The 57,671-nt window shown below is 66.6% G+C and carries 48 protein-coding genes (1 of these 48 only partly in view); 34 read left to right on the forward strand and 14 right to left on the reverse strand.

Going from position 1 to position 57,671, the window contains the following annotated elements; genetic code table 11:
- Positions 1-40: 40 nt before the first annotated feature.
- The gene (gene hslU, locus HLA98_RS11435; protein WP_049443969.1) at positions 41-1,414 is read left to right on the forward strand and encodes an ATP-dependent protease ATPase subunit HslU; all 1,374 of its coding nucleotides are present in this window, start codon (positions 41-43) and stop codon (positions 1,412-1,414) included.
- A gap of 96 nt (positions 1,415-1,510) precedes the next feature.
- Here the strand turns inward: hslU and HLA98_RS11440 are convergent, their stop codons facing one another.
- Together HLA98_RS11440 and smeT are read right to left on the reverse strand one after the other, a co-directional pair.
- Complete coding sequence (locus tag HLA98_RS11440; protein ID WP_057501272.1) at positions 1,511-2,503, reverse strand: Gfo/Idh/MocA family protein; 993 nt, start codon at positions 2,501-2,503, stop codon at positions 1,511-1,513.
- A gap of 45 nt (positions 2,504-2,548) precedes the next feature.
- Positions 2,549-3,208: an efflux transporter SmeDEF transcriptional repressor SmeT gene (smeT, locus tag HLA98_RS11445; protein ID WP_005419430.1), complete on the reverse strand. Its 660-nt coding sequence runs from the start codon at positions 3,206-3,208 to the stop codon at positions 2,549-2,551.
- Between the two features lie 208 nt (positions 3,209-3,416).
- On the opposite strand from smeT, the gene smeD reads away from it, so the two are divergent.
- The 3 genes from smeD (at position 3,417) to smeF (ending at position 9,247) form a co-directional block, all read left to right on the forward strand.
- On the forward strand, positions 3,417-4,601 hold the full coding sequence (gene smeD / locus HLA98_RS11450; RefSeq protein WP_057501273.1) for a multidrug efflux RND transporter periplasmic adaptor subunit SmeD: 1,185 nt from the start codon (positions 3,417-3,419) through the stop codon (positions 4,599-4,601).
- 12 nt (positions 4,602-4,613) lie between these two features.
- Complete coding sequence (smeE, locus tag HLA98_RS11455) at positions 4,614-7,736, forward strand: multidrug efflux RND transporter permease subunit SmeE (protein ID WP_057501274.1); 3,123 nt, start codon at positions 4,614-4,616, stop codon at positions 7,734-7,736.
- Positions 7,737-7,846: 110 nt separating this feature from the next.
- On the forward strand, positions 7,847-9,247 hold the full coding sequence (gene smeF, locus HLA98_RS11460; RefSeq protein WP_129550634.1) for a multidrug efflux RND transporter outer membrane subunit SmeF: 1,401 nt from the start codon (positions 7,847-7,849) through the stop codon (positions 9,245-9,247).
- A gap of 145 nt (positions 9,248-9,392) precedes the next feature.
- Here the strand turns inward: smeF and HLA98_RS11465 are convergent, their stop codons facing one another.
- The 4 genes from HLA98_RS11465 to HLA98_RS11480 all read right to left on the reverse strand — a co-directional run bounded on the left by HLA98_RS11465 (position 9,393) and on the right by HLA98_RS11480 (position 11,205).
- Positions 9,393-9,815 carry a low affinity iron permease family protein gene (locus tag HLA98_RS11465; RefSeq protein ID WP_005411086.1) on the reverse strand — a complete coding sequence of 141 codons (423 nt, stop codon included), beginning with the start codon at positions 9,813-9,815 and terminating at the stop codon, positions 9,393-9,395.
- 67 nt (positions 9,816-9,882) lie between these two features.
- Complete coding sequence (locus HLA98_RS11470) at positions 9,883-10,218, reverse strand: hypothetical protein (RefSeq protein WP_005411085.1); 336 nt, start codon at positions 10,216-10,218, stop codon at positions 9,883-9,885.
- 75 nt (positions 10,219-10,293) lie between these two features.
- The gene (locus HLA98_RS11475) at positions 10,294-10,554 is read right to left on the reverse strand and encodes a hypothetical protein (protein WP_049443978.1); all 261 of its coding nucleotides are present in this window, start codon (positions 10,552-10,554) and stop codon (positions 10,294-10,296) included.
- A gap of 198 nt (positions 10,555-10,752) precedes the next feature.
- On the reverse strand, positions 10,753-11,205 hold the full coding sequence (locus HLA98_RS11480) for a nucleoside deaminase (RefSeq protein ID WP_005411083.1): 453 nt from the start codon (positions 11,203-11,205) through the stop codon (positions 10,753-10,755).
- A gap of 80 nt (positions 11,206-11,285) precedes the next feature.
- On the opposite strand from HLA98_RS11480, the gene ubiE reads away from it, so the two are divergent.
- From ubiE to HLA98_RS11500, 4 genes are all read left to right on the forward strand, one after another.
- Complete coding sequence (gene ubiE / locus HLA98_RS11485) at positions 11,286-12,047, forward strand: bifunctional demethylmenaquinone methyltransferase/2-methoxy-6-polyprenyl-1,4-benzoquinol methylase UbiE (RefSeq protein ID WP_005411082.1); 762 nt, start codon at positions 11,286-11,288, stop codon at positions 12,045-12,047.
- A 183-nt stretch (positions 12,048-12,230) separates the two neighbouring features.
- Positions 12,231-14,159, forward strand: coding sequence for a M1 family metallopeptidase (locus HLA98_RS11490; RefSeq protein WP_107380442.1), 1,929 nt, complete (start codon positions 12,231-12,233; stop codon positions 14,157-14,159).
- Positions 14,160-14,284: 125 nt separating this feature from the next.
- Positions 14,285-15,016, forward strand: a complete 732-nt coding sequence (locus HLA98_RS11495; protein WP_019337678.1) for a hypothetical protein — start codon at positions 14,285-14,287, stop codon at positions 15,014-15,016.
- Positions 15,004-15,636 (forward strand): HAD family hydrolase, encoded by a 633-nt coding sequence (locus HLA98_RS11500; protein ID WP_057499480.1) that lies wholly within the window; start codon positions 15,004-15,006, stop codon positions 15,634-15,636. The genes HLA98_RS11495 and HLA98_RS11500 overlap by 13 nt, the downstream gene beginning before the upstream one ends.
- A gap of 263 nt (positions 15,637-15,899) precedes the next feature.
- Here HLA98_RS11500 and HLA98_RS11505 read toward each other — a convergent pair whose 3' ends face one another.
- Positions 15,900-16,838, reverse strand: a complete 939-nt coding sequence (locus HLA98_RS11505; RefSeq protein ID WP_049443985.1) for a carbohydrate kinase family protein — start codon at positions 16,836-16,838, stop codon at positions 15,900-15,902.
- 283 nt (positions 16,839-17,121) lie between these two features.
- Here HLA98_RS11505 and HLA98_RS11510 point away from each other — a divergent pair, with 283 nt between their 5' ends.
- From HLA98_RS11510 to HLA98_RS11550, 9 genes are all read left to right on the forward strand, one after another.
- Complete coding sequence (locus tag HLA98_RS11510; protein ID WP_005419402.1) at positions 17,122-18,168, forward strand: rod shape-determining protein; 1,047 nt, start codon at positions 17,122-17,124, stop codon at positions 18,166-18,168.
- 121 nt (positions 18,169-18,289) lie between these two features.
- The gene (gene mreC / locus HLA98_RS11515; RefSeq protein WP_057499479.1) at positions 18,290-19,372 is read left to right on the forward strand and encodes a rod shape-determining protein MreC; all 1,083 of its coding nucleotides are present in this window, start codon (positions 18,290-18,292) and stop codon (positions 19,370-19,372) included.
- Entirely contained in the window at positions 19,369-19,854 is a 486-nt protein-coding gene (gene mreD, locus HLA98_RS11520) for a rod shape-determining protein MreD (RefSeq protein ID WP_049443989.1), read from the forward strand. Before mreC ends, mreD begins: the two co-directional genes overlap by 4 nt.
- 3 nt (positions 19,855-19,857) lie before the next feature.
- The gene (gene mrdA, locus HLA98_RS11525) at positions 19,858-21,930 is read left to right on the forward strand and encodes a penicillin-binding protein 2 (RefSeq protein ID WP_057499478.1); all 2,073 of its coding nucleotides are present in this window, start codon (positions 19,858-19,860) and stop codon (positions 21,928-21,930) included.
- Positions 21,927-23,039 (forward strand): rod shape-determining protein RodA, encoded by a 1,113-nt coding sequence (gene rodA, locus HLA98_RS11530; protein ID WP_010481418.1) that lies wholly within the window; start codon positions 21,927-21,929, stop codon positions 23,037-23,039. The genes mrdA and rodA (HLA98_RS11530) overlap by 4 nt, the downstream gene beginning before the upstream one ends.
- Positions 23,040-23,203: 164 nt before the next feature.
- The gene (gene rodA, locus HLA98_RS11535) at positions 23,204-24,283 is read left to right on the forward strand and encodes a rod shape-determining protein RodA (RefSeq protein WP_057499477.1); all 1,080 of its coding nucleotides are present in this window, start codon (positions 23,204-23,206) and stop codon (positions 24,281-24,283) included.
- A 1,059-nt stretch (positions 24,284-25,342) separates the two neighbouring features.
- The gene (gene mltB, locus HLA98_RS11540) at positions 25,343-26,488 is read left to right on the forward strand and encodes a lytic murein transglycosylase B (protein ID WP_057499476.1); all 1,146 of its coding nucleotides are present in this window, start codon (positions 25,343-25,345) and stop codon (positions 26,486-26,488) included.
- Positions 26,485-27,759 (forward strand): septal ring lytic transglycosylase RlpA family protein, encoded by a 1,275-nt coding sequence (locus tag HLA98_RS11545; RefSeq protein WP_057499475.1) that lies wholly within the window; start codon positions 26,485-26,487, stop codon positions 27,757-27,759. The genes mltB and HLA98_RS11545 overlap by 4 nt, the downstream gene beginning before the upstream one ends.
- A gap of 99 nt (positions 27,760-27,858) precedes the next feature.
- Entirely contained in the window at positions 27,859-29,079 is a 1,221-nt protein-coding gene (locus HLA98_RS11550) for a D-alanyl-D-alanine carboxypeptidase family protein (RefSeq protein WP_049447834.1), read from the forward strand.
- Between the two features lie 124 nt (positions 29,080-29,203).
- Here the strand turns inward: HLA98_RS11550 and HLA98_RS11555 are convergent, their stop codons facing one another.
- On the reverse strand, positions 29,204-30,277 hold the full coding sequence (locus HLA98_RS11555) for a lipid A deacylase LpxR family protein (RefSeq protein ID WP_057499324.1): 1,074 nt from the start codon (positions 30,275-30,277) through the stop codon (positions 29,204-29,206).
- A 340-nt stretch (positions 30,278-30,617) separates the two neighbouring features.
- Between HLA98_RS11555 and HLA98_RS11560 the strand changes: the two genes are divergently transcribed.
- The 8 genes from HLA98_RS11560 to gnd all read left to right on the forward strand — a co-directional run bounded on the left by HLA98_RS11560 (position 30,618) and on the right by gnd (position 39,244).
- A complete protein-coding gene (locus HLA98_RS11560) occupies positions 30,618-31,610 on the forward strand; it encodes a CsgG/HfaB family protein (protein WP_049447832.1) in 993 nt (330 codons plus the stop codon).
- 168 nt (positions 31,611-31,778) lie between these two features.
- Positions 31,779-32,057 (forward strand): YbeD family protein, encoded by a 279-nt coding sequence (locus HLA98_RS11565; protein WP_005411067.1) that lies wholly within the window; start codon positions 31,779-31,781, stop codon positions 32,055-32,057.
- Positions 32,045-32,755: a lipoyl(octanoyl) transferase LipB gene (gene lipB, locus HLA98_RS11570; RefSeq protein WP_049447831.1), complete on the forward strand. Its 711-nt coding sequence runs from the start codon at positions 32,045-32,047 to the stop codon at positions 32,753-32,755. Before HLA98_RS11565 ends, lipB begins: the two co-directional genes overlap by 13 nt.
- An 18-nt stretch (positions 32,756-32,773) precedes the next feature.
- Positions 32,774-33,784 (forward strand): lipoyl synthase, encoded by a 1,011-nt coding sequence (lipA, locus tag HLA98_RS11575; protein WP_057499323.1) that lies wholly within the window; start codon positions 32,774-32,776, stop codon positions 33,782-33,784.
- Between the two features lie 278 nt (positions 33,785-34,062).
- Positions 34,063-36,240: a carboxy terminal-processing peptidase gene (locus tag HLA98_RS11580; RefSeq protein WP_057499322.1), complete on the forward strand. Its 2,178-nt coding sequence runs from the start codon at positions 34,063-34,065 to the stop codon at positions 36,238-36,240.
- 241 nt (positions 36,241-36,481) lie between these two features.
- Entirely contained in the window at positions 36,482-37,072 is a 591-nt protein-coding gene (locus HLA98_RS11585; RefSeq protein ID WP_057499321.1) for a DUF2242 domain-containing protein, read from the forward strand.
- Positions 37,073-37,089: 17 nt separating this feature from the next.
- Positions 37,090-38,328 carry a hypothetical protein gene (locus tag HLA98_RS11590; RefSeq protein WP_057499326.1) on the forward strand — a complete coding sequence of 413 codons (1,239 nt, stop codon included), beginning with the start codon at positions 37,090-37,092 and terminating at the stop codon, positions 38,326-38,328.
- 10 nt (positions 38,329-38,338) lie between these two features.
- Positions 38,339-39,244 (forward strand): phosphogluconate dehydrogenase (NAD(+)-dependent, decarboxylating), encoded by a 906-nt coding sequence (gnd, locus tag HLA98_RS11595; RefSeq protein ID WP_057499320.1) that lies wholly within the window; start codon positions 38,339-38,341, stop codon positions 39,242-39,244.
- Between the two features lie 184 nt (positions 39,245-39,428).
- Here gnd and HLA98_RS11600 read toward each other — a convergent pair whose 3' ends face one another.
- Positions 39,429-40,472 carry an oxidoreductase gene (locus HLA98_RS11600; RefSeq protein ID WP_049447826.1) on the reverse strand — a complete coding sequence of 348 codons (1,044 nt, stop codon included), beginning with the start codon at positions 40,470-40,472 and terminating at the stop codon, positions 39,429-39,431.
- A gap of 170 nt (positions 40,473-40,642) precedes the next feature.
- Here HLA98_RS11600 and HLA98_RS11605 point away from each other — a divergent pair, with 170 nt between their 5' ends.
- The 4 genes from HLA98_RS11605 to HLA98_RS11620 all read left to right on the forward strand — a co-directional run bounded on the left by HLA98_RS11605 (position 40,643) and on the right by HLA98_RS11620 (position 44,999).
- Positions 40,643-41,026 (forward strand): BON domain-containing protein, encoded by a 384-nt coding sequence (locus tag HLA98_RS11605; protein ID WP_049447825.1) that lies wholly within the window; start codon positions 40,643-40,645, stop codon positions 41,024-41,026.
- Positions 41,027-41,228: 202 nt separating this feature from the next.
- Positions 41,229-43,046, forward strand: coding sequence for a sensor histidine kinase (locus HLA98_RS11610; RefSeq protein WP_057499319.1), 1,818 nt, complete (start codon positions 41,229-41,231; stop codon positions 43,044-43,046).
- Positions 43,043-43,483 (forward strand): response regulator, encoded by a 441-nt coding sequence (locus HLA98_RS11615; protein WP_005411057.1) that lies wholly within the window; start codon positions 43,043-43,045, stop codon positions 43,481-43,483. The genes HLA98_RS11610 and HLA98_RS11615 overlap by 4 nt, the downstream gene beginning before the upstream one ends.
- Before the next feature lie 4 nt (positions 43,484-43,487).
- Positions 43,488-44,999: an ATP-binding response regulator gene (locus HLA98_RS11620; RefSeq protein ID WP_057499318.1), complete on the forward strand. Its 1,512-nt coding sequence runs from the start codon at positions 43,488-43,490 to the stop codon at positions 44,997-44,999.
- A gap of 80 nt (positions 45,000-45,079) precedes the next feature.
- Here HLA98_RS11620 and HLA98_RS11625 read toward each other — a convergent pair whose 3' ends face one another.
- Positions 45,080-45,820, reverse strand: coding sequence for a proteasome-type protease (locus tag HLA98_RS11625; RefSeq protein ID WP_057499317.1), 741 nt, complete (start codon positions 45,818-45,820; stop codon positions 45,080-45,082).
- Between the two features lie 91 nt (positions 45,821-45,911).
- Between HLA98_RS11625 and folK the strand changes: the two genes are divergently transcribed.
- Positions 45,912-46,397 (forward strand): 2-amino-4-hydroxy-6-hydroxymethyldihydropteridine diphosphokinase, encoded by a 486-nt coding sequence (gene folK, locus HLA98_RS11630; RefSeq protein ID WP_057499316.1) that lies wholly within the window; start codon positions 45,912-45,914, stop codon positions 46,395-46,397.
- A 31-nt stretch (positions 46,398-46,428) separates the two neighbouring features.
- On the opposite strand, the gene HLA98_RS11635 is transcribed toward folK, so the two are convergent.
- Positions 46,429-47,166 carry a pteridine reductase gene (locus tag HLA98_RS11635; protein ID WP_008265570.1) on the reverse strand — a complete coding sequence of 246 codons (738 nt, stop codon included), beginning with the start codon at positions 47,164-47,166 and terminating at the stop codon, positions 46,429-46,431.
- 59 nt (positions 47,167-47,225) lie between these two features.
- Here HLA98_RS11635 and HLA98_RS11640 point away from each other — a divergent pair, with 59 nt between their 5' ends.
- Both HLA98_RS11640 and HLA98_RS11645 read left to right on the forward strand, forming a co-directional pair.
- A complete protein-coding gene (locus HLA98_RS11640) occupies positions 47,226-48,410 on the forward strand; it encodes a class I SAM-dependent methyltransferase (RefSeq protein WP_057499315.1) in 1,185 nt (394 codons plus the stop codon).
- A complete protein-coding gene (locus HLA98_RS11645) occupies positions 48,407-48,799 on the forward strand; it encodes a VanZ family protein (protein ID WP_049447818.1) in 393 nt (130 codons plus the stop codon). The genes HLA98_RS11640 and HLA98_RS11645 overlap by 4 nt, the downstream gene beginning before the upstream one ends.
- A 117-nt stretch (positions 48,800-48,916) precedes the next feature.
- On the opposite strand, the gene HLA98_RS11650 is transcribed toward HLA98_RS11645, so the two are convergent.
- The 3 genes from HLA98_RS11650 to HLA98_RS11660 all read right to left on the reverse strand — a co-directional run bounded on the left by HLA98_RS11650 (position 48,917) and on the right by HLA98_RS11660 (position 55,245).
- Entirely contained in the window at positions 48,917-51,274 is a 2,358-nt protein-coding gene (locus HLA98_RS11650; protein WP_057499314.1) for a beta-N-acetylglucosaminidase NagX, read from the reverse strand.
- A gap of 111 nt (positions 51,275-51,385) precedes the next feature.
- Positions 51,386-54,049: a TonB-dependent receptor gene (locus HLA98_RS11655; protein ID WP_057499313.1), complete on the reverse strand. Its 2,664-nt coding sequence runs from the start codon at positions 54,047-54,049 to the stop codon at positions 51,386-51,388.
- A 176-nt stretch (positions 54,050-54,225) separates the two neighbouring features.
- Positions 54,226-55,245 carry a glucokinase family protein gene (locus HLA98_RS11660; protein WP_057499312.1) on the reverse strand — a complete coding sequence of 340 codons (1,020 nt, stop codon included), beginning with the start codon at positions 55,243-55,245 and terminating at the stop codon, positions 54,226-54,228.
- 375 nt (positions 55,246-55,620) lie between these two features.
- Between HLA98_RS11660 and HLA98_RS11665 the strand changes: the two genes are divergently transcribed.
- Both HLA98_RS11665 and HLA98_RS11670 read left to right on the forward strand, forming a co-directional pair.
- Positions 55,621-56,910, forward strand: a complete 1,290-nt coding sequence (locus HLA98_RS11665) for a sugar MFS transporter (RefSeq protein WP_057499311.1) — start codon at positions 55,621-55,623, stop codon at positions 56,908-56,910.
- Between the two features lie 39 nt (positions 56,911-56,949).
- Positions 56,950-57,671, forward strand: partial view of a LacI family DNA-binding transcriptional regulator gene (locus HLA98_RS11670; protein WP_005411045.1) — the 5' portion only. It continues 346 nt past the right edge of the window; only the first 722 of its 1,068 coding nucleotides appear in the window; the start codon lies at positions 56,950-56,952; its stop codon lies off the right edge, out of view.

Raw genomic sequence — 57,671 nt, forward strand, 5'->3', positions numbered from 1 at the left:
TGGCTCGGCTCTACATGCATCTGAATTCGTGAGCACATCCATGTCGAAGATCGAAGTTTCCTCCGCCACCATGACCCCGCGCGAGATCGTGCAGGAACTGGACCGGCATATCGTGGGCCAGCACGACGCCAAGCGCGCCGTGGCCATCGCCCTGCGCAACCGCTGGCGCCGCATGCAGCTGGTGCCTGAGCTGCGCAATGAAGTGATGCCGAAGAACATCCTGATGATCGGCCCGACCGGCGTCGGCAAGACCGAGATCGCGCGCCGCCTGGCCACGTTGGCCAACGCACCGTTCGTGAAGGTTGAAGCCACCCGCTTCACCGAAGTCGGCTACGTCGGCAAGGACGTCGAGCAGATCATCCGCGATCTGGCAGATACCGCCGTCAAGCTCTATCGCGAACAGGCCAAGGTGCGCGTGCGTACCCAGGCCGAAGAGCGCGCCGAAGACCGCATCCTCGATGCACTGCTGCCGCGCCGTAGTGGCGGCATCGGTTTCGATCCGGAAGTCGCGCGCAACGAGCCGTCGGCGCAGGACAACGAGACCCGCATCAAGTTCCGCAAGATGCTGCGCAACGGGGAGCTGGACGAGCGCGAGATCGAGCTCGACCTGGCCGCCAACGTCAGCATGGACATCATGACCCCGCCGGGCATGGAGGAAATGGGCCAGCAGCTGAAGTCGATGTTCGCCAACCTCGGCGGTGGGGCCAAGGCGCACAAGCGCACGCTGACCATCAAGGCTGCGCGTCCGCTGCTGATCGAGGAAGAAGCCGGCAAGCTGGTCAACGAGGACGACATCCGCACCGCGGCGATCGAGGCCTGCGAGCAGCACGGCATCGTCTTCATCGACGAGATCGACAAGGTCGCCAAGCGTGGCGATAACGTCGGTGGTGGCGATGTCTCCCGCGAAGGCGTGCAGCGCGACCTGCTGCCGCTGGTGGAAGGCTCCAACGTGTCGACCAAGTACGGCACGATCAAGACCGACCACATCCTGTTCATCGCTTCGGGCGCGTTCCATTTGGCCAAGCCCAGCGATCTGATTCCGGAACTGCAGGGCCGCTTCCCGATCCGGGTGGAACTGGGCGCGCTGAGCAAGGGTGATTTCGTACGGATCCTGACCGAGCCGAAGGCCGCGCTGACCAAGCAGTACGAAGCGTTGCTGGCCACCGAGGGCGTCAAGGTCAGCTTTACCGCCGACGCCATTGATCGTCTGGCCGAGATCGCCTTCCAGGTGAACGAGCGCCAGGAGAACATCGGTGCCCGCCGCCTGCACACCGTGCTGGAACGCCTGCTGGATTCGCTCAGCTACGAGGCGCCGGACCGCGATGGTGAAAGCCTGGCCATCGACAGCGCCTACGTTGACAAGCACCTGGGCGAGCTGGTGCAGGACCCGGACCTGAGCCGCTACATCCTGTAATGCCCGTTGGGGTCGGATCCCTCGCCCTGGCGATGACGCTGCCCCCGCCCACTGCAACAGAAGAGGCCGCCGAAAGGCGGCCTTTTTTGTTGGCGGTCAGTGCGGGTGCCGGGTGCGATAGTCATCCAGTACCTGGTCGATCACTGCACTGGTGCGGGCGGCACTGAGGCCGGTCGAAGGTGAACGGCCGTTGCCACGCAGTTCTTCGACGAGGGAGGCGATCAACGGCTGCTGCACCGATGGCGGGTTCGGGATATCGAACACCTGCACGCCCGCTTCGGTCTCCAGAACGACTGGAACATCCTCGAAGATGGCAAAGCGCAGCTGCCCGCGGTCGCCGGTGATCTCGATCTCATCCTGGCGGCGGAACGCGCAGAAACTCCAGTGCGCGATACCGTGCGCGCCCATTCCAGTGCGGAAGCACATCGAAACGCTGTCCTCGGCGGCGTAGGCGCCGGTCAACGAGCTGGCCAGGCCACGCACATCGCTCAGCGGGCCCATTAGATGGTCGAGCAGGTCCAGGGTATGCGAGCCCAGATCGACGAACAGCCCGCCGCCGGCGATCGCCGGGTTGGTCCGCCAGAAGTCCGGCGATGCGGCATTCGCCGAATGCGGCCGATGCAGGGACGCGCGCACGCTGCGCGGCGTGCCGATCGCACCGCTGTCCAGCAGCTGCTTCACCTGTGCGAAGCGAGGCAGGGCGCGGCGGTAATAGGCCACGAACACGGGCACGCCACGGCGTGCGCTGGCCTCCAGCACGCGTTCGCATTCCGCGTGATCCATGGCCATGGGCTTTTCGATGTAGACCGGCTTGCCCGCGGCGATCGCCTGCAGCGCGTACTGCATGTGCGTCGAGGGTGGCGTTGCGACGTACACCGCGTTCACTTCCGGATCGGCGATGAGCGCATCGGCGTCCGCGTACCACCGAGGAATGGCATGGCGCCTTGCGTAATCTTCGGCCAACGCCGCATTGCGGCGCATGATCGCTGCCACCCGTGAGCCGGGTGTACTGGCCAGGGCGGGTCCGCTCTTCTTCTCGGTGACACTGCCGCAACCGATGAAGCCCCACACCACGTTGTCCAGGATCATGGGGCTGTCCTCACATGGGTGCCAGGGTGGCGGCAGCAGCGCCACTCACGCTTCGGGCAGCGGCTCGGGCACGGTGCCGGGCACGAACACGCCGTCCTTCACGTAGGCGGCCAGGGTCATGTCCAGTGCGAGCATGCCGTCGCGCTTGAGGTCCATCAGTTCCGGTTCGACCATCGCCCCGTGCAGCACGCCCAGCACGGTGGCGTGCAGCATGCGCGCGGCGATCTTGGGGTCGGCGCCTTCGCGCAGCTGGCCCAGATCGCGGGCACGGCGCAGGGCGCGCTCCATCCGGTCCAGCGCATCGCGGAAACCGGCCTGCTGCATCTCGGTCAGCACCTTGGTGTCAGCCGACGCATCGCTGCGCAGCATGATCTCCATGGTCTTGCGCAGGCGCTCGTCCTCGGACAGCTCGATGAACGAGTGGATCATCACCGCGCGCAGGTCGTGCACCGGGGTGTCGCGCTGGTCGGTGGAGGTGCGCTCCAGTTCCTGCATGAAGGGCAGGTGCACGCGCTCGACGATCGCGGCCAGCACCTCGCTCTTGTTCTTGAAGTGCCAGTACACCGCGCCACGGGTATAGCCGGCGCGGGCGCCGATCATCTCCAGCGTGGTACGGGCCACGCCGTGTTCATGGAAACAGGCTTCGGCGGCGTCAAGGATGCCTTCCCGGGTTGCCTGGGTGTCCTCTTTGGTCTTGCGGGCCATGGATGGGTACGAGTGCGGGTGAAACGTGGCTGAATTGTACCGGTTTACAAACAAACACGCATGTATGTATATTTCCGTCCCATTATTCCCGCCGCGTGCGTGGCAGGCCGTCGCCGGCTGCTGCTCCCCGCCGGTGAGCGTTGCCTGCTGGCGCTTTCAGCCTGTATCAGAGCGTTTTGAGATTCCTTCCCCTAAGAGCCTTTCCGTCATGTTGCTGAGCCGAATCCGACCCATCGCGCTGTCGCTGGCCATCGCCGCGACCGTGGCTGCCTGTGGCGGCCAACCCCAGGCCCCCGAACAGGGCCCGGGTGACGTCACTGTGGTCACGCTGAAGTCCGAGACCGTGGGCCTGACCCGCGAACTGCCGGGCCGCACCAATGCCTTCCTGGTTGCCGAAGTGCGCCCGCAGGTCAATGGCATCGTCGCCAAGCGCCTGTTCACCGAAGGCGGCATGGTCAAGGCCGGCGAGCCGCTGTACCAGATCGAGGACGCCAGCTACCGTGCCCAGGCCAACAGCGCTCGCGCGCAGTTGGCCCGCGCCGAAGCCACGGCCAACGCCGCCCGCCTGAGTGCAAAGCGCATCACCGAACTGGCCAAGGTCGACGCGGTCAGCCAGCAGGATCTGGAAAACGCCGTGGCCGCGCAGAAGCAGGCCGAGGCTGACGTCGGTGCCGCCAAGGCCTCGCTGGATGCGGCCAACGTGACCCTGGGCTACGCCCGCATCACCGCGCCGATCAGTGGCCGCATCGGCAAGTCCAGCGTTACCCAGGGTGCGCTGGTCAGCGCCGGCCAGGCCAATGCACTGGCCACCGTGCAGCAGCTGGACCCGATCTACGTCGACCTGACCCAGTCCTCGGCCGAGCTGCTGCAGCTGCGCCGTGAACTGGCCGCTGGCCGCCTGCAGGATAACCAGACGCTGCCGGTCAGCATCCTGATGGAAGACGGCAGCACCTTCGAGCACAAGGGCACGCTGGAGTTCTCCGAAGTCAGCGTCGATCCGGCCACCGGCAGCTTCGGCCTGCGCGTGAAGGTGGACAACCCGGATGGCCTGCTGATGCCGGGCACCTACGTGCGCGCGGTGATCGGCGGCGGCGTGCGCAGCGATGCAGTGCTGGTGCCGATGCAGGGCATCGCCCGCGATCCGAAGGGCGACACCACCGCGATGGTGGTCGGCAAGGACAGCAAGGTTGAAGTGCGCCCGGTCAAGGTCAGCCGCACGGTTGGCGACAAGTGGCTGGTCGAGGACGGTCTGAAGGCCGGCGACAAGGTCATCGTCGAAGGCCTGCAGAAGATCGGCCCCGGCATGCCGGTCAAGGCCACCGAGAAGGGCGCTGCTCCGGTCAAGCCGGACGCCGCCGCCCAGCCTGCCGCCCCGGCCGGCGACGCGAAGTAAGCGGAGAACCCCATGGCACGCTTTTTCATCGATCGACCCATCTTTGCATGGGTGATCGCCATCATCATCATGCTCGCCGGCGGCCTGGCCCTGTTCAAGCTGCCGGTCTCGATGTACCCCAACGTCGCACCGCCGGCGGTGGAAATCAGCGCCACCTACCCGGGTGCATCGGCCAAGGTGGTCGAGGACTCGGTGACGCAGATCATCGAGCAGAACATGAAGGGCCTTGATGGCCTGATCTACTTCTCCTCCAACAGCTCGTCCAACGGTCAGGCCACCATCACCCTGACCTTCGAGAGCGGCACCAACCCGGACATCGCCCAGGTGCAGGTGCAGAACAAGCTGCAGCTGGCCATGCCGCTGCTGCCGCAGGAAGTGCAGCGGCAGGGCATCAACGTGGCCAAGTCCAGCTCGGGCTTCCTGAACGTCATCGCGTTCGTGTCCGAGAACGGCAGCATGGACGCCAACGACATCGCCGACTACGTCGGTTCCAATGTCGTCGACCGTCTGAGCCGCGTGCCGGGCGTGGGCAACATCCAGGTGTTCGGTGGCAAGTACGCCATGCGTATCTGGCTGGACCCGAACAAGCTGCATACCTTTGGCCTGTCGGTTGCGGAAGTGACCGCAGCGGTCAAGGCACAGAACGCCCAGGTCGCCATCGGCCAGCTCGGCGGTGCGCCGTCGATCAAGGGCCAGCAGCTCAACGCCACCATCAACGCGCAGTCGCGCCTGCAGACCCCGGAACAGTTCCGCAACATCATCGTGCGCGGTGCGCAGGACGGTGCCGAGCTGCGCCTGGGTGATGTCGCCCGCGTCGAACTGGGTGCGGAATCGTACGACTTCGTCACCCGCTACAACGGCCAGCCGGCCAGCGGCCTGGCGGTCACCCTGGCCACCGGCGCCAACGCGCTGGATACCGCCGCTGGCGTGAATGCCGCGCTGGAGGACATGAAGAGCTTCTTCCCGGCCGGGCTGAAGGCCGAGGTCCCGTACGACACCACCCCGTTCGTGCGCGTGTCGATCAAGGGTGTGGTGCAGACCCTGATCGAAGCGATCGTGCTGGTGTTCGTGGTGATGTACCTGTTCCTGCAGAACTTCCGCGCCACTCTGATCCCGACCATCGCCGTGCCGGTGGTGCTGCTGGGTACCTTCGGCGTGCTGTCGATGCTGGGCTTCTCGGTGAACATGCTGACCATGTTCGCGATGGTGCTGGCGATCGGCCTGCTGGTGGACGATGCCATCGTGGTGGTGGAAAACGTCGAGCGCATCATGTCCGAGGAGGGGCTGTCGCCGCTCGAGGCCACCCGCAAGTCGATGGGCCAGATCACCGGCGCGCTGGTGGGTATCGGCCTGGTGCTGTCGGCCGTGTTCGTGCCGATGGCCTTCATGAGCGGTTCCACCGGCGTGATCTATCGCCAGTTCTCGGCCACGATCGTTTCGGCGATGGCACTGTCGGTGCTGGTCGCGATCGTGCTGACCCCGGCGCTGTGCGCGACCATGCTCAAGCCGCTGAAGAAGGGCGAGCACCACGTCGCCCATCGCGGCCTGGCCGGTCGCTTCTTCAATGGCTTCAACCGCGGTTTCGACCGCACCAGCGAAAGCTACCAGCGCGGCGTGCGCGGCATCATCCACCGTCCGTGGCGCTTCATGGGCATCGTGGCGGCACTGTTCGTGCTGATGGGCGTGCTGTTCGTGCGCCTGCCCAGCTCGTTCCTGCCCAACGAAGACCAAGGCGTGCTGATGGCGCTGGTGCAGGCCCCGGTCGGTGCCACCCAGGAACGTACGCTGGAATCGATCGCAGCACTGGAAAACCACTTCCTGCAGAACGAAAAGGATGCGGTGGACTCGGTATTCTCGGTGCAGGGCTTCAGCTTCGCCGGCATGGGCCAGAACGCCGGCATGGCGTTCGTCAAGCTGAAGGACTGGAGCGAGCGTGACGCCGACAATGGCGTGATGCCGATCACTGGCCGCGCCATGGCAGCGCTGGGCCAGATCAAGGATGCCTTCATCTTCGCCTTCCCGCCGCCAGCCATTCCGGAGCTGGGTACCGCGTCGGGCTACACCTTCTTCCTGAAGGACAACAGCGGCCAGGGCCACGAGGCACTGGTGGCTGCACGCAACCAGCTGCTTGGCCTCGCTGCCGGCAGCAAGAAGCTGGCCAACGTGCGCCCGAACGGCCAGGAGGACACGCCGCAGTTCCGCATCGACATCGACGCGGCCAAGGCGACCTCGCTGGGGCTGTCGATCGACCAGATCAACGGCACGCTGGCTGCCGCATGGGGCAGCTCGTACATCGACGACTTCGTCGATCGTGGCCGCGTCAAGCGCGTGTTCGTGCAGGCCGACCAGCCGTTCCGCATGGTGCCGGAGGACTTCGACCTCTGGTCCGTGAAGAACGACAAGGGTGAAATGGTGCCGTTCAGTGCCTTCGCTACCAAGCATTGGGATTACGGTTCGCCGCGCCTGGAGCGCTACAACGGTGTGTCGGCCATGGAAATCCAGGGCGAACCGGCCCCGGGTGTCGCCTCCGGTGACGCCATGGCCGAGATCGAGCAGCTGGCCAAGCAGCTGCCGGCGGGCTTCGGCATCGAGTGGACGGCGATGTCGTACCAGGAGCGCCAGGCTGGCTCGCAGACGCCACTGCTGTATACGCTGTCGCTGATGATCGTGTTCCTGTGCCTGGCCGCGATGTACGAAAGCTGGAGCGTGCCGACCGCAGTGCTGCTGGCGGCCCCGCTGGGCATCCTCGGCGCGGTGCTGGCCAACACCTTCAAGGGCCTGGAGCGCGACATCTACTTCCAGGTGGCGATGCTGACCACGGTGGGCCTGACCAGCAAGAACGCGATCCTGATCGTCGAGTTCGCCAAGGAAAACCTGGAGAAGGGCGCCAGCCTGATCGAATCGATCATGCACGCCGTGCGCGACCGCCTGCGCCCGATCGTGATGACCTCGCTGGCCTTCGGCATGGGTGTGGTACCGCTGGCGATCTCCACCGGTGCGGGCTCCGGCGCCAAGCAGGCGATCGGCACCGGCGTGCTCGGCGGCATGATCGTCGGCACCGTGCTCGGCGTGTTCTTCGTGCCGCTGTTCTTCGTGGTGGTGCAGCGCGTGTTCAAGCGCAAATCCGCGACGTGACCTGAAACGGTAGTGCCGGCCGCTGGCCGGCACCTACTGCTCGCTTGATGTGAGTCTAACGAGGTTGCCGGCCAGCGGCCGGCACTACCTCCTGCCATCCGGCAGTACCGATGGAAGTCATCCCCATGAAAAGTACATCCCTGTTCCTTTCCATTACCGCAGCGCTCGTGCTCGCCGGCTGCTCCACCCTGGTGCCGAAGAACACCGCTGTCGCTCCGGCGATTCCGGCGCAGTGGCCGGCCGAGGCCGCGCAGGGCGAGGTGGCCGATGTCGCCGCCGTCGGCTGGCGCGATTTCTTCACCGATGCGCGCCTGCAGCAGGTGATCGACCAGTCGCTGCAGAACAACCGCGACCTGCGTGTGGCCGTGCTCAATGTTGAACGCGCGCGCGGCCAGTACCGCGTGCAGCGCGCCGACCGCGTACCCGGCGTGGCCGTCACCGGCCAGATGGACCGCCGTGGTACCGACGCCGGTGTCACCGAGCAGTTCGCCGCCGGTGTCGGCGTGGCCGAGTTCGAGCTGGATCTGTTCGGCCGCGTGCGCAATCTCAGTGAAGCGGCGCTGCAGCAGTACTTCGCCGTGGCCGCCAACCGCCGCAACGCGCAGTTGAGCCTGGTGGCCGAGACCGCGACGGCGTGGCTGACCTACGGTGCCGACGCGCAGCGGCTGAAGATCGCCGATGCAACGCTGAAGACCTACGAGGATTCGTTGCGCCTGGCCGAGGCCCGCCACGAGCGTGGTGGCAGTTCGGCGTTGGAACTCACCCAGACCCGTACCCTGGTCGAGACCGCACGGACGGATGCGGCACGCCTGCGGGGCCAGTTGGCTCAGGACCGCAACGCGCTGGCGCTGCTGGCGGGTGGTCAGCTGGATCCGGCACTGCTGCCGGACAGCATCGAACCGCAGCTGCTGGCGCTGGCACCGCCGCCGGCTGGCCTGCCCAGCGACGTGCTGCTGCAGCGCCCGGACATCATGGCCGCCGAACACCAGCTGCTGGCCGCCAACGCCAACATCGGTGCGGCACGCGCAGCGTTCTTCCCGAGCATCTCGCTGACCGGCAACATCGGCAGTGGCTCGAGTGAACTGTCCAACCTGTTCGACAGTGGAACGCGGGTGTGGAGTTTCCTGCCGAAGATCACCCTTCCGATCTTCCAGGGCGGCAAGCTGCGCGCCAACCTGGCCATCGCCAACGCCGATCGTGATATCGCACTGGCGCAGTACGAGAAGTCGATCCAGGTGGGCTTCCGCGAAACCGCCGATGCGTTGGCATTGAACGTCAGCCTGGACGAGCAGGTGAGTTCGCAGCAGCGCCTGGTGGAAGCGGCCGAACAGGCCAACCGCCTGTCACAGGCCCGCTACGACGCGGGGCTGGACAGCTTCGTCACCCTGCTCGATGCGCGGCGTACCGCCTACAACGCGCAGCAGACCCAGCTGCAGGCGCAGCTGGCGCAGCAGGCCAACCGCATCACCCTGTACAAGGTGCTGGGTGGCGGCTGGCACGAGCGCGGCTAGTCCGCGCTTCTTCTGGTAGGTGCCAATCTTGGTTGGCACAGGGCCAGGCGCCTGCGCTGACGTATCCGTGCCAACCAGGGTTGGCACCTGCCTGAAGATCGATGGTAGTGCCGGCCGCTGGCCGGCATTGTCATTCCGGGGCCCGCTACACCGCTTCATCGTCGCGCCGCGCCGCATGGCAGGCGCGAACGCGCGCCAGCGCATCGCCGGCTTCGCGCGCCATCTGCTCGTACTCTGCGCGGATCTCTTCCAGGCGCGCTTCGTCCAGTTCTTCCAGATCCAACAGTTCGTTGTTGGCTTCGGCGGTCGCCCGGATCAGCTCGTCCAGCTTGATCTGCATCGCGGCGGTGTCCGCGTTCTGCGTATGCTGGATCAGGAACACCATCAGGAAGGTGATGATGGTGGTGCCGGTGTTGATCACCAGCTGCCAGGTGTCGTTGAAGCCGAACACCGGGCCGCTGATGCCCCAGATCACCACGATCGCTACTGCAGCCAGGAAGGTCCACGGCGAGCCGGTGGCGGCCGCGGCCTTCTTGGCGATCGTATTGAACAGGTTTCGTACTTTCATCGTCGTCGTCCCACTCAGGTGACGAGGATGATCGGCAGTGGCCCGTGCAGGCGCCGTGCAGCGGCGGTCAGGCCCGCATGCGCTGCAGCCGCGGTGCCTGCAGGCTGCGCACCGGACTGCTCTGGTAGACGTGCTGCCAGCAACGGTCGACGAACTCGCGGGCCTGCGCTTCGCTCAGCCGCGGCATGATCTGCAGGGCGTACTGGGTCTGGAACATCTCGTCACGTTCGGCCTCGCTGGCGCGCGGCTGGGTGATCAGCGAATCGCAGGCGAACTTGATCCACGGCACGTACGAGCCGAACGAGTTGTGCGGCAGTGCGCCTTCGGCATGTTGGCGGCGCCAGTGATCCAGCTCGGCGTCAACGTTGATGACCGGAGGAATGGTGGGGACTTCAGCGTGCATGACAATCCAGTTCGGTTGAGTGGAAAGGGAGTGGGGGTTCATCGGAGTGTGGCGTATGTGGCGGTGCATGCCGCGTCAGCGGGATGTGGAGCTGGCGTTGGCATGGCCGATCAACTGCGCATGCTCGACGGCACCGAGATCTTCGGCCAGGTTGGCCATCGCGTTGCACAGACGCTCGTGGTCGAGCGGATGGTGATGGACCAGCTCCAGCTGCATGCGCTGGTAGGCGGTCCAGAACAAGGCGCCGCGCCGGTGCAGTGCATATTGCCGCTGCAGGCGTTCGCGGATCGGATCGAGGATCGAGTCTGGCGTGGGTCGTACGGCGTGCGCGCACATGGCTGGCTCCGCCGGGGAAAGAAGTCCCGGTAACCCCACCCTAGGCGCGGCAGCCGGGCGGGGTGTTACCGCAGCGTGTGCACGCTGCGCAGCTGACTGTGCACGGGTTCACGGCAATGGCCGCAGACGCTGCCGGCACTAGGGCGTGCCGGCACTGAAGCGTTCATTAAACGGGTTCAACAGGACACTGCGTGGTGATCATTCACCGATGTCTTCATTCCAGATCTCCGGGTGCTGCGCAATGAAGCCGCCCAGCAGGTCCACGCATTCCTGGCTGTCCAGGTCGATCACGTTGACGCCGTTTTCCCGCAACCAGTCGATGCCGCCCTGGAAGGTGCGCGATTCGCCCACCACCACGGTGCCGATGTTGAACTGGCGCACCAGGCCCGAGCAGTACCAGCACGGTGCCAGGGTGGTGACCATGATCGTGTCCTGGTAACGGCGCTGGCGGCCGGCCTTGCGGAACGCATCGGTTTCGCCGTGCACCGACGGGTCGCCTTCCTGCACGCGGCGGTTGTGGCCGCAGCCAAGCAGGCGGCCGTCGTTGTGGTACAGGGCCGCGCCGATTGGCACGCCGCCCTCGGCCAGTCCCTGGCGGGCTTCGGCGATGGCGGTCTGCAGCAGGGCCTGGTAGTCGGGCGTGGTGATCATGCGGGGCTCCGGTAAGTCGTGGCCCGCCATGATACGGGCAGGGGGTGCCGCTGGCCCCCGGCGGTGCGATAATCGGGGTCATGAGCGAATCCCCCTACAAAGCCGGTACCACCCATTTCGGGTTCCGCGACGTCGCCGCCAAGGACAAGCAGAAGCTGGTCGGCCAGGTGTTCACCTCGGTCGCGCGCAACTACGACCTGATGAACGACCTGATGAGCCTGGGCGTGCACCGGGCGTGGAAGCGCTACTACGTGGCCACCGCGCAGGTGAAGCCGGGCGACCGCGTGCTCGATCTGGCGGGCGGCACCGGCGACATCGCCGCCCTGCTGAAGGAGCGCGTTGGCGCCGAGGGCTCGGTGGTGCTGGGCGACATCAACGCCGGCATGCTGTCGGTCGGCCGTGATCGCCTGACCAACCGCGGCCTGGTGCTCGGCCTGGACTACGTGCAGTGCAATGCCGAGGCCCTGCCGTTCCCGGACAACAGCTTCGACCTGGTCACCATCGCCTTCGGCCTGCGCAACGTGACCGACAAGGATGCCGGCCTGCGCGAGATGTACCGCGTGCTGAAGGTCGGCGGCCAGGCCCGCGTGCTGGAGTTCTCCGAAGTCACCGCGGACTGGTTCAAGCCGATCTACGACTTCCACTCGTTCAAGATCCTGCCGAAGCTGGGCAAGCTGTTCGCCAATGACTCGGACAGCTACCAGTACCTGGCCGAGAGCATCCGCAAGCACCCGCCGCAGGATGAACTGAAGGCGATGATGGGGCAGGCCGGGTTCGAGCGCTGCCACTACAAGAACCTGACCGGCGGCATCGTTTCGATCCATTCCGGCTACAAGCTGTAAGCCCGTTGTTCCGGTAGTGCCGGCTGCTGGCCGGCATCTGCGCGGCCAATCACCGGGCGACGGGGTTGCCGGCCAGCGGCCGGCACTACCGGCCCTGTGTCCGCCATTACCCCGCACCGCGCAACGCCTGCGGGGCCGGAGGGAGGTACCATTGGGGTTTGATCCCCGTAACGGTCCCGATTCATGCGTAATCCGCTGATGCTCCTTCCGCTGGCCGTGGCCCTGGCCGCCGGCTGCTCCCAGGAGGCGGCCGCGCCCGCCGCCGCCCCGACTGCCGCAAAGGCCCCCGCCGCCCCCGTGAACGCCGAGAACCGCAGCCACGACGAAAGCTCGTACGCCGAGCCGGACAAGGTCGTCATCAAGGACATCGCGCTGGACCTGAAGCTGGATTTCGACCAGAAGCAGATCGGCGGCACCGCCACCTACACCCTGGAATGGAAGCAGAAGGACGCCAAGCAGCTGGTGCTCGACACCCGCGAGCTGACCGTGTCCAAGGTCGAGGCCGTCGGTGCCGATGGCGCGCGCAGCCCGCTGCAGTTCGCGCTGGCCCCGGTCGACAAGGTGTTCGGCAGCAAGCTGACCATCGAGACCCCGGAACAGCCGGCCAAGGTGGAAGTGACCTACCACACCGCACCGACCGCCTCGGGCCTGCAGTGGCTGGCGCCGTCGATGACCGAAGGCAAGAAGCTGCCCTTCATGTTCAGCCAGTCGCAGGCCATCCATGCCCGTTCCTGGGTGCCGCTGCAGGACACCCCGAGCGTGCGCTTCACCTACAGCGCGCACGTGGTCTCGCGCCCGGACGTAATGGTCCTGATGAGCGCCGACAACGATCCGAAGGCCGCGCGTGATGGTGACTACACCTTCAAGATGCCGCAGCCGATTCCGTCCTACCTGCTGGCCATCGCCGCCGGCGACCTGGTGTTCGAGCCGATCTCCGGCCGCTCCGGCGTCTGGGCCGAGCCGACCATGGTCAACAAGGCCGCCAAGGAATTCGAAGACACCGAGAAGATGATCGGTGCCGCCGAGAAGCTGTACGGCGAATACCGCTGGGGCCGCTACGACATGCTGGTGCTGCCGCCGTCGTTCCCGTTCGGCGGCATGGAAAACCCGCGCCTGACCTTCGCCACTCCGACCGTGATTGTCGGCGACAAGTCGCTGGTCTCGCTGGTCGCCCACGAACTGGCGCACAGCTGGTCGGGCAACCTGGTGACCAACGCCAGCTGGAAGGACATCTGGCTCAATGAAGGCTTCACGACCTACGTCCAGGGCCGCATCACCGAAGCGCTGTATGGCAAGGAGATGGCCGAGATGGAGAAGCAGATCGACCAGACCGACCTGCTGGCCGAAGTGAAGGACATGAGCCCGGCCGACCAGGCGCTGGCGCTGCCGCCGCTGAACGAGCGCGACCCCGACGAAGCCCTCAGCCAGGTGGCCTACGTCAAGGGTGCATGGTTCCTGGAATTCCTGGAACAGCGCTTCGGCCGCGAGACCTTCGATCCGTTCCTGCGTGGCTGGTTCGATGACCACGCCTTCCAGAGCGCGAACACCGACCAGTTCGTCGCGTACATGAAGAAGAACCTGCTGCCGAAGAAGCCGTCGGCAGTGACCGAGGCCGAGCTGAAGGCATGGCTGGACGAGCCGGGCATTCCGGCGTTCGCGGCCAAGGCGCAGTCGCGCAACTTCAGCAGCGTCGATACCGCGCGCATCGCCTTCGCCAGCGCCGGCACCGTGCCGAGCAGCCAGGTCATCGCCGACTGGAGCACGCAGGAATGGGTGCGCTTCATCGACGGCCTGGGTGCGACCCAGCCGCTGGACAAGCTGGCCACGCTGGACAAGGCCTTCCACTTCACCGGCACCCCGAATGGCGAGATCGCCATGCGCTGGTACCCGCTGGCGATCCGCAGCGGCTACGAGCAGGCCAATGAAGGCGCGGCTGCGTTCATCGAGCGCGTCGGCCGTCGCAAGCTGATCCTGCCGATCTACGCCGAACTGGTGAAGACTCCGAAGGGGCTGGAACTGGCCAAGCAGGCCTTCGAAAAGGCCAAGCCGGGCTATCACCCGATCACCACCGCCTCGGTCCAGGACATGCTGGCCAAGGCTGAAGCCAAGTAAGAAAACGCGCCGGGCATCCCCCGGCGCTTTTTTTTGTAGAGTCGAGCCATGCTCGACTGGCTCTTCAACAGCAGTCGAGCATGGCTCGACTCTACAGAATCGCGAATACACGAAGGACCTCCACCATGAAACGACTGATCCTGCTCACCGCCTGTACGTTGGCCCTGGCCGCCTGCAGCAACCCCGAGGAAGAGCGCAAGGCGCAGGAAGCCGCCGCGGCCGCCGTGCAGGCGCAGAAGGAGGCCAAGGCCGAAGACGTGGCCAAGCAGTACGACATGGCCGTGGCCGCGCAGGACTGGGAGCGTGCGCGCCTGCATGGCGCTTCGCTGCTGGACCAGTACAAGGACACCGCTGCCGCCGAGCGCATCGCCGCAGGCTTCGACGAGGTCAAAGCCAAGGGTGATGCCGCGCGCGACCTGCGCCGCATGCAGGCGCTATGGCAGTACAACCAGATTCCGGTGGGCAACAAGGGCAACCAGGTTTCGGCGCAGATCTACAGCAAGGAACGGGTGGACGTGGATGGCAGCGGCGCCAAGCCGGTGCAGCTGGTGTTCCGCGATCACCCGGAGTGGAAGCGGCATGCGTATCTGGTGCTGCAGGCCGGCGATTTCCGTTGCCCGCAGTGCACGGTGAAAGTGACCGTGGACGACGGCAAGCCGATTTCCATGGCGGCGTGGCGCCCGAAGACCGATGAAGCCATTGCCCTGTTCATCACCGACCAGAAGGCGCTGTGGAAGCTGGCGCGCAAGGGCAAGTCGATCAGCATCGAGTTCCCGGTCAAGGCCGGTGGTACCCGCACCGCTGTGTTCGAAACCGGTGGCGTCGACGCCAGCCGCATGCCGCAGTGGTGGCAGTGAAGGTTGCGGCGGGCATCGCAGTGCACGCCTTGTCCGCGATCCGGCACTGGGTGTTCGACATGGATGGCACGCTGACTGTGGCCGTGCATGATTTCGCCGCGATCCGCCGCGCGCTGGAGATCGCCGCGGAGGAAGACATCCTCGACCATATCGCAGCGCTGCCGGATGCGCCGGCGCAGGCCAAGCGCGAGTGGCTGTTGGATCACGAACGTGCGCTGGCCGAGGAGGCGCTGCCGGCGCCGGGTGCGGTGAAGCTGCTGCGCGCGCTGTCGGCGGCAGGCTGCCGGCTGGGCATCCTGACCCGCAACGATCATGCGCTGGCGAAGCTGACGCTGGAGGCGATCGGGGTCGGGGCGTTGTTCGACGACGCCGACATCATCGGCCGCGATGAAGCGGTGCCCAAGCCCTCGCCGGATGGCCTGCAGCAGCATCTTCGTCGCTGGGGCATCGGGGCTGCGCAGGCGGTGATGGTCGGTGACCACGCCTACGACCTGGAGTGCGGCCGTGCCGCGGGCGCCCATACCGTGCTGGTCAACCTGCCGGAGAACCCGTGGCCCGGCAGTGCCGACTGGCATTTCGCCGATTGCCGCGCCTTGCTGGCGGCCTGGCAGGGCGGCTGACGATGTAGAGCCGAGCCCACGCTCGGCTGCTCTCCGGTCAGATCGCGCTGGCGCGTGCAAGCCGAGCATGGGCTCGGCTCCACAGAGCGCAGGCAACGTGCCGGTCGGAGGTTCCGGCAGTGCCGGCCGCTGGCCGGCCGTGTCGACCAAGGTCGACACCTACCAACAGCATTCCCAGCAGCACATCGGGTGGAAAGCCCCCTTGTTGTTCAAGGGGGCGCGCCGAAGGCGCGGGGATAAGGTGGCATGCGCGGGCAGTTCGTTTACGCGTTCAACGCGTAACCGAACTGCTGCTTGAACTGCTCGTTGAACTCGTCGAAGGTGAAGCGCTGGTTCTGCGTGCCCGGGTGCTCGACCTTCAGTGCGCCCATCAGGTTGCCCATGCGGCCGATGGTCAGCCAGTCGTAGCCCTTCTGGATGCCGTAGATCAGGCCGGCGCGGAAGGCGTCGCCACAGCCGGTCGGGTCGACCACGCGGCGCTCGTGCGCCGGCGGGATGTCGTAGCTCTTTTCCGGGGTGTGGATGACCGCGCCCTTCGGGCCGCGGGTGGTGATGTAGGCCTTGACCCGGCTGACGATCTCCTTCTCGTCCCAGCCGGTGCGTTCCTGCAGCAGGTTCGACTCGTAGTCGTTCACCACCACGTAGTCGGCCTGCTCGATGAACTCGCGCAGTTCCGGGCCGTTGAACAGCGGCATGGCCTGGCCCGGGTCGAAGATGAACGGGATGCCGTCTTCGTGGAATTCCTGCGCGTTCTGGATCATGCCCTCGCGGCCGTCCGGGCCGACCAGACCCAGGGTCACGCCCGGCACGCCACGCACGTGGTTCTCGTAGGAACGCATCATCGCGCCCGGGTGGAAGGCGGTGATCTGGTTGTTGTCGTGGTCGGTGGTGATGAACGCCTGCGGGGTGAACAGCTCATCGATCACGCGCACGCGCGACAGGTCGATGCCCAAGCCTTCGAAGTACTCGCGGTACGGGCCGAAGTCCGAACCCACGGTGCCCATCGGGATCGGCTGGCCGCCCAGCAGGTGCAGGTTGTAAGCGATGTTGCCGGCGCAGCCGCCGAACTCGCGGCGCATGCGCGGCACCAGGAAGGACACGTTCAGGATGTGCACCTTGTCCGGCAGGATGTGATTCTTGAACTGGTCCGGGAACACCATGATGGTGTCGAAGGCAAGAGAACCACAGATCAGAGCGGACATCGATGTAAGCCTATGCGGTGAATTTTGGGGTGGGCCGGCCCGGTTCGGCGGGCAAGCAAACGGCGCCCTTGGGCGCCCGACGGCGCAAAGGTTACCCGCTGGTGCCGCTCAGGGCCAGAAGCGGGTGAGACCCGATCAGGCCGAAAGCCTGTGAAGACGCGGGTTCAGCTAGTTTTTTCCTTGCTCGGCGGCAGGCGGGTTGCTAGGCTTGTCGGCCTCGATTTCTGCCCATTTTTTCGCCATCCCGCGGCGGGCACGACACCCCTCAGGACTCCTTCCTCAGATGTTCAAGAAACTCCGTGGCATGTTCTCCAACGACCTGTCCATCGACCTGGGCACGGCCAACACCCTCATCTACGTGCGCGGGCAGGGGATCGTGCTGAACGAGCCATCGGTCGTGGCCGTGCGTCAGGACCGTGCCATCGGTGGCACCCGCTCGGTGGCAGCCGTAGGCGCCGAAGCCAAGCAGATGCTTGGCCGTACCCCGGGCCACATCACCACCATCCGCCCGATGAAGGACGGCGTCATCGCCGACTTCACCTATACCGAGGCGATGCTCAAGCACTTCATCAAGAAGGTGCACAAGTCGCGCGTGCTGCGCCCGAGCCCGCGCGTGCTGGTCTGCGTGCCGGCCGGTTCGACCCAGGTCGAGCGCCGCGCGATCAAGGAATCGGCCGAGGAAGCCGGTGCCCGTGATGTGTTCCTGATCGAAGAACCGATGGCCGCCGCGATCGGCGCCGGCATGCCGGTTACCGAAGCGCGTGGCTCGATGGTCATCGACATCGGCGGCGGTACCACCGAAGTGGCGGTGATCTCGCTCAACGGCATCGTCTACTCGGCGTCGGTCCGCATCGGTGGCGACCGCTTCGACGAGTCGATCACCAACTACGTGCGCCGCAACCACGGCATGCTGATCGGTGAAGCCACCGCCGAACGCATCAAGGTGGAGCTGGGCTGCGCCTACCCGCAGGCGGAAGTGATCGAGATGGAAATCTCCGGCCGCAACCTCGCCGAGGGCGTGCCGAAGATGATCAAGATCAGCTCCAACGAGGTGCTTGAAGCCCTGCACGAGCCGCTGTCGGGCATCGTCAGCGCGGTCAAGCTGGCGCTGGAGCAGACCCCGCCGGAACTGTGCGCCGACGTCGCCGAGCGCGGCATCGTGCTGACCGGTGGTGGCGCCCTGCTGCGTGACCTGGACCGCCTGATTTCCGAGGAAACCGGCCTGCACGTGCAGGTGGCGGACGATCCGCTGACCTGCGTGGCCCGCGGCGGTGGCCGTGCGCTGGAGCTGGTCGACATGCACGGCAACGAGTTCTTTGCGCCGGAATAAGCCGTCCCGGCTGCCTGCGCCCGCAGCGCCCCTCCGGGGTGCGGCCCACCACGAGGGTGGGCCGGCACCGGCGGGGCGCCCGCGTGTTTCCCTTCCGCCTTCTGCCAGTTGAATCGTTGCCGTGCCGCCCTACGCCGGACCTCCCGTTGCTTCCCGATCCGGTGATGCCGCCAGCCCGCTGCGTCTGCTGGCTTATCTCGCACTGGCCATCACCCTGATCGTGCTTGACGACCAGGCCGGCTGGCTCGCGCAGCTGCGCGGGCAGGCCAACAGCCTGGTGCAGCCGGTATGGGCACTGGCGGGCCTGCCGGGCAAGCTCGGCAACCAGGTCAAGGATTCGGCGGCCAGCCACGGCCAGCTGGTCAACGAGAACCGTGAACTGCGCAACCAGCTGCTGCTGGCCAACGCGCGCCTGACCCGCCTGCAGACCGCCGCGCTGGACAACGCCCAGCTGCGCGAACTGCTGAACGTGGCCGAGCGCAGTGGCCTGGACGTGCAGCTGGCGCCGATCCTGGACATCGACCTGGACCCGGTGAAGCAGCGCCTGGTACTCGACGCCGGCAGTCGCGAAGGCGTGCACGTCGGCCAGGCGGTGATCGATGCCGGCGGCCTGATGGGCCAGGTGATCAGCGTCACTGGCGGTACCTCCACCGTGCTGCTGCTGACCGACCCCGACCACGCGGTGCCGGTGACCGTGGCCCGCAACGGCGTGCGCCTGATCGTCTACGGCCGCGGCGACAAGCTGGAACTGCGCGACATCCCGCTCAGCGCCGGCGTTGAAGTGGGCGATGAGATCGTCACCTCCGGCCTCGGTGGCCGTTTCCCGGCTGGCTTCCCGGTCGGCACCATCACCGGCCTGCGCCCGGACGACACCCATGCCTTCCTGGTTGGCGAACTGAAGCCGGCCGCCCAGCTGGACCGCGGCCGCGATGTGCTGCTGCTGCGCCCCGGCGCTGCGATCCGTATTCCGCCGAACCTGCGCCTGCAGCTGGAAGAGACCGCCCCGGGTGGCCCGGCCACCGGTGCCGCTGTACCGGCCCCGACAGCGCCGCCTGCCACTTCGCCTGCCGCGGGCCCGGCTTCGGTGGCGGCAACGCCTGCGCCTGCGACGGCAACGCCGGCTGCCCCATCGCCAGCCGAAGCCGCGTCGACCGTGCCGCAAGCGACTGAACCGCCCCCGCCCGCTGCGGAGGCCCAGCGATGAGCCGCCTGCGCGACAACCCATGGGTGCTGCCGGCCAGCCTGGTGGTGGCGCTGCTGCTGGGTCTGCTGCCGTTGCCGGCGCTGCTGCAGCCGCTGCGCCCGTACTGGCTGGCGCTGGTGCTGGCCTATTGGGTGATCGAAGCGCCCGAGCGCGTCGGCCTGGGCGTCGCTTTCACCAGTGGCGTCATCGCCGACCTGCTGTACGGCGGCGTGCTTGGCGAACAGGCACTGCGGCTGGTGATGCTGGCCTTCATCCTGCAGCGCTTCCGCGCCCGCATCCGCTTCTTCCCGATGTCGCAGCAGATGCTGGCCATCGGCGGCCTGCTGTTCAACGACCGCATCGTCAGCGCGCTGGTGCACATCCTGGTGGGTGAACCCACCCTGCCGTGGTCGTACTGGTGGGCACCGCTGCTGGGCATGGGCCTGTGGCCGCTGGTGTTCGTGCTGCTGGATGCGGTGCGCTTCGGCAAGCGTGGGCGCTGAGCCATGATCCCGCGTCGCCAGGTCAAGAATCCGCACGCCGAAGCCGAACAGTTCCGCCGCCGCGCGGCGCTGGGCTTCCTGGGCGTGCTGGTCTGCCTGCTGGGCCTGGGCGGCTGGTACTTCAAGCTGCAGGTGCTGGACCACGACGTCTACGCCACGCGCTCGGAAGCCAACCGCATCAAACCACGCCCGGTGGTGCCCGGGCGCGGCATGATCTACGACCGCAACGGCCGCCTGCTGGCCGAGAACGTGCCGGCCTTCCGCCTGGACGTGACCCCGGACAAGGTCAAGGACATGGACGCCACCCTCGAAGGGCTGGCAAAGATCATCAGCATCAGCCCGGAAGAGCTGGAAGCGTTCAACAAGTCGCGCAAGGCGCGGCGCAAGTTCCTGCCGGTCACGCTGAAGCTGCGCATGAGCGACGAGGAAATGGCGCGCTTCGCCGTCGACCGCTGGCGGTTCCCCGGTGTCGAGCTGGAACCCTACCTGACCCGGCGCTACCCCTACGGTGACCTGTTCGCGCACATCATCGGCTACGTCGGCCGCGTCGATGACAAGGATCTGGAGATCCTCGGCGAGGGCAACGCAGCACTGACCCACATCGGCAAGTCGGGGTTGGAGCGCTATTACGAGCAGCAACTGCGCGGCAAGGTCGGTTACGAACAGGTAGAGACCAACGTGCAGGGCCGTGCGATCCGCACCATCGGCCGCGTCGCCGCGCAGTCCGGTGCCGACCTGCGGCTGTCGATCGACGCCGACCTGCAGCGCGCCATGGTGGCCGCCTTCGGTGACCAGGAAGGCTCGGCGGTGGCGATGGACCCGCGCACCGGCGAAGTGCTGGCGATGGTCAGCCTGCCGTCCTACGACCCCAACCTGTTCGTCAACGGCATTTCCCATGCCGACTTCAAGGCATTGAACGAAAACCCGTCGCGGCCGCAGTTCAACCGCCTGGTGCTTGGCGGTGTCGCCCCCGGTTCCACGCTCAAGCCGCTGATCGGCCTGGCCGGCCTGGACTCCGGCGTGCGTCGCCCGGAAGACAAGGTGCTGTCCACCGGCATGTTCTACCTGCCGGGCACCTCGCGCGGCTGGGGTGACGCCCACCGTGGCGGCCATGGTTGGACCGACCTGCGCAAGTCCATCGCCGAATCGGTCAACACCTACTATTACAAGCTGGCGCTGGACCTGGGCATCGAGCGCTTCGACCATTACATGGAGTACTACGGCTTCGGCCAGCCGACCGGCATCGATCTCACCGGCGAGATCGGCGGCATCCTGCCGTCGCCCGCCTACAAGCGGAAGAGCCGCAAGGAAGCCTGGTACCCCGGCGATACGGTCAACATCAGCATCGGCCAGGGCGACTGGAAGGTCACCCCGCTGCAGCTGGCGCGCGGCGTCAGCGCGCTGGCCGACGGCCAGCTGCGCACCCCGCACCTGGTGATCCAGCAGCGCGAAGGTTTCGACAGCGACTGGGCGGCGACGTCGCCTGGCGAGACCAAGCCGGTCAGCCCCAACCCCAACAACCTGCAGGCCGTGCGCGAAGGCATGATGGCCACCATGCGGCCCGGCGGCAGTGGCTGGCGCGTGGCGGTCGGTGCGCCGTACGTGATGGCCGGCAAGACCGGTACTGCACAGGTCATCAGCCGCAAGGGCACCGCCGCGGTGAATCCGAAGAGCCTGCCGATGCATCTGCGCCACCGCGCGCTGTTCGTCGGCTTCGCGCCGGCGGACAACCCGGTAATCGCGATTGCGGTGGCGGTGGAAGGCGGTGGCTATGGTGGCTCGGCCGCCGCGCCGATCGCCCGCAAGGTGTTCGATGCGTATCTGCTGGGCAAGATGCCGGAGGGCATGGAGCCGCTGGACAGTGAGCGCGGTACCACCGCCATCGGCGCCACCGCGTTCGACAACGAAGACGCGGGTGCGCGCCAGGCCGGCGACCTTGCCGCTGCACAGGTTGGAGAACATCCGGTGCTGATCGGTGTACCCGCACCGGAACCGGCGCCTGCGCCGCAGCCGGGTTCGCAGGCCGCCGCGCTGCCGGCCACGCCGCGCCCGACCACCGCGGAGCCCGCACGATGAGAGTGTTCCTGCGTTGGGCCGGCGACATGCTGCGCCGCTTCTTCAGCACGCTGGACTGGGTGCTGTGCCTGGCCCTGGGCGCGCTGATGGTGATCGGCCTGGCCACGCTGAAGAGTGCCGGTGGCGACGGCCTGGTAATGGCCCAGGGCGCGCGCTTCGCAGTGGGCATGGCCGCGCTGTGGGGCATCTCGCGGGTGCCGATCCTGCGCATCCGCTCGGCCACGCCGATGATCTATGCGATCTCGATGATCCCGTTGCTGGCGGTGTTCGTGCTGGGCACCGGCAAATATGGCCGGCAGTGGCTGGACCTGAAGTTCTTCTACCTGCAGCCGGCCGAGCTGCTGAAGGTCAGTCTGCCGATGATGGTGGCCTGGTACCTGCACAAGATGCCGCTGCCGCCGCGCTTCAACACCGTGCTCGTGGCCCTGGTCATCATCGGCGTGCCCACCGGCCTGGTGATGTTGCAGCCGGACTTCGGTACCGGTGTGCTGATCGCCGCCAGTGGCGTGTTCGTGCTGTTGTTGGCCGGCCTGCCGTGGTGGTGGGTCGGTCTGGGTGTGGGCGGCGTGGCCGCGGTCGCGCCGGTGGCCTGGTTCTGGCTGCTGCGGCCGTACCAGAAGGACCGCATCATGATGTTCCTCGACCCGGAGATGGATGCGCTGGGTGCTGGCTGGAACATCATCCAGTCGAAGATCGCGATCGGTTCCGGCGGCTTCGATGGCAAGGGGTGGGGCGAAGGCTCGCAGTCACACCTGAACTTCATTCCCGAACAGACCACCGACTTCGCGTTCTCGGTGCTGAGCGAGGAATTCGGCTGGATCGGCGTGGCTACCGTGCTGGCACTGTATCTGGTGGTGATCGGGCGCTGCCTGTGGATCGCCAGCCAGTCGCGGGATTCCTATTCGCGCCTGCTGGCCGGCGCTACCGGCCTGGCGTTCTTCGTCTATGTGCTGGTGAACGGCGGGATGATTTCCGGCTTGCTGCCGGTGGTGGGCGTGCCGATGCCGCTGATCAGCTACGGCGGTACCTCGGCGGTGTCACTGCTGGCCGGCTTCGGATTGGTGATGGCCGTGCGTAGCCACAACCCCGTACACGGCGGCTACGGCTGAGCCCGGCTCCGCAGCCTTTGTAGAGTCGAGCCATGCTCGACTGCCTTCCGTACAGCGCGTGCCGGCCCCAAGCCGAGCATGGCTCGACGGCACAAACGCAGAAGCACCATGACAGCTTCACGCAAGCGCCCGTTGCTACCGTGGCGCACGTGGAATGGAAACGAATGCTTGGCGGCGGCCGTGAGGCGGTGCGCACGATCGACCTGCCGTTGCTGGTCGCGTTGTTGATCCTGATGGCCGCGGGCCTGGCGGTGCTGCACAGCGTGTCCGGCCCGGTGGGCGGGCAGGCGGCGCGCTTTGCCGGTGGCCTGGTGGCGATGTGGCTGCTGTCGCGTGTTTCGTTGCTGCGCCTGCGCGCGTGGACTCCGGCGTTGTACACGCTGTCGATGCTGCCGCTGATGGCGGTGTACGTCATCGGCACCGGCAAATATGGGCAGCGCTGGCTCAACCTCGGCGTGTTCTACCTGCAACCGTCGGAGCTGCTCAAGCTCAGCCTGCCGTTGATGATGGCCCGGTACCTGCACCGGCAGCCGTTGCCGCCGTCGCCACGCACGGTACTGACGGCCGCAGTGCTGATCGGCGTGCCGGCGGTGCTGATCCTGATGCAGCCGAACCTCGGCACCGCCACCCTGGTCACTGCCAGTGGCGTATTCGCATTGTTGCTCGCGGGCCTGCACTGGGGCTGGGTGGCCATCGGCGCGGCGGGGCTGGCGGTGGCCGCACCACTGGCGTGGTTCGGTCTGTTGCGTCAGTACCAGAAAGATCGCGTGCTGACCTTCCTCGATCCGGCGGCAGATCCGCTCGGCACCGGCTGGAACATCCTGCAGTCACGCATCGCAATCGGTTCCGGTGGCTGGCAGGGGCGTGGCTGGGGGCAGGGCACCCAGGCCACGCTGGATTTCCTGCCCGAGTACACGACCGACTTCGCGTTTTCGGTGCTGGCCGAGGAATTCGGCTGGATCGGTGTGGCGACGCTGTTCGCGCTGTACCTGTTCGTGGTCGGACGCTGCCTGTGGATCGCAGTGCATGCGCGCGACACGCATGCACGGTTGCTGGCCGGCAGCCTGGGGCTGGCGTTCTTCGTTTACGTACTGGTGAACGGTGGCATGATTTCCGGCCTGCTGCCGGTGGTGGGCATTCCGATGCCGTTGATCAGCTATGGCGGGACATCGGCGGTCTCGCTGTTGGCCGGCATCGGACTGGTAATGGCGGTGCGTGGGCACCGGCCCGTGCACGGGGGATAGGGTTTCCAGCCAACGGCGCAGCCCCTCGTGGATGACCGCGCAAAGCAGTTCATGGGTGGGGCCGGGTAGATGGGCCGCGCAGGGGGCGCTGCAAGTACATCCATGTAAGCTCGGTCGCCGCATCCATGCGGCTCACGCCCCTGCGCAGCCCATCTACCCGGCCACGGACAGGTTCCGTGCGCGTCTACCCACGGAGAAGAAAGAGAAGATCAAAAGCAAAGGCGGCCTGGCGGGTCGCTTCATTGCCTTGTGTAGAGCCGAAGGCAGCGGCAGGAGCCGCTGCCAACGTCGCCCACGGCGACGGCCCGAAGGGTGCCGGTCAGGACGACCGGCATAGCCATGCTCGGCTCACGAGCAAGCGCAGCGTCGCGATCCGCTTTTGATCTTCTTTTTCTTCTCCGTCGGTGGCAGACCTCCGAAATCTGTCAGAGGCCGGTCGGGTTGGGTACGCGGGGGTGTCAGCCGCATGGATGCGGCTGACAAGCCTCCAGGGACGGATTCACGGCGTCCCCCGCGTACCCAACCCGACCGGCCCACCCACGGCTTCTGCTTTCAGCGACCAACTCCACCCACGAGGGGCTGCGCCGTTGGCTGGAAACTTCCTGACTCTGCGCAACGCCCGTTGTGGAAGCGTTCTCACAACGATGCACGGCAGCACACCCGCTGACCAAAGTCCGCAAAAAATGTTAGCTGGTTCACACTTTTACAGCGCGTTGATCTTGATCAATGGACTTGTCGTAATCGGCCTGCACAATGGCGGCCCGCTCGGCACAGGCGCCGTCAATCGATGCAGCGCAGGGGGCGCCGGGCGGGAAGCAGTACTGATCCAACGGGTACAGGGAGCGCGGGGTACTGCCACTGGGGAGCGGCAGCCGCGCAGGTACCGACCGGATCCGGTCGCCGGTTGCGTCTGCGGGGATGGGGACGCAACCGGCAGCCTCTATCTGAATGGGGAAGCCTGATCACGACGTCTTCACATTTCCCGCTGAACGCGGGCAAATCGTTGTGATTCATGGTGTTAGGGGTTTTAATTCATCCATGACCTGCTAACCTGCGACGATGATTCGACGCACTCTGGCCTGCATGCTTACCCTCGGCCTGGTCGCCTGCGCGACCCAGCCGAAGTCCCCACCGTCTTCGCCCCAGGCCAGCAGTACGCCGCGCCAACCCGCCGCCAAGGCCCATGGCCCGGCCGAGGCCGCGCCCGAAGCCGCCGCTGCCACCGCGCCGCCGGTCGATCTCACCCCGGTACCGTTTGAAGTCGCGCGGGCCCGCTTCATTGCCGATACCGCCAAGCGCTATGGCTTGAAGCCGGAGCAGATCAGCAGCGTGCTCGACCAGGCGCAGGTGCGCCAGCCGATCATCGCCGCGATGTCGCGCCCGGCCGAACGGGTCAAGCCGTGGAACGAATACCGGCCGATGTTCATCAGCAAGGCACGCATCGATGGCGGCCGTGCGTTCCTGGCCCAGCATCGCGCCGAACTGGATCGCGTGCAGCAGCGCACCGGCGTGCCGGCCGAAGTGATCGTGGCGATCATCGGCGTGGAAACCAGCTACGGCAAGAATGCCGGCAGCCACCGCGTGCTTGATGCGCTGTACACGTTGGCGTTCTATTACCCGCGCAGCGGCGACCCGGCCAAGCTGGAGCGCGAAGTACGCCGCGAGCTGTTCTTCCGCGATGAACTGGCCAAGCTGTTCGAGCTGGGCCGCGAAGAAAACCTGGACATCACCACGCTCAAGGGCAGCTATGCCGGTGCGATGGGCATGGGCCAGTTCATGCCGTCCAGCTATCTCGATTACGCCGTGGACGGAAACGGTGATGGCCGCCGCGACCTGTTCACCAGCTACGACGACGTGTTCTCGTCCATCGCCAACTACTTCGTGAAGAAGGGTGGTTGGGTGCGTGGCGGGCAGGTGGCCGTTCCGGCCACGCTGGCGCCGGGCCGCGAGGAGTTCAATCCGACCGAATGGATGCCGACTTGGTCTCTGGCCGACCTGGCCCAGCGCGGCTACCAGCCGAGCGCGCCGGTGCAGCCGGGCGCCACCGCCACCCCGATCACCCTGGAAGGCAGCACCGGCAAGCAGTACTGGCTGGGCTTCCAGAACTACTACGCGATCACCCGCTACAACCTCTCGAAGATGTACGCGATGGCCGTGTTCCAGTTGTCCCAGGCCATCGCCGGACAGGAGCTGCCCCCGGCATGAACACCAGATGGCTGGTCCCAGGCTTGATCGTCCTCGCGCTGGCTGCCTGCAGCAGCGCGCCGAAGAAGCCGGCCACGGCCGGCCATGGTGGCAAGTCCAGTGGCACGCTGGTGCAGGGCCGTGGTTCGCGCCCGGCGCACTGCCCGGAAGGTTCGCCGTATGCGGCGGCCAAGGAAGACCTGAGCACCCGCGGCAACTACACCGCCGGTGGCCTGTACAAGCCGGGCGTGCGTGACAGCACGCCGGACTACATTCCGAACGTGGCCTGCATCCCCGAACCGGAAGTGACCGCGGAAGAGCGCTCGGCGATCGGCAACAAGACCCCGTACGTGGTGCTGGGCAAGTCCTACAAGGTGCTCGACGACACCCGCAACTATGTCGAACGCGGCACCGCGTCGTACTACGGGGCCAAGTTCCACGGCCGCCTGACCTCCAACCGTGAGGTCTACGACATGTACCAGTTCACTGCCGCGCACAAGACGCTGCCGCTGCCCAGCTTTGCCCGCGTGACCAACCTGGACAACGGCGAATCGGTGATCGTGCGCGTCAACGACCGCGGCCCGTTCCACGATGGCCGCGTGGTTGATCTCAGCTATGCCGCCGCCGTGCGCCTGGGCATCACCCAGCGCGGCACCGGCAACGTCGAAGTGCGCGCGCTGCAGCCGGGCGAGAGCAACCTGATGGCGCAGAAGCCGTCGCGTCGCGAGCGTCGTGCTGCCGACGCGGCGGCAACTACCGCCGTGGCCAGCGCGCGGCCGGCTGCGGCCCCGCGTGCCGCCGCCGACAGCGATATCGATCGCCTGGTCAACCGCCTGCCCACCGATGGCGCCCCGGCGCGTGGCCAGCCGGCCACCACCCAGGGCGTGGCCAGCACCGTGCCGGATGTGGCGGTCAGCAGCCTGCCGCCGAGTGCACCGCCGGTGCGCAGCGCGCCGTACGCGCCGGCTCCGGCGGCTGTTGCCAGCACCACGCCTCGCGCCGTTGCGCCGGCGCCCGTCCGCACCGCACCGGCCACCCCCAGCCTGTCGCAGCAGGTGGTAGGCGCGGTGATGGTGCAGGTGGCCAGCTTCTCCAACCGCGACAACGCCAACCGTGCGATGGGGCAGCTCAATGCCGCCGGCATTGTCGGCGCGACCATCAGCGACATCGCCGCCGGTGGCCGTACCCTGTTCCGCCTGCGCGTTCCCGCCAGCGACCATGCCAGTGCCGCGGAACTTGCCGGCCGCATCGCCGGTCTGGGCCTGGGTTCGCCGCAGATCGTGAAGGATTGATCCGCCCGGGCCGGTGCTGCCGGCCCATGCTCCCCCGGCCTACAATGGCCGTTACGTTCCACCCTCCATTCCCGGCCGTCCCCTGGAGCCTGCTGTCCAATGAATTTCCGTTCCGCCGCCACCGCCCTGGCCGCCACCCTGGTGGTGGGCCTGGCTTCCGCCCAGACCCCGCTGCCGACCCCGGCCACGCCGGCGCCTGCCGCCGCCGCTGCCGCCCCGGCTACCGTCGCCACTCCGCCGGCCCCGGCGCCGAGCGTGTCCAAGGCCTGGGTCCTGATGGATTACGCCACCGGCCAGGTACTGGCTGGCGAGAACGTCCACGAACAGCTGGCTCCGGCCAGCATCACCAAGGTGATGACGTCCTACGTGATCGCCGCCGAGGTCAAGAACGGCAAGGTCCGTGCGGATGACCAGGTAATGATGAGCGAGCGCGCCTGGCGCGAAGGTGGCGCCGGCACCGACGGCAGCTACAGCGGATTCCCGGTCAACCAGACTGCACGCCTGGAAGACATGGAAAAGGGCATGGCGATCCAGTCCGGCAATGACGCCGCGATTGCCCTGGCCGAGCACGTGGCCGGCAGCGAAGAAGCCTTTGCGTCGCTGATGAACAGCTACGCCGCCAAGATCGGCATGAAGGACTCGCACTTCGTCAACGCCCACGGCCTGACCGCGCAGGGCCACCACAGCACCGCCTACGACCTGGCGCTGCTGGGCCGCGCGATGGTGCGTGATTACCCGGAAACCTACGCGTACAACAAGATCAAGGAATTCCAGGTCGGCAACATCAAGCAGCCGAACCGCAACCTGCTGCTGTGGCGCGATGGCAGCGTCGATGGCATCAAGACCGGCCACACCTCCGAAGCCGGCTACTGCCTGATGAGCTCGGCCCAGCGTGGCGACCAGCGCCTGATTGCCGTTGTGCTGGGCGGTGCGTCGGAGAAGCAGCGTGCCGATGACAGCCTTGCGCTGTTGAACTGGGGCTTCCGCTTCTTCGAGACCCACCGCCTGTACGAGCCGGGCAAGGCCGTGGCCGAGCACAAGGTCTGGAAGGGCACCACCGACAAGGTGCAGCTGGGCGTGGCCCAGCCGATGCTGGTGAGCGTGCCGCGCGGCCGCTACAACGACCTGAAGCCGAGCATCGACGTGCCCAAGACCCTGGAAGCACCGTTCACCGCCGGCCAGCAGATCGGCACCGTGAAAGTCACCCTGGATGGCAAGGTCATCGCTGAGGCACCGCTGGTGGCCGTGGCCGCCGTCGAACAGGCTGGCTTCTTCAAGCGCCTGTGGGACAGCTTCTGGATGTGGTGGGAATCGGAATGATCCACGCCCTGGCGTGGTGAACGGAAAAGGCCGGCGAATGCCGGCCTCTTCCGTTTTGCAGAGTCGCGCCATGCTCGACTGAGGTTGAATGCAGTCGAGCATGGCGCGACTCTACAAATGGCGCTTACAGCGAGCGGCTGATGGTGAAGCTGCCGAACACGGGGGCTTCGCGCTGGCCGTAGAACTCGCGGGTGCTGTGGTAGCGCGCTACCGCGAACTTCCAGCGGCCGTACATCAGCGCCATGCCGTAGCCGCCCTGGGCTACCACGTGGCGCTTGTCCACGCTGTGGCTGCTGCGGAACGTGTTGCCGTCCAGGGTGATGTCGCGGATCATCCACGCCGCGTCGGTGGTCACGAACATGTGCCATGACCAGCCATTGGGGCGACCGCCACGCGTCGGCGCCGTGTTCTCACCGGCCGGACGCAACGGCGTGCTGCCGAAATCATCGGGCAGCTTCCAGCCGAAACGCACTTCGCCACCGGCATTGGCCTTGGTTTCCAGGTTGCCGATCGCACCACCGTAGTGGCTGATCGCATCCCAACCCCAGCCGCCGGCATTGACGCTGGCATCGGCCGGCCAGCGGCGCATGCGCTCGTGGGTCAGCATGAACAGCGGCTCGTTGTGCAGCTGGTTGTCCCAGCCCTCGAACTTCTTGTCGCCCAGGATGTTGTGCACCGCGTCCTGCACCTGCTTGCCCTGGGCCCACGGGCCGACCATGCCCAGCGTCAGCTGGGTGGTCTGCAGGCGGTCGCCGCTGCGCGCGTTGAAGCCGAAGCTGGCGATCAGTACACCGGCATAGGGGCGGTCATCCTTGATCAGATCGCGGCGGGCCGGATCGGTCGGGGTGAAGATGCCCTGGCCGATGCTGAAGATCATGTTCTGCTGTTCGAACCTGCCGGGGTGCAGGCCTTCCAGATACTGGTTCACCCAGCGTGCCATGCGCGGCAGGCACGGGTCGTCGGTGTAGTCGACCAGGTTCGGCGAGACCAGGGTCAGCTGCGCGCCGTTGGTGTACCCCTGGTCCTGGTGGCGGCCACCGAACAGGTCGTTGTCGACGCGGAAGTTGATCTGCGGTGGGTGGTCGCGCATTGCGTCCGGACCGCATTGTTCGGCGGCCTGGGCGGCAAGCGGGAGGGCGGCAGCGAGCAGGCCGGACAGCCCGAGGGCCGTGAGGCGGCGTTGGGAAGGGGGGCTCATGGGTGGGGCGGATTCTTTTGTCGTTTTATGCCGCGACACGGTACCCCCAGGCGGCGGTTGAAACGACTACACGGCGGTCACTTGTCTGTTCCGAAAACAACATTGTCCACCTGACACAATGCGATACATGAGGTGGGGCGGGATCGCGCGGTGTTGAGTGGCGGGACCGGACCACGCGTGTCGGCATCAGCATCTCAGTCAGCTGCGGTTGTGGTTGGGGCCGTCCATGCCCTATTCTCTGCGCCGACGCCTGGGGGGCGTCACCAAAGGATTCAGGTCCCAGACCCTTTCTCAACCCATGGATTGTGCTTCGCCGTCGGCGAAGTGCTGGATGACTCATATGAACAAATCGAATTCGCTCGCCCATGTGCTGGCCTGCGCGCTGCTGGGTGCCGGTCTGGTGGCCGTCAGTGCCCCGGCGTCGGCGGGTCTGCGCGACAGCTTCGCCAACAGCCGCACCTCGGCCCAGGAACAGAGCAAGAAGGGTCAGGCCGAGATTCCGGTCTGCACCAAGCCGCTGGGTTCCATCTCGGTGATCGAGCCGGAAGACGTGGTGAACTGGTGGACCGGCCAGCAGTTGCCGGCGCCTTCGAAGCTCATCAAGGTCTTCGTCAACAAATCCAAGTGCTTCACGCTGGTGGACCGTGGCGTCGGCATGGCCGCAGCCCAGGCCGAGCGCGCGCTGGCCAGCGAAGGCCAGCTGCGTGGCCGTTCCAACATCGGCAAGGGCCAGATCCGCGCCGCCGACTATGTGCTGGTGCCGGACCTGATCTCGCAGAACAGCAATGCCAGCGGCAACGCCATTGGTGGCCTGCTGGGCGGCCTGATCGGCGGCAAGGCCGGCGCCGTGGTCGGCGGCCTGAACTTCCGCAGCAAGACCGCGGATGTGACCCTGACCCTGACCGACGTACGCTCTTCCGAGCAGGTGGCCATCGTCGAGGGCAACTCCAAGAAGACCGATCTGGGCTGGGGCGCCGGTGGCGGCCTGTTCGGCGGTGGCGGCATCGGCGCAATGGGCGTCGGTGGCTATGCCAATACCGAAATCGGCCAGGTGATCACCCTGGCTTACCTGCAGGCCTACACCAACATGGTGGCCGAGCTGGGTGGTCTGCCGGCCAATGCCTCGGCGGCCAACGCCGGCCAGGCCGTGACCATGCTCAAGGCCGGCCGCCTGCTGGCCAATGCCAAGGGCACCGGCGCTCCGGTGCGCTCGCTGGAGCCGGGCATGCTGCTGTACCCCACCGGCGTCAAGGAAGGCACCATGTGGGAAGTGGAAGACGAAATGGGCAACAAGGGCTGGGTCAATTCCACCCTGATGGAAACGGCCAAGTAAGCCGCCCGCGTGCCGGTTCCGTGCCGGCACGCGCGCCTGCCGGGCCGGCCTGCAAGGGCCGGCTCCGTCAAGTGCGGAGCCCGGCTGCAACGCAGCGGCTCACCGATGCCGCTTTTGACTTTGATGAATACTCTTGGGTTTGTTGCCCTGCGGCCCGATAATGGGTCCATGGAAATCAAGTCCGACAACCCCGACCACGGCTTCCAGTTCCCCGGCCAGTTCGAGCTCAGCGCCATGGGCCCGGCCAACCGCGGCCTGGAGCACGAGCTTCCCCGCCTGCTGCTGGCTGCCGGTATTGATGTCGTCAATGAGCGCATCAGCTGGAAGCATTCGTCCAACGGCAAGTACGTGTCCGTCCGCATCGTGTTCAAGGCCGAGAGCCGCGAACAGTACGACCTGGCGCACCAGGCACTGCGTGACCACCCGGAAGTGAAGTGGACGCTGTAGCCGACAACTGCCCGGCCCAAGCCGCCCCCGAGGACCGCGCGCCGCGTCCTGCCTTGGTCCGCGACCTCGGCCGTCAGGCTTACGAGCCGGTGTGGCGGGCCATGCAGCGCTTCACCGACCAGCGCAGCGATGCCGACGCCGACGAGCTGTGGGTGGTCGAGCACGACCCGGTGTTCACCCTTGGCCAGGCCGGCAAGGACGAGCACGTGCTGGCGCCGGGCGAGATCCCGGTGCTGCACGTGGACCGCGGCGGACAGGTGACCTATCACGGCCCCGGCCAGATCGTGGTCTATCCGTTGCTGCGTCTGCCGCGGCTGGGCATCGGTGTGCGCGATTACGTGTGCCGCATCGAGCAGGCCATCATCGACACCCTGGCCGAGTGGAACATCGGCGCCGAACGCCGCGAGGGCGCCCCGGGCGTCTACGTCGGGGGCGCCAAGATTGCCGCGCTTGGCATCCGCGTGCGCCGCGGCTGCACCTTCCATGGCCTGGCGTTCAACGTGTCCATGGACCTGGAACCTTTCCACCGTATCAACCCCTGTGGCTATCAGGGGTTGCAGGTGACCTCGGTGGTAGACTTGGGCGGCCCCTCCGGGATGAATGCCGTCAAGCCGGTGCTGCTGGACCACCTGGCCCGCCAGTTCGGCCTGCTGCTGCAGCACACGCCGGAACTGCCTGATCTTTCTGCGGCCGCCTGACCGCCCCCCGGAACTGCCATGACTGAAACCACCGCCCGTTCCATTCCCCTGCAGATCGTGCAGGGCGACTCTCCGTCCGCCGCGCCGTTGCAGGCCGGGGTCAAGCAGCTGGGCGGTGACAAGATCAACCGTTCGCCGGTGCAGTTCGCCGACGCGCCGGTGCTGCGCAAGCCGTCCTGGATCCGCGTGCGCATTCCCTCGGGCAATGCCGTGCAGAACCTGAAGGCCAAGCTGCGCGAGAACCGTCTGGTGACCGTGTGCGAGGAAGCCAGCTGCCCGAACATCCACGAGTGCTTCGGCCACGGCACCGCCACCTTCATGATCCTGGGCGAGGTCTGCACCCGCCGCTGCTCGTTCTGCGACGTGGCCCACGGCCGCCCGAAGCCGCCGGATGCCAACGAACCGGCCAGCCTCGGCCAGACCGTGGCCGACATGGGCCTGAAGTACGTGGTGGTGACCAGCGTCGACCGCGATGACCTGCGCGACGGCGGTGCCCAGCACTTCGTCGACTGCATCACCGCCATTCGCGAGAAGTCGCCGGGCACCCGCATCGAAGTGCTGACCCCGGACTTCCGTGGCAAGGGCCGCATGGAGCGCGCGCTGGAGATCCTGGCGCAGAACCCGCCGGATGTGTTCAACCACAACATCGAAACCGTGCCGGACCTGTACCGCAACGTGCGTCCGGGCGCGGACTACCAGTGGTCGCTGAACCTGCTGAAGAACTTCAAGGCGCAGCATCCGGAGGTGCCGACCAAGAGCGGCATCATGCTGGGCCTGGGCGAGGAGTTCGAACAGATCAAGGCCACCATGCGCGACCTGCGCGCGCATGACGTGGACATGATCACCATCGGCCAGTACCTGCAGCCGACCGCGCACCACCACCCGGTGCTGAAGTACTGGACCCCCGAGGACTACAAGGCGCTGGAAGACTACGGCTACGAGCTGGGCTTCAGCCACGTGGCCTCCGGCCCGATGGTGCGCTCGTCGTACCACGCCGACGTACAGGCCAAGGGCGCCGGCGTTACCTGACACCCTGCCGGTGGGTGGGAGCTACTTCTCCTGTGGGTGCGGACCGTTGGTCCGCACACCTCTGCCTGCCGTAGAGCCGAGCCCATGCTCGGCTGCTTGCTGCCGGCCAGCCGAGCATGGGCTCGGCTCTACATGCATTCACAATTTGCTACACCGGCCCGGCTAGGCTGGTTTTCCACCGAGCGCGGCCGGGTGACAAACCCGGCAACTTTCGGCACTGTCGTGGTGTCTTAACACCCCGCAGTCTCCCCCTTGGCAAGGCGCCTTCGAGCACGTCAATGAAATTCAAAGCCCCCGCATTCCTGATGGCCCTGGCGCTGGTCGCGCCGCTGGCGTTGGCGGCCAAGGCCGACTCGCCCGCATTGCCCGCGGCGGCCACCGCCGATCAGGTGACCACCTCCAAGCTGGTGTACGGCCTGCTGTCCGACAGCCGTTACGCCTACCGCCCGCGCGCGCTGGACGAGGCCACCTCCAAGGACGTGTTCAAGCGCTACCTGGAGACGCTGGACGGCGGCAAGCAATACTTCACCCAGGCCGACGTGGCGCGCTTCGCGCCGTTCGAAGCCAACATCTCCTCGGCCATCCGTGGCGGCGAGCTGGAGCCGGCGTTCCAGGTGTTCGCGGTCTACAAGCAGCGCGTCGGCGAGCGCGTGGCCTATGCGCGCAAGCTGCTCAAGCAGGAGCCGGATTTCACCACCGACGAGCGCTTCGAATACGACCGCAAGAAGGTGCCGTGGGCGGCCAGCAGCGCCGAACTGGATGAGCTGTGGCGCAAATCGGTCAAGAACGACTGGCTGCGCCTGAAGCTGGCCGGCAAGAAGCCGGACGACATCCGCAAGACGCTGGACAAGCGCTACGCGACGCTGGAGAAGTCGGTCAACGAGCTGAAGGGCGAAGACGTCTTCCAGTTCTTCATGAATTCGTACACCAGCGCGGTTGATCCGCATACCGATTACTTCACTCCGCGCACCGCCGAGAACTTCAACCAGGCGATGTCGCTGTCGCTGGAAGGCATCGGTGCGCAGCTGCAGCGCCAGGACGATGTGGTGGTGATCCGCGAGATCATTGCCGGTGGTCCGGCCGCAGTGGACGGCACGCTGAAGCCGGGTGACCGCATCGTTGGCGTTGGCCAGGGCAAGTCCGGTCTGGTCGAGGACGTGATCGGCTGGCGCATCGACGATGTCGTGGCCAAGATCCGTGGCGCCAAGGACACCCAGGTCAAGCTGGAATTCATTCCGGCTGCCGAAGGTGCCGACGGCAAGCACCACACCCTGGTGCTGACCCGCCAGAAGGTGCGCCTGGCCGAACAGGCTGCCAAGGGCGAGACCATGACCATCCCGGCCGCCAACGGTGAGCCGGCGCGCAGGATCGGCGTGATCAAGCTGCCGACCTTCTACCAGGACTTCGAAGGCCGTCGCCGCAATGCGGCCGACTACGCCTCGGCCACCCGCGACGTGGCCAAGCTGCTGGCCGGTTTCAAGAACGACAAGCTGGATGGCGTGGTGCTGGACCTGCGCAACAACGGCGGTGGTTCGCTGGATGAAGCCATCGAACTGACCGGCCTGTTCATCGAGCAGGGCCCGGTGGTGCAGGTGCGTGAGTCCGGTGGCCGCGTCACCGTCAACAGCGACCGCAACCAGGGCGTGGCGTGGGATGGCCCGCTGGCAGTGCTGATCAACCGCGGTTCGGCCTCGGCGTCGGAGATCTTCGCCGGCGCCATCCAGGACTACGGCCGTGGCCTGGTGATCGGTGAGACCAGCTTCGGCAAAGGGACCGTGCAGAACATCGTCGACCTCGACCGTTGGCCGAGCGGCGAGACCCAGCGCTTCGGCCAGGTCAAGCTGACCATTGCCCAGTTCTTCCGCATCAGCGGCAGCAGCACCCAGCACAAGGGTGTGGTGCCGGACCTGGCCTTCCCGGCCAGTGTCGATGCCACCGAATTCGGTGAGAGCACCTACGACAACGCGCTGCCGTGGACCCGCATCGCCGCCGTGCCTCACACCCAGTACGGCAACTTCGCGCCGCTGCTGCCGAAGCTGGAAACCCGCCACGACACCCGCATCGCCACTGACAAGGAGTTCCAGTGGTGGAACGAAGACGTGCAGCAGTTCCGCACCGAGGCCGCGAAGAAGTACATCTCGCTCAACGAGGCCACCCGCCGCGCCGAGCGTGAGCGCCAGGACACCCAGCGCAAGGAGCGCCAGGTGCAGCGCAAGGAACTGGGCCTGGCCCTGGACCCGCTGGCCGATGACAGCAGCGATGACGGCCTGACCGGCAACGAGCGTGACATCGTCAAGGATGCCGCGCGCGAGAAGGCTGCCGAGAAGCGTCCGGACCCGCTGCTGCGCGAGTCGGCCTCGATCCTGGCCGACGCCGTGAACCTGCTGGCCAATGACCGCCCGCTGTCGGCACAGGTGCTGCCGCAGTCCACCGGCGCCGGTCGCTGGGCCGACTGAGCCGGCAGGACGCTTGTGTATTCGGGGGGCCGGCATTGCCGGCCCCTTTTCGTTTGGGCGCCTCCGTCCCGGTAGCGCCGGGCCATGCACGGCGAGCCATGTGCCAGAAACGACTTAATCCCCTCCGTCCCCTTTACGTGCATGAACCGGCAGCAACGGCGTGACCCGGTCATGCTGGCTTCGACCTGCCGCACACGGCCGCGGGACTACCCTTGGCGGCAACGTCCTCGCAGGAGTACCCATGCGGGCCTCCCGTCTTTCCAGTGCTGTTGTGGCGCTTGGCAGCGCCCTGATCCTGTCGGCCTGTGGTGGCCGCGCCGCCGACAGCACGTTGCTGCGCGAATCCTTCGATTCCGGCGACACGTTCTCGCGTACGGTCGACGGTCGCCCGGGCGACGCCTGCGAAGCGGCGCGGCGCACCCTGCTCAGCCAGGGCTACGCCATCGCCCGTTCCGACGAAGCGCAGGTGGAGGGCAACAAGAACTTCCAGCCGCGCGAAGACGACCACGAGCAGCTGGTGCTGCGCATTTCCTGCGCGCCGCGTGGCAGCCAGACGCTGGTATTCGTCAGCGCGGTACAGGACCGCTATGCGCTGAAGAAGAGCCCAACGTCAGCCAGTGTCGGCGTCGGTGCGCTGGGCTCGGTGTCGCTGCCGTTCGGCAGCAATGACGACTCGCTGGTGAAAGTGGCCAGCAGCACGGTCACCGATGCCGGGTTCTATCAGCGCTTCTTCCAGCGCCTGCAGCAGTACCTGCCGGCGACTGCAGGCACACCCGCACCACCTCCGGCCGCACCACCGGAACCTGCACCGGCCCGCACGGACCAGGGTTGAGGGTGCGCGCCAGTTTGATCGGCGTGGCCCTGCTGCTGGCGCCTGCGCTGGGCAGTGCGTCCATGGTGCCGGACTGCAGGCAAGGCCTGCTGCAGCGGCTGGGATGGCGCTTCGACGAGGCCGTGGTCACTACACCCCAGGTGCATGGCGGTCCGGTATGCACGCGCGCGTCGCTGGCTGAAGCACAGGCGGCGGGCGATCTGCGCGTGCAGTGGCCGGCCGGAATGCCCGCTGCGGCCCGCCAGGCAGTGCTGCAGGAACTGCTGGATGACCCTGCGACGGTCTGTGCCTATGCCTTCCAGCTGGGCGCAGCCACGCACCGTGCAGCCTCGGCATTGCAGGCCAACCCCACCTTCCGCTTCTCCGGCCCGCAGCTGGGCTGGATCGGCTTCGGCCTGCAGGGGGCGCGCGCGCAAGGCTGGCAGCGCACGCGCAGTTTCGGCCGCGGCTTCGTGCCCAGTGCAGGCAACAGCCATGCGCTGCAGGCGTTCTACAGCGGTGCCGTGCGTGCCGAATGTGGTGTCGGTCGCCAGGTCGCGCAGCTGGCCACCCAGCGCGAGCTGTATGGCGATGCAGCATTCGATACGGAGTTCGCTGCGGATGAGCTGTCGATCGGCACCTTCCTCGCCCTGCATGGGACCGACAGCATCCTGCTTGGCGCGCATGCCGGCGATTTCTTCGCCGATGGCAAGGCAGTGCGTACCTCGGCGATGGGGCGCCAGGCGTTCGTCGGTGTGCCTGGTTTCATCGAGCATGTGTACGACAAGGGCATGCTGGACGACCTGAGCAACCAGGCCGAGAACTTCGTGGTGGTCGATGTGGGGGCAGACGCTGCGCAGGCACTGGCGATGCACGGTGGGCTGGCCTGGTACGACCAGCGCAATGCCGAACTCTGGAAACTCGCGCAGGACATCCCGCGCATCGGCCAGCGCTACTTCGAGCGCCTGCTGTTCGAGCGCGATGCGGACCTTCGCGCACGGCTGGAACCGCGCTACCACGCCACGCTGGCACGCATGGACCAGCTGCTGGACGATCCGTTCTACCAGCAGTTCGTGATCTATGTGCACCCACGCGGTATACGTCCCATCGGCTACCACGTCGCCCGCCTGCTTGATCGCAACCCACGAACGCCGTTTTCGATCGATCTGGCGGTGCACAATCTGCATACCACGCTCTACCGGCGTTGGCGCGAGGCGCAGCTGCGCCACTGCGCGGCTACCGGCAGGCCAGGCAGCCTGACCCTAGACCCCAAATGAAGGTGAAACAATGGACATTGCAATGATCGGCCTCGGCCGCATGGGTGCCAACATGGCCCAGCGCCTGCATCGCGGCGGCCACCGCGTCGTTGGCTACGACCCGGGCGAAGGCGCCCGCCAGCGCGCCGCCGAGGCCGGCCTGGACGTGGTGGATTCGCTGGCAGCTGCCGTGGCTGCGCTGCCGGTACCGCGCGTGGTGTGGCTGATGGTGCCGGCCGGCGAGACCGTCGACCAGACGCTGGGCCAGCTGACCCCGCACCTGGCCGAGGGTGACATCGTCATCGACGGCGGCAACTCCAACTACCAGGACTCGATCCGCCGTGCCAAGGCGCTGGCCGAGGACGACCTGGGCTATGTTGACTGCGGCACCAGCGGTGGCGTGTGGGGGCTGCAGGAAGGCTACAGCCTGATGGTCGGCGGCGAAGCGGCGGTGGTGGAGCAGATCGCACCGCTGCTGCGCACGCTGGCACCGGCCGAAGACCGTGGCTGGGGTCGTGTCGGCCCGTCCGGTGCTGGCCACTTCACCAAGATGGTCCACAACGGCATCGAGTACGGAATGATGCAGGCCTATGCCGAAGGCTTCGCGCTGATGGAGCGCAAGCAGGAGATGGAGCTGGACCTGGCCCAGGTGGCCGAAGTCTGGCGCCACGGCAGCGTGGTGCGTTCCTGGCTGCTGGACCTGAGCACCGAAGCGCTCAAGCGCAATCCGTCGCTGGATGGCATCGCCCCGTACGTGGAGGATTCCGGCGAAGGTCGCTGGACCGTGGCCGAAGCGATCGCACTCGACGTGCCGGCACCGGTGATCACCTTGTCGCTGCTGGAACGCCTGCGCTCGCGCGAATCCAATTCGTTCACCGACCGCCTGCTGTCGGCGATGCGCAACGAATTCGGCGGCCACGCCATCAAGAAGTCGTAAGCACCGCGGTGGGGTCAGAGCCCTTCGGCGTTGCCGAAGGGATCCGACCCCAGGCAGATCGGGGTCGGATCCTTTTCTGAAGGAAAAGGCTCTGACCCCATGCAGCCAGTCGAGCATGGCTCGACGCCACAAAAGCCTTCTCCGATCGTTGCCACGTCATCCACGCATGGCGTGGATCTACTGGTCAGTCCAACGCGACCCGTCGGCCTTCACGCGCGCTGTCCATGCCGGCCTGCAGCAACCGCATCAGCTGCAGCGCCTGTACCGCGCTCACCGTTGGCTCGCCATCGCCATGCATCGCCGCCGCGAACTGCGCATACAACCGCCGGTAGTCGCCCGGCCGGTTGTCCACAGTGCTGCGCTGCACATTGTCCTCGGCGTCGCAGCGCACCAGCTCACCATGCCGCGGGTCGATCCCCCAGCCCGGCGCACCGGGTGCCACACCGCGGCGCAGCTGTGCCTCCTGCACGTCCAGACCGTGCTTGATCCAGCTGGCCTTGCTGCCATGCACGCTGAAGTGCGGCGTCTGCGCTGCAACCAGCGAACCGGAATGGATGATCGCGCGATGCCGTGGGTAGTGCAGCACGGCGTGGAAGTAGTCGATGCCGGTACCACCTTCGCGCTGCACGGCCAGATCGGCATCGACCGCCTCGGGCCAGCCGAACAGCACCAGCATCTGGTCCAGCAGGTGCGGGCCAAGGTCGTACCACAGGCCGCTTCCCGGGCCATCCTGTTCGCGCCAGCGCTCGCGCACCTGCGGGCGGTAACGGTCGAAGTGGGCGTGGCATTCGGCCACGTCGCCGAGCGTGCCTTCGGCCAGCAGCGCCTGCAGGGTGAGGAAATCCGCATCGAAGCGCCGGTTCTGGAACACGGTGGCGATGCGTCCGGCATCGCGTGCGGCAGCCAGCACCGTTTCGGCTTCCGCGACATCGAGCGCGAATGGCTTGTCGACCAGCACGTGCTTGCCGGCGGCCAACGCTGCGATCGCAAGCGGGGCGTGCTGTTGGTTCGGTGTGGCGATCACCACCGCATCCACTGCTGGATCGTCGAACACCTCTTGCGGCGTAGCGCGCACGTGTACGTCGCTGAACGCGCGCAGCAGGGTGTCGCGTTGCGAACTGACAATGCTGTGCAGCACCAGGCCCGGCGTGTGCTGGATCAGCGGTGCATGGAAGACGCGGCCGGCAAGGCCATAGCCGATCAGGGCCAGTTGCAGGTCGGGGCGCATGGCAGAGTTCCGGCAGTGGGAAGGGCAGGGTAAACGACGGGCCGTGGCAGGCCAAAACTGAACCGTTGCCGTTGGAAACGTTTCGATTCACGGCGGCATGACCGCAACGCCACGCCTGCTCCACGTGCGCTTGTCCAGACTGGCAGCACACACCAAAGGAGTACGACACGATGAGCAATACCACCCGTACGCTGATTGCTTCCGCCCTGACTCTGGGCCTGGCGCTGTCTTCCTCCGCCGCATTCGCCAAGGATCCGGCCGCAAAGAGCCCGCCGACCAGCACCCATCCGGCGACCCATGCTGATCGCCACGACTCCAACGAGCCGGTAACCGATACCTGGATCACCACCAAGGTGAAGGCCGATCTGCTGGCCAGCAGCAACGTTCCGGGCACTGAAATCAAGGTGGAAACCGTGAATGGCGTGGTCAGCCTCAGTGGCGCCGTGGCGAGCCAGGCCGAGAAGGACAAGGCGGTGACCACCGCCAAGGGCATCAAGGGCGTGACCCGCGTCGATGCCGCAGCATTGAAGGTCAGCGCTGCCGCCAAGCGCTGATCCCTGCGGGCGCCCCGGCATGGGGCGCCCGCTGTTGCCCGGGTCCGAGCGTGGGCTCGACGCTACAGCACCCGATTTCGAACCCGTTCAGCCAGCCGCGCTGGAAATTCCAGAGTTGTGACCGCCTGCGCTATATTGCCGGTTCCGCCGCAGTGGGGGGCCGGTAACGGCAGACGCTTTGCGGCTGTGCTGACGAGGAACTATGGCGCTGGTTTTCAGTGACGACATCTGGGACCGCTGGCGGTTGCCGGCTTTGGCGCTGGCCGCTGCCGCGATCATCGTTGTGCCGTGGTTGACCCTGCGCCACCTGCAGCAGGACAGCGAAGACGCGATGGCCTGGGTCAACCATACCCAGGCCGTCGGCGTGGCCCTGCAGCAGCTGCAGGCCGATGTGCGCGATGTCGAATCGGCTGCGCTGACCCTGTCCAAGGGGGTGGACGCGCCGGGCCTGCGCGAGCGCATGGCCAAGGCCAATGAGCTCCCCGGTCGTCTGGCCGAACTGGGACGGATGACCCGCGACAATCCTGAGCAGTTGATCCGCATCGGCCGCATCGAGTCGATGCTGGAAGGCCGTATGGCGCTTGCCCGCGAACTGGCAAAGTCCGAGCCCAACAGTGATCAGCGCGAGCTGGTGCAGGACCTGAGCACGCGTTATCCGATCCGTGGCCTGGTGGAGGAGCTGCAGGCCAGCGAACAGAAACTGCTGACACAGCGCGCCGAGCAGGCCGCTCGCCAGCGCAGGCAGACCGAGCTGGTGTCGTGGAGTTCGCTGGTGGTGCAGTTGGCCCTGCTTGGCCTCGTGCTGTGGCTGCTGCAACGACAGATCGGCCGCCGCCTGCATGCCGAACGGCAGTCGCTGCGTTCGGCCGCACGTGCAGCCTCGGTGCTGCAGACCGTGCGCGAACCCATTGTGCTGCTTGACCGCGACCTGCGCGTGCAGCTGCACAATCCGGCTTTCGCCGAGCTGTATGGACTGCAGGATGAGCGCGCCGATGGCCTGTTGCTGGACACCGTCGGCGACGGCGCCTGGAAAGACCCGGTGATGCGCCAGCGATTGTCCGATGTGCTGCTGCGTGGCCGCGAACTCTGGGACTTCGAGCATGAGCAGCGTGCCGCCGATGGCATGGTGCGCTACATGCTGCTCAACGCGCGGCGCATGCCGCTGCCGGACACCGACGACGAAGTGGTGCTGCTCACCGTCAGCGACGTCACCGTGCAGCGTGCCGTGCAGCTGCGGGTGGAGGAGCTGAACCGCCAGCTGGAAGGCAAGGTTGCGCAGGTGTCCGAGGTCAACAGGGAGCTGGAAGCCTTCAGCTATTCGGTCTCGCACGATCTGCGCGCGCCGCTGCGCCACGTTGCTGGATTCTCCGACAAACTGTCACGCCATCTGGGCGACGCCGCCGATGACAAGAGCCGCCATTACCTGGAGGTGATCTCCAGTTCGGCGCGGCGCATGGCGACACTGATTGATGACCTGCTGGTCTATTCGCGGCTGGGCCGCGCGGCAATGCGCCAGCAGACGGTGGACATGCAGTCGCTGGTGGCCGATACACGCGCCATGCTCGATTCCAACCTGCAGGCCGAGGCCGAAAGCAGCGGCCATGCGCACCATGTGGAGTGGAGCATCGCGCCGCTGCCGATCGTGGTGGGCGATGAGAACATGATCCGCCAGGTCTGGCTGAACCTGCTGGGCAACGCGGTGAAGTACTCGGGCAACCGCGAACCGGCAAAGATCCGCGTGGACTACCAGCCGCAGCCTGACGGCGGTCATCAGTTCACGGTCAGCGACAATGGTGCAGGCTTTGACATGGCCTACGCCGGCAAGCTGTTTGGTGTCTTCCAGCGCCTGCACAAGGCCAGTGACTACCCCGGCACCGGCATCGGCCTGGCCAGCGTGCGCCGCGTGCTGACCCGCCATGGCGGCCGTATCTGGGCCGAGGCCGAACCGGACGTCGGCGCCACCTTCCACTTCTACCTGCCTCCCGCGATCGACGCGGACAAACAAGGTCCCTCTGCATGACGACTCTGCGCACCATTCTTCTTGCCGAAGACAGCCCGGCTGATGCCGAAATGGCGATCGACGCCCTGGAAGAGGCGCGTCTGGCCAACCCCATCGTGCACGTCGAGGATGGCGTGGAAGTGATGGACTACCTGTTGCGCCGCGGTGCCTTCGCCAACCGCGAAGAAGGCCTGCCGGCGGTGCTGCTGCTGGACATCAAGATGCCGCGCATGGATGGCCTGGAAGTGCTGCGGCAGATCCGCGAGCATGAAGAGCTCAAGCGCCTGCCGGTGGTGATCCTGTCGTCTTCGCGCGAGGAAAGCGACCTGGCCCGCAGCTGGGACATGGGCGTGAACGCCTATGTGGTCAAGCCCGTGGATGTGGACCAGTTCTTCGGCGCGGTGCAGACCCTGGGCAAGTTCTGGGCGTTGATCAACCAGGCACCGGAACTCGAGTGAGCCCATGCCCTTGACCGGTCCCGCCCTGGGGGCGCTGCGCATCCTGCTGGTGGAGGACTCACCGGAAGATGCCGAGCTGATGTCCGAACAGATGCTCGATGCGGGGCTGGACGCCCGCTTCGAGCGGGTCGAGAGCGAGGCTGAACTACGCCAAGCACTGGCCGCGTTCCAGCCGGACATCGTGCTGTCCGACCTGAGCATGCCGGGGTTCTCCGGTGACGACGCGCTGCGCATCGTACGCGAGACCTCACCGGAAGTGCCCTTCATCTTCGTCTCCGGCACCATGGGTGAGGAGAACGCGGTGGCGGCCCTGCAGAAGGGCGCCAACGATTACATCATCAAGCACCTGCCGGCGCGCCTGCCGTCGGCGGTGGCGCGTGCGATCCGCGATGCACGCAGTGCGATCGAGCGGGCGCGCGTGGAAACCGAACTGATGCGCGCGCAGCGGCTCGAAAGCCTGTCGCTGCTTGCCGCTGGGCTCAGCCATGATCTGCGCAACATCCTGCAGCCGCTGCTGATCATGCCGGACCTGCTGAAGGCGCGTACCGAGGATCCGCAGCTGCACCACCTGGCCGACGTCATCGCCGAGTGCGGCCGACGTGGGCACGAGATGGCCGAATCGATGCTGTCGTTCGTGCGTGGTTCGCGCAAGCCGAGCGAGCGCATCGAGATCGATGGCCTGTTCGATGCGGTGGCGCTGCTGTTGCGCAGCAACGTGCCCGATGCGGTGCGGTTGGAACTGCAGGTGCAGGACGAGGGCCTGGTGGTCGACGCCAACTACACCGAACTGCAGCAGGTGATGTTGAATCTGGCGCTCAATGCGATCCAGGCGATGCCGAACGGGGGCCGCTTGAGCCTCACTGCCAGCCATGCCGGCCAGCGCGATGGCGTGGACTGGATGCACATCCGGGTGGCCGACGAAGGGATCGGCATGGATGCGGACACACTGTCGCATCTGTTCAATCCGTTCTTCACCACCAAGGCCGATGGCACCGGCCTGGGCCTGATCTCCTGCAAGCGCATTGTTGAAGGCGCCGGCGGCAGCATCCACGTCAGCAGCCAGCCGGGGCAGGGCACCTGCTTCGAACTGCGGCTCCCGATGCACGACGCCATTGATGGCAGCGAGCCGATCGAGCAGCTGGTAGCGCTGGGCAGCGGCCAGTCGATCCTGGTGGTCGATGGTGAGGCCACCCGCCTTTCGCTGCTGGGCAATGCGCTGTCCAGCCAGGGTTACCAGCTGCAGCTGGCGTCCGACGGCCCGGCCGCGCTGCGCTGGATGCAGCAGGAGGCGTTGCCGGCCCTGGTCATTGCCGACGCCGGCTCCAAGCTGCTGCCGGCCAGCCAGTTGCTGGGCGAGATGGCAGCACTGGGCTATCGCGGCCCGGCGCTGGTGCTGGAAGACGCAGCGGTGGAGGTGGCGGCCGATGCATTCCCCGCTGGCGTGCAGGTGCACGTGCTGCGCAAGCCGCTGCAGATGCAGCAGGTGTTCCGCGCGGTGGCCGAAGCGCTGGGCTGATGCCGCTGGGGTTCTGTAGAGCCGAGCCCATGCTCGGCTGCTGTTCGCATTGACCTCGACAGCCGAGCATGGGCTCGGTTCTACAGCACGGTTTCCCAGGGGAATCGCGGCAGGGCGTCCACCGCCTGTTCCAGCCGCCGCGACCAGTTCTGGTGGATGTCGGCATACAACGCCGAATCCGCGCCCAGGCGCAGCTGCTGGCCGATGCGCAGCTCGCCGTCGCGCAGCAGAGCGAGGTCGATCGGCAGGCCCACCGACAGATTGGAACGGATGGTGGAGTCCAGCGAGACGATTGCCGTGCGCGCGGCATCCTCCAGGCGCGTGGCCGGGCTGAGGATGCGGTCGAGGATCGGCTTGCCGTACTTGGACTCACCGATCTGCAGGTAGGGCGTTTCCGGCGAAGCGGCGATGGCGTTGCCGAGCGGGTAGATCATGTACAGCCCAGGCCGCTCGCCGGCGATCTGGCCGCCGAAGATCAGCGTGGCCTGGGTGTTGACCCCGTCATGGCCGTGTTCGCTGTGGCCGCTGTGCACTTGGCTGTCCACCAGCAGCTGGCCGACGTACTCGGCAGCTTCGAACAGATGGGTCATGTCGCGCAGGTTGGGCGTGCGCCGTTCACCAGCGTCGCGCCCCAGGCGCGACACCAGCAGCTGGGTGGTGGCCAGGTTGCCAGCCGCCATCAGCACGTAGGCTGCCTGGCCGGGGTACTCGAACACGTGCAGCTTGCGATGCACGCGCACATCGTCCAGCGAGGCATTGGTCCGGGTGTCGGCAGCGAAGACCAGGCCCTCGTCCACCTCGATTCCAACGCAATAGGTCATGTCGGTGCCCTATCATGTGCGTCCCGGATTGTAGGCAGGCCGCCGTGACGACGGCATGTCCACGCCCCCCAAGTGCCGTCACCTGAACCGCATGACCACCGTGCTCCTGAGCCTGGGCAGCAACGTCCAGCCCCGCCGCTACCTCCACGCCGCGGTGACGGCCCTGCGCGAGCGCTTCGGCGCACTGCAGGTGTCGCCCGCCTACCGTACTGCCGCGGTCGGCTTCGATGGCCCGGCCTTCCTCAACAATGCGGTGGCGATCGAGACCGACCTGCCCCTGCAGGAACTGGACGACTGGCTGCATGCGCTGGAAGACGCGCATGGCCGCGACCGCAGCGGGCCGCGCTTCTCCGACCGGACCCTGGACATCGACGTGGTGTTCTATGGCGACCTGGTGGTGGAAGGGCCCGGCCACCTGCGCATTCCGCGCCCGGAGCTGAAGCATGCCTTCGTGCTGAAGCCGCTGGCCGACATCGCGCCGGACTTCATCGATCCGGTCAGTGGCCAGGACCTGGCTACGCTGTGGCGTGCGCACGCGCAGTTTGGCGAAGCGTTCGAGGTGGTGGACCTGGAATGAGGGAGGTGGCCGGCCAGCGGCCGGCACTACCTCAACTTACTGTGCGCCCACCATCCACGCGCAGGGTGTGGCCGGTGACGAAGCTGGCTTCGGCCACCAGCCAGTAGACTGCCTCGGCGATCTCCTCGACCGTGCCGATCCGTGCCAGCGGCGTGCGTGCCAGCAGCGCTTCGCGGGCGAAATCATCCTTGCCCTGTTCCGGCCACAGGATCGCACCCGGCGCGACTGCATTGACCCGCACCTTCGGCGCCAGCTCCAGCGCCAGCGAGCGGGTGGCCATCTCCAGCGCGGCCTTGGCCATGGTGTAGGCGATGTGGTCGCGCATCGGGTCGGTGCCGTGCAGATCGGTCAGGTTGACGATGCAGCCCTGCTGGCGGCGCAGGTAGGGCGCCGCCGCCTGTGACAGCAGCAGCGGCGCGCGCGCGTTGACCGCATACAACTCGTCCATTGCTTCGGCGGTGACCTGGCCGAGCGGGGTGGGGAAGAAGTTGGAGGCGTTGTTGACCAGCGCATCCAGCCGCCCGAAGTGGGTGACGGCCTGTTCCACCAGGTCGGGCAAGGCGTCGGCGTCACGCAGGTCGGCCTGCAGGGCCAGCACGCTGCCGGGGCGCACGTTGTCGAAATCGAACGCGGCCTGCTGCAGCTCGGCGCTGGAGGTGTTGGCATGCAGCACCACCGACCAGCCACAGGCGTGGAACTGGCGGGCGATGGCCGCACCGATCCGGCGCGCGCTGCCGGTGATCAGGACCACGGGGTGGGTATCGCTCATCGAGGGTCCTCCAAGGCTCGGCTATCCTGTGCACCATTGTCACCGCATTCGAAGACGCCATGCAGCCCACCTTCCCCCTGCCCGAAGCCGATGCCCTGGCCCACAGCGACCAGCTGGCGGCCGCCCTGCGCGCCGAAATCATTGCCCAGGGCGGGGCGATGTCGTTCTCGCGCTTCATGGAACTGTGCCTGTACACCCCCGGCTGGGGCTATTACAGCGCCGGCGCCAGCAAGTTCGGTGGCAGCGGTGACTTCACCACCGCGCCCGAGCTCGGCAGCCTGTTTGCCGGCAGCGTAGCCAATGCGCTGGCACCGGTGTTCGCCCAGCTGGGTGCGCAGGCGCGCATGCTGGAACTGGGCGGCGGTACCGGCGCCTTTGCCGAGGCGGTGCTGCTGCGCCTGGCCGAGCTGGATGCGCTGCCGTCGCGCTACGCCATCCTCGAACCCAGTGCCGATCTGCGCGAGCGCCAGCAGCAGCGCCTGCAGCAGAACCTGCCGGCCGAGCTGGCCGCGCGCGTGGACTGGGTCGACCGCCCGTTCGAGGAGGACTGGGAAGGCGTGGTGTTCGCCAACGAGGTGATCGACGCGCTGCCGACCCCGCGCTTCCTGATCCGGGATGGCGAGGTCTACGAGGAAACCGTCGAGCTTGATGGCGAAGGCAATTTCATCCGTGGCGCGCAGCCGGCCGACATCCTGCTCAACGGGGCGGTGCGCCATATCGAACGCTACCTGGAAAAGCCTTTCGCCGAGGGCTACCGGTCCGAGGTGCTGCCGCAGCTGCCGTACTGGCTGCAGGCGGTGGCGGGCGGCCTGCAGCGCGGCGCGATGCTGTTCGTCGACTACGGTTACAGCCGCAGCGAGTTCTACCAGCACGACCGTGACGATGGCACCGTGCGTGCGTTCTACCGCCATCACGTGCACAACGACGTGCACCGCTGGCCGGGCCTGCAGGACATCACCGCGTCGGTGGATTTCACCGCGATGGCCGAGGCCGGCATGCACGGCGGTTTCGAGCTGGCCGGCTACTGCAGCCAGGCCAGCTTCCTGCTCGGTAACGGCCTGGACCAGGTGCTGCTGCTGGCCGAGGAGCGTACCGACGAGGTCGGCCGCATCCAGCTGCGCGACCAGGTGAAGAAGCTGACCCTGCCGACGGAGATGGGCGAGCGCTTCCAGGCCATCGGCCTGCAGCGTGGTGTCGACTTCGAACCCGCCTTCGAGCTGGGTGACCTGAGCTGGCGCCTGTGAGCGAGGTGTTGCCGGTGATCAAGCCGCTGCGGCGGCCGCGGTTGTGGGCCACGTTGTGGGCGACGGCGGTACTGCTGGTGATCGTGGTCTGCCTGATTCCACCGCCGCCGATTCCGTTGCCGGAAAATAGCGACAAGGGCGAGCACTTCCTCGCCTACTTCATCCTGGCTGGCAGCGCGGTGCAGCTGTTCCGTCGCGGGCGTCCGCTGCTGTGGGTGGGCGTGGGACTGGTGTTGATGGGCATCGGCATCGAGTTCGCCCAGGGCGCGTTGACCAGCAACCGTACTGCCGACCCGATGGATGCCATCGCCAACACGATCGGTGTGCTGGCCGGCATGGCCACCGCACTGACCCCGCTGCGCGATCTGCTGCTGCGCTGGCGCGGGTAAAGTTCCTGTAGAGCCGAGCCCATGCTCGGCTGCCTTTGGGAGGAAGCCGAGCATGGGCTCGGCTCTACAGTAGATCCACGCCATGCGTGGATCGATTGTGCCAGGACAGGCCTGGGGTCACTTCCCCAGCGTGACCTCATCCAGCACCCACATCGCCGGGCGCGTATCGCCGGTGAAGTTGATGCACAGGTCAGCGGTGCCCTGTGTACCCTTCGGCAGCGCTGCACGCAGCGTCACGAAGCCATCGGCATCGGGCTTGGCCGGCAGCGCTGCTTCGGCGAGCACCTTGCCGCTGCAGTCGCCGCGACGCACCTGCATCTCGCCGTGCGCGCGCCTGGCCTTCTCGAAGCGACGCTTGGGTTCGTCGTGGGCCAGCTGGAAGTAGTACGGAATGCGACCGGCACGCACTTCCACGCTGCCAACACCGTCCAGCTGCGCCTGCGGCCAACGCCAGCATGGCTGGAAGATGTCCACGTTGAACACCGCACGTGTTCCCTCGCGCGGGCCATCGTCTTCCAGGCGCAGCACCAGCCCCTTCTTGCCCACGCAGCTGAGCAGTTCATCGCTGCGGCGGCTGAGCAGCGATTGTGCGCTGAACGCCGCCACCGTCGGCTTCGCCGCCAGCATCTGGCCCTGGTAGAACGCGCCCGCCTGTACCATAGCAGGCAGCGTCGCGGTCAGCGGCTGCTGGTACAACGGCGACTGCGCGCTCACCGGCTGGCCGTCGGTGCTGTAGCGCACCTCATAACCCAGCGGATTGGCCAGCGACACGGTCACGGTGTTCTTCGCGCGATCATCGGTGTAGTCCACGCCTACTTCGAACGGGGTCTGCGCGTAGGCCAGACCCCAGGCGCGGTAGCGTTGCAGCTGCGCGGGCAGGCGCGCGAGGAAATCGCGGAAGTCGCGATGTTCCGGCGTGCTCCAGCCGGTCTCGGCCACGGCGGCCAGGCGTGGGAACAGGTTGTGCTGCAGGCGTGCGTAGCTGCGCGTGTGCTCGGTGAACATGTTGGCCTGCAGGCCGAGGATGTGCCCGCGCTTGTCGGCGGCCAGCTCGGCCGGCACCGGCTCGAAGTTGTACAGCTTGCCGAGGTTGACCTGGGTCGGGCGGCCCGGCGGCTCGTTCGGCGAGGCCGTCTGCAGGTAATCCAGATAGAGGTAACCGACCGGCGACATGATCACGTCATGGCCGGCGCTGGCGGCGGCCAGGCCGCCTTCGGTGCCCTGCCACGACATCACCGTGGCCTGCGGCGGCAGGCCGCCTTCAAGGATTTCATCCCAGCCGATCAGGCGCCGGTCGTGCTCCTCCAGGAAGGTCTCCAGTCGCTTGATGATGTGGCTCTGCATGGCCATCTCATCCTTGATGCCCAGCGCACGCATGCGCTGCTGCACCTGCCTGGAGGCTTTCCACTGGTCTTTCACTGCCTCGTCGCCACCGACGTGCACGTACTTCGCCGGGAACAGCGCGATCACTTCTTCCAGCACGTTCTCGAGGAAGGTGACAGTGCTGTCTTCCACGTTGAACAGGTTCGGGAACACGCCCCATTCGCTGATCGGCTTCAGCGGGGTGTTGATCGAGCCCAGTTCCGGGTAAGCGGCGATCGCAGCGGTGGCATGGCCGGGTACGTCGATTTCCGGAATGACCTGGATATGCAGCTTGGCCGCATAGGCGATGACTTCGCGGATCTGATCCTGCGTATAGAAGCCACAGTACGGATGTTCCTTGCCGCTGACCGGATCGGTGCCACCGTCACCGGCTGGCAGGCGGCAGCTGCCGACCTCGGTCAGCTTCGGGTAGCGCTTGATCTCCATGCGCCAGCCCTGGTCGTCGGTCAGATGCCAATGGAAGGTATTGAGCTTGTGTGCGGCCATCGCGTCGAGCACGCGCTTGATCTCGTCCAGGCTCTGGAAGTGACGTGCGGAATCGAGCATGAAACCGCGCCAGCTGAAGCGCGGCGCATCCTGGATCTGCACCGCCGGCAGCACGCCGTTGCTGCCGGCGGTGGCCAGCTGGGCGAGGGTGGTTGCGCCATAGAACAGGCCGGTCTCGTTGCCGGCCTGCACCAGCACGCCCTGCGCGGTGCTTTCCAGCGTGTAGCCCTCACCACTGTCGCGGAAGGTCGGCACGATCTGGAAACGGATGCCGCCACTGTGGGCGGCGATCTTGCCCTTGGCCAGTGCAAGGTGCGGTCCGCCGCTGCGGGCCAACAGATCGGCGAACTGGGTGGCGACCCGCTGTGCGGCCTCGCCTTCGGCGTGCAGCACGGTATCGGCGCGCACGGTGATGCCGCTGCCCTGGCCGGGCTGCACGGTAGCCGGGGCGGGAATCAGCATCAGGCTGCCGGCGCGCAGTTGCGGACCGGGTGCTTCAGCGGCCGGCGTGGGATCGGCAGCGAGTGCCGGCAGGGCCGGCAACAGGGCGAGCAGGCTGCCCAGCAGCACTGCGCTGCGCATCCGGGCGCGGGAAGGCTTGACCATCGGGACGACTCCTTGGAACGGTGCGATGAACGCTATACATGAAAAACGCCGGGCCCGGAATGACCCAGGCCCGGCGTGCGTGCACGACTCGGCGATGTTGCCGTCGCTGGATCAGTACTTGAAGCGGAAGTTGAGGTAGTACTGGCGACCGTTGCTGTAGAACGAGGTCGGGATGGCCGCGGTCTGGTAGTACTTGTAGGTCGGGTTGTTGAGGTTCAGGCCATCCAGGCTGATGCTCAGCCAGTCGGTGGCCTTGTAGCTCAGCGATGCCGACAGCGTGCCGAAGTCATCCTGGTAGTACGGGTTGGTGCCCGACAGGCTGATCAGGAACGAGGAGCGGCGGGTATAGCTGACGCGGGCACCAAAGCGCTCGTTCTCGAAGTAGGCACCCACGTTGTAGGTGTTCTTCGAGGTGCCCAGCAGGTTGTGCGAGCCATCCGACCAGGTGTGCGAGGTGGTGCCGTTGGCATACGTGTAGTTGGCATTGATGCCGAAGTACTCGCCGATCGGCTGCTCGTAGGCCACTTCCACGCCGGTGACCTTGCCGTCGGCATTGATCGGGGTGGAGATCTGGTAGGTCTCAAGCTGGTTGGTCAGTTCGCTGTACAGCTGGCGCGAGACCACGTCGAAGGCGATGTAGTCCTTCAGGTTCATGTGGTACGCGCCCACCGACAGCAGGCCGCGCGGCATGAAGTACCACTCCAGATTGGCATCCAGATTGGTCGACAGGGTCGGCTTGAGGTTCGGATTGCCGCCGCCGCCGGTGCGGTTCAGATCCGAGCCGTACGAGGAAGCGCCCAGTGCCGAGTAGTCCGGCAGGGTCTGGGTCTGCGAGGCGGCGACGCGCAGCACCAGCGAGTCGTCCAGGTCGAACTTGATGTTGGCGCTGGGCAGCACACGGTTGCGCTTGTTCTGGAAGGCCAGGCGCTCCCACATGCCGAACAGGCTGCTGACATCGGCATCGGCGGCCTTGCTGACCGCGTTGTAGGTGTCGATGTCCTGCTTGATGTTGACGTAGCGCAGGCCGACGTTACCGCTCCACCAGTCGCCGCGGAAGTTGGCCTGCACGTAGCCGGCAAAGTTCTTTTCCTTCACCTTCCACTCGGCGCCATAGTTGTGGCGACCGGTCGGGCCATCATTGCCGGCCAGCCAGGTGGAGTTGTTCGTCACCGCGTCCTTCAGCGCGCCCGGGGTGAAGTACCAGAGGTTGCGCGGGAAGGTGCCGCCGATGTCACCGGCAAAGCCGCTGGGGTAGTTGGCCGTCGCGCCGTTCTTCAGCGCGCTCCAGATGTCACCCGGGGTTGCACCTTCCGGCGACAGCGCTTCGCGCTTGTGGTCGGCGAAACGCAGGCCGAAGTCGATCGAGCTCAGCACGCCGCCATCATTGAAGTACTGGTTGAAGTCGAGCGTGGCCCACTTCTCCTTGTCCTCGGCGGTGACCTGCTGGTTGCCCCAGGTGCCGAAGCTGGTCACGCCATTGGGCGAGATGTCGCCGCCGACATTCCAGTCGATCGGCGAGCCATTGCCGTGGGTGGCCCAGCTGGCGCCGCCGCCCCTGGCCAGGGTGACCTCGGCGATGTACTGGCGCGGCGTCTCGCCGGTGCCCTTGGTGCTGCCGGCCTGGAACTTGGCGGTCAGGCTGTCGTTGATCTGCCAGTCGGCATCGAAGGTGACATAGCTCGACTTGGCCTTCGACTCGCGGTAGATCATGTCGTACACCGCATAGTCGGTGCCCGGCACGCCCTTGTAGTTGGCGTTGGTCAGCACGCCGTCCTTGACCACATAGCCCGGATCCGGCGCCTGCGACTTGGCGAAGCTGTTGCCGAACATCATGAAGTTGCGGTTGTAGTTGTTCGCCTTCAGTTCGGAGCTGAAACCGTTCAGACCGAGGGTGAGGTTGTCGCTCGGCTTGAACTGCAGCGAGACCAGGCCGCCCTTGCGCTCGCGGGTCTGTTCGAACAGGGTCGAACCCAGCAGGCCCGGAACGTTGACGCCGACCAGGTCCGGATTGGTCTTGGCGACCGGATCGCCTGCGCCGATCTTGAAGAAGCCGCCCGGGATTTCCTGCGCTTCACGGCGCAGCTCGCGCTTCTGGCTGAAGCCCTGCACCATCACGCCGAAGGTACCCTCGTCGTTCTTGTAGTTGAACAGTGCCGAATACTGCGGGTCGTTCGACTTGGCCTGGTCCGAACGCACCATGCCGATCGAGCCTTCAGCGGTGAACTGCTTGGAGAACTCCAGCGGCTTGCGGGTGATGATGTTGACGGTACCGGTGGTGCCGCCGTCCTGCAGCTTGGCCTGCGAGGACTTGTTCACTTCCACCGAGCTGACCAGTTCCGACGGCAGCAGCGAGTAGCTGACGCTGCGGCCGACATTGTTGCCCTGGCTGAGCACGAACCAGTCGGCCGAGCCGACGGTGTGGCCGTTGATCAGGGTCTGGGTCAGGCTCGGGCTGGTGCCGCGCAGGCTGACACGGTCGGCTTCATCGAAGCCACCTTCGTCGGCGCTGGACGAGCTGATGTTGACGCCCGGCAGGCGCTGCAGCGTGTCGGCGACGTTGTGCGCCGGCAGCTTGCCCACGTCTTCGGCGGTGACCACTTCCACGCGCGCATTGGCTTCGCGCTTGGTGTCCAGCGACTTTTCCATCGAACCACGGATGCCCGTGACAGTCACGGTGTCCAGATCGGTGGCGGTCTGGGCGGCCTGCTGCGCGTGTGCACTGAAGGCGATGCAGCTGACGATGGCGGCCGAAAGCAGGGTCTTGCGGGTATTCATGATGTCTCTCCTCATCACTCGATTGGATGCCGGCGGCGGTGTTCGATTACGGTTGCGATGACATGCGCGGGGTGGCGGCGAAGTCCCGTGCGTTGGCGTGCCACGTACTGCGTGCTGCGATTGCGTTGGCGTGCCACGTACTGCGTGCTGCGATTGCGTTGAAGCCTGTTGCGGTGTCAGGCGGCGGACTGCTGCTGCAGGTACCAGCTGGCAGCGCCGACCACGCCCAGCTGGCCGTGTTCGACGACCTTCACCGGGATGCGTGCCAGCGCTTCGCCCATCGGCCCCTTCTGCAGGTAGCGTTCGACGAAGGTGCTGGCATGCAGGTATTCGCGGATCTGCGGCAGGATGCCGCCGGCCAGGTAGACGCCACCGTGGGCGCCGTAGAACAGGGCCATGTCGCCGATGGTGCTGCCGAGCAGGCCGCAGAACACATCCAGCGCCTGGCGGGCGCTCGCATCGGTATCGGCCATGGCGGCGGCAGTGACCGCATCGGGACTGGCCAACGTCGGTGCCTGCCCCTGCAGCGCGCACACCGCGCGGTAGAGGTTCATCAGGCCCGGGCCGGAGATCGCATGTTCGATCGACACATGGGCGCGGTCGCGCTGCATGTGGCGGACGATGGCCATTTCAAGTTCCGTACTGGCGGCCAGGGTCGGCTGGCCGGCTTCGGTGGGAAGCACCACCGGGCCGTGCGCAGTGGGAATCCACAGTGCCGCACCGAGGCCGGTGCCGGGGCCGACCACCAGGGTCGGGCCACGTGCGGCGGTGTCCGGCCCGCACAGGTGCAGCACGCCACTGGCGTCCACCTGCGCGGCGGCATAGGCCACCGCTTCGAAGTCGTTGACGATGTAGACCCGCTGCAGGCCGACGTCGGCTTCCACCTGGCGCGCCGACAGCGGCCACGGCAGGTTGGCGGTGATCACCGTGCCGTCCTCGCGGGCGTAGCCGGCGCTGGCGACCACGCAATGCGTGGGCCGCGGGCCTTCACCCAGGAAGTCGGACAGGATCGCGCTGAGGCCGCCGTGGTCGGCGTTGCGGTACTTGCGGTACTCCAGCACCTGCACCGGGTGGGCGGCATCACCGCTGGCCTGGACCCGGGCCACACGCACATGGGTGCCACCGACGTCGGCGGCCAGGAACGAGGGCGCGATTCGGGACAGGACATGGGCCGGGGCGGGGTGGCTGGCGGTCACGCGGGCTCCTGCTGCAGGTGGGGCCGGACCCAGGAAAGGGGGCGGCGATTGGGCGGAGTCTGTAACCCCGCTGACAACGATGTCAACGAGTTCGTGACACTTTCGTTGCTGCGCCGCAACGAACGGGGCATGCAGTAAACGTTTACACGGCGTGAGCATGCGTTTCACGCGGGAACCTTTGCTGCACGGGGCTCAAGGGTTCAAGCGCATTCAGCAAAACGCGCTGTGATCAGGTTGCGCAGTGCAGCACGAGGTTCACAGGGCTGCGCGCGGAAGTTGACAAACCGCAGCTGTCCATCGAAAGAATGTGACAACGTTGTTCCCAGCCACTCTCCGACGCCGCGTTCTGCGGCCGTCGCCGCAGGAGCCCTCCTGATGTCCGCCGTCCCCGCTGCAAGCGCGCGCCCGAACGTGGCCACCTCCATCGCCATCGTTGGCGTGTTGTTCTTCCTGATCGGCTTCTTCACCTGGCTCAACGGCCCACTGATCACCTTCGTCAAGTTGGCCTTCGAACTCAGCGAGGTCGGCGCCTTCCTGGTGCTGATGGTTTTCTACCTGTCCTACTTCTTCCTGGCCCTGCCGGCGTCGTGGATCCTGCGCCGCACCGGCATGAAGAAGGGCCTCAGCCTGAGCCTGCTGGTGATGGCCGGTGGCGCTGCATTGTTCGGTGAATTCGCCACCCAGCGCTGGTACCCGGGTGCGCTCGGCGGCCTGTTCGTGATCGGCAGCGGCCTGGCCCTGCTGCAGACCGCGATCAACCCTTACATCTCCATCCTCGGCCCGATCGAGACGGCGGCACGCCGCATCGCGCTGATGGGCATCTGCAACAAGATCGCCGGCATCCTGGCGCCGATCGTGATCGGTACCGTGGTGCTGCATGGCATCGGTGATCTGTCGGCCACGGTGGCCGTTGCCGATGAGGCGACCAAGGCGCAGCTGCTCAACGAGTTCGCCGCCAAGATCCACGCGCCGTACCTGGCCATGGCCGGCCTGCTGGTGCTGCTGGCGGTGGGCGTGCTGTTCTCGCCGCTGCCGGAAATCAAGTCGTCCGAAGCCAATGCCACGCCGGTCGCGGCCGGTGCCGCCGAACGCCGCAGCATCTTCCAGTTCCCGCACTTGTGGCTGGGCGTGCTGTGCCTGTTCGTCTACGTGGGCGTGGAGGTGATGGCCGGTGATGCGATCGGTACCTACGGCCACGGCTTCGACCTGCCGCTGGACCAGACCAAGATGTTCACGGCATTCACGCTGTTCGCCATGCTCATCGGCTACGTGGTCGGCCTGCTGGTGATTCCCAACGTGGTGTCGCAGTCGCGCTACCTCACCTTCTCCGCCGTGCTGGGCGTGGTGTTCTGCCTCGGCGCCTGGGCCACCCACGGCTACGTATCGGTGGCCTTCGTGGCCCTGCTGGGCTTCGCCAACGCCATGATGTGGCCGGCCATCTTCCCGCTGGCGATCCGCGGCCTGGGCCGCTTCACCGAGACCGGCTCGGCGCTGCTGGTGATGGGCATCGCCGGCGGTGCGATCATTCCGCAGCTGTTCGCCGTGCTCAAGCAGCACATCGACTTCCAGCTGGTGTTCGTGCTGCTGATGGTGCCGTGCTACCTGTACATCCTGTTCTATTCGGTGGTCGGCCACCGCGCCGGCCTGCCGCAGGACAAGGTCTGATCGGCGATGATGGACGGCAGCCAACCCCAGGGAAAACCCATGCGCAGAGCGACCATCAAGGACGTTGCGGAGAAGGCCAAGGTCTCGCTGAAGACGGTCTCGCGCGTGATCAATAACGAGCCCTCGGTGATGCAGGCCACCCGCGCGCGGGTGCTGCGTGCCATCGCCGAGCTCGACTACGAACCCGATCCGTCCGCGCGCAACCTGCGCAGCGGCACCACCTTCGTGATCGGGCTGGTCTACGACAACCCGAACCCGTACCACATCATCGGCGTGCAGAACGGCGTGCTCGCCGCCTGCCGCGAGACCGGGTTCGGCCTGCAGATCCATCCCTGCGATTCCAGCTCGCCGCTGCTGGCCGATGAACTGGCCGATTGGGTGCAGCGTTCGCGCCTGGCCGGGCTGGTGCTGACCGCGCCGATGTCCGAGCGCCGCGACCTGATCCAGGCGCTCACCGCACGCGGCATCAAGCTGGTGCGCATCATTGCCGCCACCGAAGACCCGGCCGACGGTGCCTGCGTGTTCGTGGACGACCGCGAGGCCGCCTACGAGATCACCGAGCATCTGATCCAGCTGGGCCACCAGCGCATCGGCTTCCTCTGGGGCGGCAGCTCGCACCGCTCATCGGGCGAACGCTATGCCGGCTACGAGGCCGCGCTGAAGGACTACGGCATGACCGTGGACAAGCACCTGGTGGTGCAGGGCGATTACACCTTCGACGACGGTTTCCGCGGCGCGCGCCGCCTGCTGGCGCTGCGCGA

The organism is Stenotrophomonas africana, from assembly GCF_013004645.1.
In the GTDB taxonomy this organism is placed as follows: domain Bacteria; phylum Pseudomonadota; class Gammaproteobacteria; order Xanthomonadales; family Xanthomonadaceae; genus Stenotrophomonas; species Stenotrophomonas africana.

Coding starts and splice junctions, on each gene's coding strand:
- ubiE (WP_005411082.1), top strand. CDS start 11,286: ATGAGCGAATCCCCCTACAAAGCCGGTACCACCCATTTCGGGTTCCGC.
- HLA98_RS11505 (WP_049443985.1), bottom strand. CDS start 16,838: ATGTCCGCTCTGATCTGTGGTTCTCTTGCCTTCGACACCATCATGGTG.
- rodA (WP_010481418.1), top strand. CDS start 21,927: ATGAGAGTGTTCCTGCGTTGGGCCGGCGACATGCTGCGCCGCTTCTTC.
- rodA (WP_057499477.1), top strand. CDS start 23,204: ATGCTTGGCGGCGGCCGTGAGGCGGTGCGCACGATCGACCTGCCGTTG.
- HLA98_RS11640 (WP_057499315.1), top strand. CDS start 47,226: ATGCAGCCCACCTTCCCCCTGCCCGAAGCCGATGCCCTGGCCCACAGC.
- smeF (WP_129550634.1), top strand. CDS start 7,847: ATGGAAGTCATCCCCATGAAAAGTACATCCCTGTTCCTTTCCATTACC.
- HLA98_RS11605 (WP_049447825.1), top strand. CDS start 40,643: ATGAGCAATACCACCCGTACGCTGATTGCTTCCGCCCTGACTCTGGGC.
- HLA98_RS11585 (WP_057499321.1), top strand. CDS start 36,482: ATGCGGGCCTCCCGTCTTTCCAGTGCTGTTGTGGCGCTTGGCAGCGCC.
- HLA98_RS11475 (WP_049443978.1), bottom strand. CDS start 10,554: ATGTGCGCGCACGCCGTACGACCCACGCCAGACTCGATCCTCGATCCG.
- HLA98_RS11545 (WP_057499475.1), top strand. CDS start 26,485: ATGAACACCAGATGGCTGGTCCCAGGCTTGATCGTCCTCGCGCTGGCT.
- HLA98_RS11510 (WP_005419402.1), top strand. CDS start 17,122: ATGTTCAAGAAACTCCGTGGCATGTTCTCCAACGACCTGTCCATCGAC.
- HLA98_RS11470 (WP_005411085.1), bottom strand. CDS start 10,218: ATGCACGCTGAAGTCCCCACCATTCCTCCGGTCATCAACGTTGACGCC.
- lipA (WP_057499323.1), top strand. CDS start 32,774: ATGACTGAAACCACCGCCCGTTCCATTCCCCTGCAGATCGTGCAGGGC.
- HLA98_RS11440 (WP_057501272.1), bottom strand. CDS start 2,503: ATGATCCTGGACAACGTGGTGTGGGGCTTCATCGGTTGCGGCAGTGTC.
- HLA98_RS11495 (WP_019337678.1), top strand. CDS start 14,285: ATGAAACGACTGATCCTGCTCACCGCCTGTACGTTGGCCCTGGCCGCC.
- hslU (WP_049443969.1), top strand. CDS start 41: ATGTCGAAGATCGAAGTTTCCTCCGCCACCATGACCCCGCGCGAGATC.
- HLA98_RS11625 (WP_057499317.1), bottom strand. CDS start 45,820: ATGACCTATTGCGTTGGAATCGAGGTGGACGAGGGCCTGGTCTTCGCT.
- HLA98_RS11560 (WP_049447832.1), top strand. CDS start 30,618: ATGAACAAATCGAATTCGCTCGCCCATGTGCTGGCCTGCGCGCTGCTG.
- HLA98_RS11465 (WP_005411086.1), bottom strand. CDS start 9,815: ATGAAAGTACGAAACCTGTTCAATACGATCGCCAAGAAGGCCGCGGCC.
- mrdA (WP_057499478.1), top strand. CDS start 19,858: ATGATCCCGCGTCGCCAGGTCAAGAATCCGCACGCCGAAGCCGAACAG.
- HLA98_RS11600 (WP_049447826.1), bottom strand. CDS start 40,472: ATGCGCCCCGACCTGCAACTGGCCCTGATCGGCTATGGCCTTGCCGGC.
- HLA98_RS11655 (WP_057499313.1), bottom strand. CDS start 54,049: ATGAATACCCGCAAGACCCTGCTTTCGGCCGCCATCGTCAGCTGCATC.
- HLA98_RS11650 (WP_057499314.1), bottom strand. CDS start 51,274: ATGGTCAAGCCTTCCCGCGCCCGGATGCGCAGCGCAGTGCTGCTGGGC.
- HLA98_RS11635 (WP_008265570.1), bottom strand. CDS start 47,166: ATGAGCGATACCCACCCCGTGGTCCTGATCACCGGCAGCGCGCGCCGG.
- mltB (WP_057499476.1), top strand. CDS start 25,343: ATGATTCGACGCACTCTGGCCTGCATGCTTACCCTCGGCCTGGTCGCC.
- smeE (WP_057501274.1), top strand. CDS start 4,614: ATGGCACGCTTTTTCATCGATCGACCCATCTTTGCATGGGTGATCGCC.
- HLA98_RS11620 (WP_057499318.1), top strand. CDS start 43,488: ATGCCCTTGACCGGTCCCGCCCTGGGGGCGCTGCGCATCCTGCTGGTG.
- HLA98_RS11615 (WP_005411057.1), top strand. CDS start 43,043: ATGACGACTCTGCGCACCATTCTTCTTGCCGAAGACAGCCCGGCTGAT.
- HLA98_RS11480 (WP_005411083.1), bottom strand. CDS start 11,205: ATGATCACCACGCCCGACTACCAGGCCCTGCTGCAGACCGCCATCGCC.
- gnd (WP_057499320.1), top strand. CDS start 38,339: ATGGACATTGCAATGATCGGCCTCGGCCGCATGGGTGCCAACATGGCC.
- HLA98_RS11580 (WP_057499322.1), top strand. CDS start 34,063: ATGAAATTCAAAGCCCCCGCATTCCTGATGGCCCTGGCGCTGGTCGCG.
- smeT (WP_005419430.1), bottom strand. CDS start 3,208: ATGGCCCGCAAGACCAAAGAGGACACCCAGGCAACCCGGGAAGGCATC.
- smeD (WP_057501273.1), top strand. CDS start 3,417: ATGTTGCTGAGCCGAATCCGACCCATCGCGCTGTCGCTGGCCATCGCC.
- folK (WP_057499316.1), top strand. CDS start 45,912: ATGACCACCGTGCTCCTGAGCCTGGGCAGCAACGTCCAGCCCCGCCGC.
- HLA98_RS11550 (WP_049447834.1), top strand. CDS start 27,859: ATGAATTTCCGTTCCGCCGCCACCGCCCTGGCCGCCACCCTGGTGGTG.
- HLA98_RS11665 (WP_057499311.1), top strand. CDS start 55,621: ATGTCCGCCGTCCCCGCTGCAAGCGCGCGCCCGAACGTGGCCACCTCC.
- HLA98_RS11555 (WP_057499324.1), bottom strand. CDS start 30,277: ATGAGCCCCCCTTCCCAACGCCGCCTCACGGCCCTCGGGCTGTCCGGC.
- HLA98_RS11565 (WP_005411067.1), top strand. CDS start 31,779: ATGGAAATCAAGTCCGACAACCCCGACCACGGCTTCCAGTTCCCCGGC.
- HLA98_RS11490 (WP_107380442.1), top strand. CDS start 12,231: ATGCGTAATCCGCTGATGCTCCTTCCGCTGGCCGTGGCCCTGGCCGCC.
- HLA98_RS11610 (WP_057499319.1), top strand. CDS start 41,229: ATGGCGCTGGTTTTCAGTGACGACATCTGGGACCGCTGGCGGTTGCCG.
- mreD (WP_049443989.1), top strand. CDS start 19,369: ATGAGCCGCCTGCGCGACAACCCATGGGTGCTGCCGGCCAGCCTGGTG.